At 41.1% G+C, this 57,671-nt stretch carries 50 protein-coding genes (1 of these 50 running past the window's edge); 15 read left to right on the plus strand and 35 right to left on the minus strand.

What is annotated here, in order from left to right:
- Nucleotides 1-286: 286 nt before the first annotated feature.
- Nucleotides 287-1,561: a carboxypeptidase-like regulatory domain-containing protein gene (locus POV26_RS09210; protein ID WP_272856188.1), complete on the minus strand. Its 1,275-nt coding sequence runs from the start codon at nucleotides 1,559-1,561 to the stop codon at nucleotides 287-289.
- Nucleotides 1,562-1,775: 214 nt separating this feature from the next.
- Here POV26_RS09210 and POV26_RS09215 point away from each other — a divergent pair, with 214 nt between their 5' ends.
- The gene (locus POV26_RS09215) at nucleotides 1,776-2,654 is read left to right on the plus strand and encodes an alpha/beta fold hydrolase (protein ID WP_272856189.1); all 879 of its coding nucleotides are present in this window, start codon (nucleotides 1,776-1,778) and stop codon (nucleotides 2,652-2,654) included.
- Nucleotides 2,655-2,844: 190 nt separating this feature from the next.
- Here the strand turns inward: POV26_RS09215 and dnaK are convergent, their stop codons facing one another.
- Nucleotides 2,845-4,761, minus strand: coding sequence for a molecular chaperone DnaK (gene dnaK / locus POV26_RS09220; RefSeq protein WP_272856190.1), 1,917 nt, complete (start codon nucleotides 4,759-4,761; stop codon nucleotides 2,845-2,847).
- A gap of 311 nt (nucleotides 4,762-5,072) precedes the next feature.
- On the opposite strand from dnaK, the gene POV26_RS09225 reads away from it, so the two are divergent.
- The 4 genes from POV26_RS09225 (at nucleotide 5,073) to POV26_RS09240 (ending at nucleotide 12,656) form a co-directional block, all read left to right on the plus strand.
- The gene (locus POV26_RS09225; RefSeq protein ID WP_272856191.1) at nucleotides 5,073-6,407 is read left to right on the plus strand and encodes a T9SS type A sorting domain-containing protein; all 1,335 of its coding nucleotides are present in this window, start codon (nucleotides 5,073-5,075) and stop codon (nucleotides 6,405-6,407) included.
- Between the two features lie 157 nt (nucleotides 6,408-6,564).
- Nucleotides 6,565-9,630, plus strand: a complete 3,066-nt coding sequence (locus POV26_RS09230; protein WP_272856192.1) for a DNA polymerase III subunit alpha — start codon at nucleotides 6,565-6,567, stop codon at nucleotides 9,628-9,630.
- Nucleotides 9,631-9,846: 216 nt separating this feature from the next.
- Entirely contained in the window at nucleotides 9,847-11,064 is a 1,218-nt protein-coding gene (gene dinB / locus POV26_RS09235; RefSeq protein ID WP_272856193.1) for a DNA polymerase IV, read from the plus strand.
- Nucleotides 11,065-11,231: 167 nt separating this feature from the next.
- On the plus strand, nucleotides 11,232-12,656 hold the full coding sequence (locus POV26_RS09240) for an L-serine ammonia-lyase (RefSeq protein ID WP_272856194.1): 1,425 nt from the start codon (nucleotides 11,232-11,234) through the stop codon (nucleotides 12,654-12,656).
- Nucleotides 12,657-12,658: 2 nt separating this feature from the next.
- On the opposite strand, the gene POV26_RS09245 is transcribed toward POV26_RS09240, so the two are convergent.
- Nucleotides 12,659-13,123 carry a hypothetical protein gene (locus tag POV26_RS09245; protein ID WP_272856195.1) on the minus strand — a complete coding sequence of 155 codons (465 nt, stop codon included), beginning with the start codon at nucleotides 13,121-13,123 and terminating at the stop codon, nucleotides 12,659-12,661.
- A 71-nt stretch (nucleotides 13,124-13,194) separates the two neighbouring features.
- Here POV26_RS09245 and panB point away from each other — a divergent pair, with 71 nt between their 5' ends.
- Both panB and POV26_RS09255 read left to right on the plus strand, forming a co-directional pair.
- Nucleotides 13,195-14,013, plus strand: coding sequence for a 3-methyl-2-oxobutanoate hydroxymethyltransferase (panB, locus tag POV26_RS09250; RefSeq protein ID WP_272856196.1), 819 nt, complete (start codon nucleotides 13,195-13,197; stop codon nucleotides 14,011-14,013).
- 160 nt (nucleotides 14,014-14,173) lie between these two features.
- Nucleotides 14,174-14,872, plus strand: a complete 699-nt coding sequence (locus POV26_RS09255) for an RluA family pseudouridine synthase (RefSeq protein ID WP_272856422.1) — start codon at nucleotides 14,174-14,176, stop codon at nucleotides 14,870-14,872.
- Here POV26_RS09255 and POV26_RS09260 read toward each other — a convergent pair.
- The 17 genes from POV26_RS09260 to POV26_RS09340 all read right to left on the minus strand — a co-directional run bounded on the left by POV26_RS09260 (nucleotide 14,869) and on the right by POV26_RS09340 (nucleotide 38,387).
- Nucleotides 14,869-15,522: a response regulator transcription factor gene (locus POV26_RS09260; protein ID WP_272856197.1), complete on the minus strand. Its 654-nt coding sequence runs from the start codon at nucleotides 15,520-15,522 to the stop codon at nucleotides 14,869-14,871. The genes POV26_RS09255 and POV26_RS09260 overlap by 4 nt on opposite strands.
- On the minus strand, nucleotides 15,522-16,319 hold the full coding sequence (locus POV26_RS09265) for a sensor histidine kinase (protein ID WP_272856198.1): 798 nt from the start codon (nucleotides 16,317-16,319) through the stop codon (nucleotides 15,522-15,524). Before POV26_RS09265 ends, POV26_RS09260 begins: the two co-directional genes overlap by 1 nt.
- Before the next feature lie 662 nt (nucleotides 16,320-16,981).
- A complete protein-coding gene (locus POV26_RS09270) occupies nucleotides 16,982-17,332 on the minus strand; it encodes a hypothetical protein (protein ID WP_272856199.1) in 351 nt (116 codons plus the stop codon).
- Between the two features lie 280 nt (nucleotides 17,333-17,612).
- Nucleotides 17,613-18,737 (minus strand): DUF2891 domain-containing protein, encoded by a 1,125-nt coding sequence (locus tag POV26_RS09275; protein ID WP_272856200.1) that lies wholly within the window; start codon nucleotides 18,735-18,737, stop codon nucleotides 17,613-17,615.
- 130 nt (nucleotides 18,738-18,867) lie between these two features.
- The gene (locus POV26_RS09280) at nucleotides 18,868-21,735 is read right to left on the minus strand and encodes a M16 family metallopeptidase (RefSeq protein ID WP_272856201.1); all 2,868 of its coding nucleotides are present in this window, start codon (nucleotides 21,733-21,735) and stop codon (nucleotides 18,868-18,870) included.
- 101 nt (nucleotides 21,736-21,836) lie between these two features.
- Entirely contained in the window at nucleotides 21,837-23,378 is a 1,542-nt protein-coding gene (locus POV26_RS09285) for a YifB family Mg chelatase-like AAA ATPase (protein ID WP_272856202.1), read from the minus strand.
- A 79-nt stretch (nucleotides 23,379-23,457) separates the two neighbouring features.
- Nucleotides 23,458-25,032: a glucose-6-phosphate isomerase gene (gene pgi, locus POV26_RS09290; protein ID WP_272856203.1), complete on the minus strand. Its 1,575-nt coding sequence runs from the start codon at nucleotides 25,030-25,032 to the stop codon at nucleotides 23,458-23,460.
- 51 nt (nucleotides 25,033-25,083) lie between these two features.
- Nucleotides 25,084-25,986, minus strand: coding sequence for an N-acetylglucosamine kinase (locus POV26_RS09295; protein WP_272856204.1), 903 nt, complete (start codon nucleotides 25,984-25,986; stop codon nucleotides 25,084-25,086).
- A gap of 3 nt (nucleotides 25,987-25,989) precedes the next feature.
- Nucleotides 25,990-26,985: a type I glyceraldehyde-3-phosphate dehydrogenase gene (gene gap, locus POV26_RS09300; protein WP_272856205.1), complete on the minus strand. Its 996-nt coding sequence runs from the start codon at nucleotides 26,983-26,985 to the stop codon at nucleotides 25,990-25,992.
- 102 nt (nucleotides 26,986-27,087) lie between these two features.
- Nucleotides 27,088-28,071 carry a 6-phosphofructokinase gene (gene pfkA / locus POV26_RS09305; RefSeq protein WP_272856206.1) on the minus strand — a complete coding sequence of 328 codons (984 nt, stop codon included), beginning with the start codon at nucleotides 28,069-28,071 and terminating at the stop codon, nucleotides 27,088-27,090.
- A gap of 247 nt (nucleotides 28,072-28,318) precedes the next feature.
- Nucleotides 28,319-30,163: a CocE/NonD family hydrolase gene (locus POV26_RS09310; protein WP_272856207.1), complete on the minus strand. Its 1,845-nt coding sequence runs from the start codon at nucleotides 30,161-30,163 to the stop codon at nucleotides 28,319-28,321.
- A 6-nt stretch (nucleotides 30,164-30,169) separates the two neighbouring features.
- A complete protein-coding gene (tilS, locus tag POV26_RS09315) occupies nucleotides 30,170-31,477 on the minus strand; it encodes a tRNA lysidine(34) synthetase TilS (protein ID WP_272856208.1) in 1,308 nt (435 codons plus the stop codon).
- Between the two features lie 9 nt (nucleotides 31,478-31,486).
- The gene (locus tag POV26_RS09320) at nucleotides 31,487-32,191 is read right to left on the minus strand and encodes a DUF3307 domain-containing protein (protein WP_272856209.1); all 705 of its coding nucleotides are present in this window, start codon (nucleotides 32,189-32,191) and stop codon (nucleotides 31,487-31,489) included.
- 4 nt (nucleotides 32,192-32,195) lie between these two features.
- Nucleotides 32,196-32,882 carry a helix-turn-helix transcriptional regulator gene (locus POV26_RS09325; RefSeq protein WP_272856210.1) on the minus strand — a complete coding sequence of 229 codons (687 nt, stop codon included), beginning with the start codon at nucleotides 32,880-32,882 and terminating at the stop codon, nucleotides 32,196-32,198.
- Nucleotides 32,883-33,014: 132 nt separating this feature from the next.
- Complete coding sequence (locus tag POV26_RS09330) at nucleotides 33,015-34,316, minus strand: anthranilate synthase component I family protein (RefSeq protein WP_272856211.1); 1,302 nt, start codon at nucleotides 34,314-34,316, stop codon at nucleotides 33,015-33,017.
- The gene (locus tag POV26_RS09335) at nucleotides 34,316-34,858 is read right to left on the minus strand and encodes an NADPH-dependent FMN reductase (RefSeq protein ID WP_272856212.1); all 543 of its coding nucleotides are present in this window, start codon (nucleotides 34,856-34,858) and stop codon (nucleotides 34,316-34,318) included. The genes POV26_RS09330 and POV26_RS09335 overlap by 1 nt, the downstream gene beginning before the upstream one ends.
- An 85-nt stretch (nucleotides 34,859-34,943) precedes the next feature.
- Complete coding sequence (locus POV26_RS09340) at nucleotides 34,944-38,387, minus strand: M36 family metallopeptidase (RefSeq protein WP_272856213.1); 3,444 nt, start codon at nucleotides 38,385-38,387, stop codon at nucleotides 34,944-34,946.
- Between the two features lie 207 nt (nucleotides 38,388-38,594).
- On the opposite strand from POV26_RS09340, the gene POV26_RS09345 reads away from it, so the two are divergent.
- Nucleotides 38,595-39,128 (plus strand): RNA polymerase sigma factor, encoded by a 534-nt coding sequence (locus POV26_RS09345; protein ID WP_272856214.1) that lies wholly within the window; start codon nucleotides 38,595-38,597, stop codon nucleotides 39,126-39,128.
- 6 nt (nucleotides 39,129-39,134) lie between these two features.
- Nucleotides 39,135-39,929 carry an anti-sigma factor gene (locus POV26_RS09350; RefSeq protein ID WP_272856215.1) on the plus strand — a complete coding sequence of 265 codons (795 nt, stop codon included), beginning with the start codon at nucleotides 39,135-39,137 and terminating at the stop codon, nucleotides 39,927-39,929.
- Nucleotides 39,930-40,194: 265 nt separating this feature from the next.
- Here POV26_RS09350 and POV26_RS09355 read toward each other — a convergent pair whose 3' ends face one another.
- The 3 genes from POV26_RS09355 to POV26_RS09365 form a co-directional block, all read right to left on the minus strand.
- Nucleotides 40,195-41,472 (minus strand): tetratricopeptide repeat protein, encoded by a 1,278-nt coding sequence (locus POV26_RS09355; protein ID WP_272856216.1) that lies wholly within the window; start codon nucleotides 41,470-41,472, stop codon nucleotides 40,195-40,197.
- Nucleotides 41,473-41,573: 101 nt separating this feature from the next.
- A complete protein-coding gene (locus POV26_RS09360; protein ID WP_272856217.1) occupies nucleotides 41,574-42,209 on the minus strand; it encodes a DUF4331 family protein in 636 nt (211 codons plus the stop codon).
- 114 nt (nucleotides 42,210-42,323) lie between these two features.
- On the minus strand, nucleotides 42,324-43,019 hold the full coding sequence (locus tag POV26_RS09365; RefSeq protein ID WP_272856218.1) for a DUF4331 family protein: 696 nt from the start codon (nucleotides 43,017-43,019) through the stop codon (nucleotides 42,324-42,326).
- Between the two features lie 146 nt (nucleotides 43,020-43,165).
- Here POV26_RS09365 and POV26_RS09370 point away from each other — a divergent pair, with 146 nt between their 5' ends.
- Nucleotides 43,166-44,395 (plus strand): LETM1-related biofilm-associated protein, encoded by a 1,230-nt coding sequence (locus POV26_RS09370; RefSeq protein WP_272856219.1) that lies wholly within the window; start codon nucleotides 43,166-43,168, stop codon nucleotides 44,393-44,395.
- A gap of 86 nt (nucleotides 44,396-44,481) precedes the next feature.
- Here the strand turns inward: POV26_RS09370 and POV26_RS09375 are convergent, their stop codons facing one another.
- The 9 genes from POV26_RS09375 to POV26_RS09415 all read right to left on the minus strand — a co-directional run bounded on the left by POV26_RS09375 (nucleotide 44,482) and on the right by POV26_RS09415 (nucleotide 51,703).
- Nucleotides 44,482-45,237 carry a LytR/AlgR family response regulator transcription factor gene (locus POV26_RS09375; RefSeq protein ID WP_272856220.1) on the minus strand — a complete coding sequence of 252 codons (756 nt, stop codon included), beginning with the start codon at nucleotides 45,235-45,237 and terminating at the stop codon, nucleotides 44,482-44,484.
- A gap of 145 nt (nucleotides 45,238-45,382) precedes the next feature.
- A complete protein-coding gene (locus POV26_RS09380; protein ID WP_272856221.1) occupies nucleotides 45,383-45,688 on the minus strand; it encodes a 2TM domain-containing protein in 306 nt (101 codons plus the stop codon).
- 13 nt (nucleotides 45,689-45,701) lie between these two features.
- Entirely contained in the window at nucleotides 45,702-46,019 is a 318-nt protein-coding gene (locus tag POV26_RS09385; protein WP_272856222.1) for a 2TM domain-containing protein, read from the minus strand.
- 1 nt (nucleotide 46,020) lies between these two features.
- Nucleotides 46,021-46,329: a 2TM domain-containing protein gene (locus tag POV26_RS09390; protein WP_272856223.1), complete on the minus strand. Its 309-nt coding sequence runs from the start codon at nucleotides 46,327-46,329 to the stop codon at nucleotides 46,021-46,023.
- Between the two features lie 98 nt (nucleotides 46,330-46,427).
- Nucleotides 46,428-47,756: a 2TM domain-containing protein gene (locus POV26_RS09395; protein WP_272856224.1), complete on the minus strand. Its 1,329-nt coding sequence runs from the start codon at nucleotides 47,754-47,756 to the stop codon at nucleotides 46,428-46,430.
- Nucleotides 47,757-47,833: 77 nt separating this feature from the next.
- On the minus strand, nucleotides 47,834-48,496 hold the full coding sequence (locus POV26_RS09400; RefSeq protein WP_272856225.1) for a tetratricopeptide repeat protein: 663 nt from the start codon (nucleotides 48,494-48,496) through the stop codon (nucleotides 47,834-47,836).
- 189 nt (nucleotides 48,497-48,685) lie between these two features.
- Nucleotides 48,686-50,839: a TonB-dependent receptor gene (locus POV26_RS09405; protein WP_272856226.1), complete on the minus strand. Its 2,154-nt coding sequence runs from the start codon at nucleotides 50,837-50,839 to the stop codon at nucleotides 48,686-48,688.
- A gap of 132 nt (nucleotides 50,840-50,971) precedes the next feature.
- Nucleotides 50,972-51,175 carry a helix-turn-helix domain-containing protein gene (locus POV26_RS09410; RefSeq protein WP_272856227.1) on the minus strand — a complete coding sequence of 68 codons (204 nt, stop codon included), beginning with the start codon at nucleotides 51,173-51,175 and terminating at the stop codon, nucleotides 50,972-50,974.
- A gap of 3 nt (nucleotides 51,176-51,178) precedes the next feature.
- On the minus strand, nucleotides 51,179-51,703 hold the full coding sequence (locus POV26_RS09415) for a DUF2975 domain-containing protein (protein ID WP_272856228.1): 525 nt from the start codon (nucleotides 51,701-51,703) through the stop codon (nucleotides 51,179-51,181).
- Between the two features lie 185 nt (nucleotides 51,704-51,888).
- Between POV26_RS09415 and POV26_RS09420 the strand changes: the two genes are divergently transcribed.
- Together POV26_RS09420 and POV26_RS09425 are read left to right on the plus strand one after the other, a co-directional pair.
- Nucleotides 51,889-52,521, plus strand: coding sequence for a YdeI/OmpD-associated family protein (locus tag POV26_RS09420; RefSeq protein WP_272856229.1), 633 nt, complete (start codon nucleotides 51,889-51,891; stop codon nucleotides 52,519-52,521).
- Between the two features lie 99 nt (nucleotides 52,522-52,620).
- Nucleotides 52,621-52,956 carry a hypothetical protein gene (locus POV26_RS09425; protein WP_272856230.1) on the plus strand — a complete coding sequence of 112 codons (336 nt, stop codon included), beginning with the start codon at nucleotides 52,621-52,623 and terminating at the stop codon, nucleotides 52,954-52,956.
- Between the two features lie 41 nt (nucleotides 52,957-52,997).
- Here the strand turns inward: POV26_RS09425 and POV26_RS09430 are convergent, their stop codons facing one another.
- The gene (locus tag POV26_RS09430; RefSeq protein ID WP_272856231.1) at nucleotides 52,998-54,272 is read right to left on the minus strand and encodes an NAD(P)/FAD-dependent oxidoreductase; all 1,275 of its coding nucleotides are present in this window, start codon (nucleotides 54,270-54,272) and stop codon (nucleotides 52,998-53,000) included.
- A 114-nt stretch (nucleotides 54,273-54,386) separates the two neighbouring features.
- Here POV26_RS09430 and POV26_RS09435 point away from each other — a divergent pair, with 114 nt between their 5' ends.
- Both POV26_RS09435 and POV26_RS09440 read left to right on the plus strand, forming a co-directional pair.
- Nucleotides 54,387-54,881 carry an RNA polymerase sigma factor gene (locus POV26_RS09435; RefSeq protein ID WP_272856232.1) on the plus strand — a complete coding sequence of 165 codons (495 nt, stop codon included), beginning with the start codon at nucleotides 54,387-54,389 and terminating at the stop codon, nucleotides 54,879-54,881.
- Nucleotides 54,882-54,887: 6 nt separating this feature from the next.
- Nucleotides 54,888-55,532 (plus strand): hypothetical protein, encoded by a 645-nt coding sequence (locus tag POV26_RS09440; protein ID WP_272856233.1) that lies wholly within the window; start codon nucleotides 54,888-54,890, stop codon nucleotides 55,530-55,532.
- 146 nt (nucleotides 55,533-55,678) lie between these two features.
- Here the strand turns inward: POV26_RS09440 and POV26_RS09445 are convergent, their stop codons facing one another.
- Nucleotides 55,679-56,482 carry a lysophospholipid acyltransferase family protein gene (locus tag POV26_RS09445; protein ID WP_272856234.1) on the minus strand — a complete coding sequence of 268 codons (804 nt, stop codon included), beginning with the start codon at nucleotides 56,480-56,482 and terminating at the stop codon, nucleotides 55,679-55,681.
- A gap of 134 nt (nucleotides 56,483-56,616) precedes the next feature.
- A complete protein-coding gene (locus tag POV26_RS09450; protein WP_272856235.1) occupies nucleotides 56,617-57,258 on the minus strand; it encodes an NUDIX hydrolase in 642 nt (213 codons plus the stop codon).
- Nucleotides 57,259-57,263: 5 nt separating this feature from the next.
- Between POV26_RS09450 and POV26_RS09455 the strand changes: the two genes are divergently transcribed.
- Nucleotides 57,264-57,671 carry the 5' portion of a peptidylprolyl isomerase gene (locus tag POV26_RS09455; RefSeq protein WP_272856236.1) on the plus strand. It continues 318 nt past the right edge of the window, so the window shows 408 of its 726 coding nt (coding positions 1-408); the start codon lies at nucleotides 57,264-57,266; its stop codon lies beyond the right edge, outside the window.

Consider the following 57,671-nt stretch of genomic DNA (forward strand, 5'->3'; position numbering starts at 1 on the left):
GTTGTAGGATTGAAAATTGGTATTCATATCTTTGATTGTCAGTACTTAAAGATAAAAAATAACCAATTTTTAAGCAAGCTTTTTAATAGAAAAAGCCGCCCCAGGTTTTGAGACGGCTTCTTTTTTTGAAATACAGTGGGACCGATGGCAAGCTATCATGAATAATTTTAAACAATACACCGAAAATTATTGATGGTGCTTCAATTAAACTTCAATAAAAAACTGCCCAACGGTATTATCAGCTGTTGGGCAGTTTTCATTTTCGCAATTACTATCAACAATACTTTTAACCCTTGTTTCGTTCCAACTTCCGTTGAATTTTATTGATTGCAGATTCTATGGATTCTTCGGGCTCGATAACGTTATAGGGTCCCCAAAAATCTGGGTCGGAAAAGCCGGAAACCGCATCGCTCATGACCACTGTGGGTTTCAACTTTTTCTCAATACTTGCCTTGGAGCCGGCAGCATTGTTTTCCCAGTCGGTTACAGCCATTTCGGTAGCCAACGTATAATTGGTATTGAAAAGTTTTCCTCTTTGGTCCACTTTAAAGGTAAGTTGCATATTGCTGTAGCCATAATACCATTTTCCGTCCTTTTCGCGATAATCTACGTGATATGAAGTTTCCAAAGGATAGACGTTGATGTCATTGGGCTTCTTTTTCACAAACAACTTACTCGCTTCTTTTTCATTTACGATCTCCAAGTTGTAGCTCGCACTGGCCAGTGCCAATGTTTCGGCATCTATGTACAATGTTCCTTTGTAATACGCATCAGCATACCTTTCCTTCTGTAAAAACGAAACCACAAATACCGGCCTGCTGTTGATCGTGCTTGGTGGCTCGAAATTGTAGGTATAGTCGCCAATGGTCTCATTGGTAAAAAGATATTCGGGATATTTCATCACATCTAAGTACAAGGCTGCAAATGGCCCGCCCTGCAACTTAAATGCCACGGTATCCAAACGTCTGTAATCCGTGCTTTTTCGGGCTTTGTGCAATTCTATCACATCTTTGGAATTGGACGTATAGGGTTGTCTATAAAGATTTACGACCGCTTCGGTAATGGAAACATTCCTGTTTCGTCTTTTAATGGTTTCCCTGTAAAAAGCGGTCATCACCGCCGGATCGTTCAAATTGTTTTCGGCTTTCTTCTCAAAAACCTTTTTTACCAAGGCTTCCGCATTGAGGTATGTAGCAATATTTACCTCTGAAAGCTGTGTTATTTTTGGCTCTAGCGCAATCTTGTTTTCCTTTTTTGAAAGTGTATTAAGGGAAATTTCCTTTGGTTGATACCCCAAGAAATTAAATATTAAGCTGCCATCGGTCATATTTTGCGGAACCTTCAACACAAACTTTCCTTCAATATTACTGATGGTGCTGATGTTGGTATTTTTCAAATTTACACTTACCGCCTCCAGGGGCTCTTGGGTGTTGCCGTCAGTAATCTTTCCCTTATATTCCAAGTGATTTTTTAGTTCCTGTGCTGTAACTGTAGGTGCCAAAACTACCAAGAAACATAGCAGGACCGTAGTGGAAAGTATTTTTGAAATAGTTGTTTTCATAATAGAAGGTTTTAAATTTGTACGCCTAAGTGAGCATCCTCTCTTTAAGAATGTACCCTAAAGATACGCCCTAAGCACCTAACTTTTAATTTGGCACGGCATTGATAACTAAATAATTATAATTCTTTACTTCATTTTAAGCGTTGGGTATGGTTTGCAGGTTTTGATAACGTTCCTTCGCAGTGGTAGGAAGTTCCCTTTATTATTTATGACGATGAAAATTATAGTTTTACTTTTCTCCATCTTTACCCTTCAAGGCCCTGCGATGGTTGGGCAGAATTCATCTTTGGAAAAGACAGCCGAGAATTATCTCAAAATAAAGGACCATCATATTTATTTTGAAGTGGCCGGAAATGGAAACCCAATCATTTTAATACACGGCGGCTATCTGGACCATAGCATTTGGAACAGCCAAGTGGAATATTTAAACCGCAACGGATACAAAACCATTGTTTTTGACGATCTGGGTCACGGTAGCACCGTGAATGGCGAAGAGGAACTTTACGGTTATGAAATTATTGAACAGTTGCGCAGCCGGCTGAAACTTGATAAAATAAGCCTTGTGGGGCTATCATGGGGAGCAATGCTCGCTGTGGATTATAGTCTGAAATATCCCGAAAACGTAGAAAAACTCGTATTGATTTCACCGGGAATGAACGGTTGGGACTATTTCAAGGATTCGCTGGCACAGCAAAATTACGACCTTCGACAACTTGCCAGAAAAAAGAAACAGAAGGCCTTGTTTGTAGAATATTTCCAACGTAATTGGTCCGATGGCCCCGGCCAGCCCGCCACACGATTAAAGCAACCCGTCCGGCGTTACATAGAACAAATTATGTTACAAAATGTAAATGCGCATTGGGACGAATCGTGGTCCAAGCTCTCAGACAATACACAAATAAATACCTTAATGGCAAAAACTTTGCTGATTACAGGACGATTGGATGCATTGGACATTCATGAAATCGCCAAAAAATATCATCAAAATATTTACAATTCACAATGGACGGAAATCAAAAATGCAGCGCACACCCTTGTTTTGGAAAAACCACAGAAAACGAATCGGTTGCTCGGAAGGTTTTTAGAGGAATAGTAATCCTCTTATCCTCCTCCGTTATGGAGATAAAAGGTTATTTAAAGCTATTGCATATCTAAAGAGTAGGATATTATTTCTGTTTATGATAATCTTAAATTTTCATTGAAACTCTGAAATAGAAATAATCATTAAAAAAAACCGCAACCCTCTCAGGCTGCGGTTTTCACATTAATCTATTTCTAAAAACTTATTTTACTTCTTCAAAGTCAACATCCTCAACGTCGCTGTTTTCCGCGCCGCCGCCTGTGCTTCCCTGCTCTGCTCCTGCTCCGGCATCACCGGTTGGGGCACCTTGCTGGTCTGCCTGGGCTTTGTACATTTCTTCTGAAGCAACTTTCCAAGCTTCGTTAATCTTATCCAAAGCTGGCTGAATATTGCTCACCTCTTTGGTTTCGTAAGCTTTCTTCAACTCTTCCAAAGCTTCCTCAATTGGCTTTTTCTTATCATCAGATAATTTATCGCCAAACTCTTTCAGTTGCTTTTCAGTCTGGAAGATCATTGCGTCTGCTTCGTTCAGTTTTTCAACTTTTTCTTTCGCAGCTTTATCGCTTTCAGCATTTGCCTCGGCATCTGCTTTCATCTTTTTGATTTCCTCTTCGGTCAAGCCGGAAGAAGCCTCAATACGGATGTCCTGCGTTTTGTTTGTAGCCTTGTCGGTAGCGCTTACTTTAATGATACCGTTGGCATCAATATCAAATGTTACCTCAATCTGTGGCACCCCGCGCTGCGCTGGTGGAATTCCGTCTAAGTGGAAACGACCGATTGTTTTGTTGTCGTTCGCCATGGGGCGCTCCCCTTGCAATACGTGGATTTCAACACTGGGCTGATTATCTGCCGCAGTAGAGAATACCTGACTTTTCTTGGTAGGAATGGTAGTGTTGGCCTCAATCAATTTGGTCATTACACCGCCCATAGTTTCAATACCAAGTGAAAGTGGGGTTACATCCAAAAGAAGTACATCTTTTACATCTCCGGTCAATACACCACCTTGAATTGCGGCACCAACAGCCACAACTTCGTCTGGGTTTACTCCTTTGTGTGGTTTTTTTCCGAAGAATTTTTCAACGGCTTCCTGCACCGCAGGAATACGGGTGGAACCACCTACAAGAATTACTTCGTCAATATCGCTTTTGCTCAAACCGGCAGCTTTCATTGCGGTTTCGCAAGGTTTCATGGTTCTTTTTACAAGATCTTCGATCAATTGCTCAAACTTCGCACGGGTCAGCGTTTTTACCAAGTGTTTTGGTCCGCTGGCGGTAGCCGTAACGTATGGCAAGTTTATTTCGGTTTGCGCTGCGGAAGAAAGTTCAATTTTTGCTTTTTCGGCGGCTTCCTTCAAACGTTGCAGTGCCATTGGGTCTTTGCGAAGATCAAAATCTTCTTCTTTTTTGAATTCATCGGCCAACCAATTGATAATCTTTTGGTCCACATCATCACCTCCCAAATGGGTATCACCATCTGTAGCAAGTACTTCAAAAACGCCGTCCCCCAATTCTAGGATACTAACGTCATGCGTACCACCACCAAAGTCAAATACCACTACTTTTTGGTCGGTTCCCTTTTTATCAAGACCGTACGCTAGAGCTGCCGCAGTGGGTTCGTTGATAATACGTTCCACTTTAAGACCGGCAATTTCACCGGCTTCCTTGGTTGCGTGGCGCTGGCTATCGTTAAAATATGCAGGAACGGTAATTACCGCACGGGAAACGTCCTGTCCCAAATAATCCTCGGCGGTCTTCTTCATTTTCTGAAGGATCATCGCGCTCAATTCCTGTGGGGTGTACATACGTCCGTCAATTTCTACACGGGCGGTATCGTTATCGCCTTTTACCACTTTGTAGGCAGCGCGTTCCGCTTCACTTTTTGATTCGGAATATTTGTTCCCCATAAATCGCTTAATGGAGCTGATGGTCTTTGTAGGGTTTGTAACGGCCTGGCGTTTTGCAGGATCCCCTACTTTAATTTCGCCACCTTCCACAAATGCAATTACGGAAGGAGTTGTTCTTTTTCCTTCGGCGTTAGGAATAACCGTTGGCTCGCTACCTTCCATCACGGCAACGCAGGAGTTGGTTGTACCTAAGTCGATTCCAATTATTTTACTCATCTCTTTTATTTTTATTGTTTATTATTATTGTTTATTAATGTTCAAAACTATTTGTCCCTCGGGTGCTGGGCCTTTCCATAGGCTCAAGCTAAACGGAAACCGAAGCACGGTCTGTCTAAGTCAATGATTGTGCCAGCGGAAGGTTTCTGACAAGGTGGCAGAACTGGAAACTTTAAACTATTTTTAATGATGACATTAATTTATTTTTTCGATATAAGCATAAAGTGTAGTTAAGCCTTATAAAATTAATCCTAATGCATAGATCAATGAAAACAAGACTATTTTTAATCTTGGCCTTTTTTTTAACCATAATGTGTAACGCGCAAATAAGTTTTGATCCCCGTCTTTTAATTACGGACAATGACACCATTCAGGGGGTAGAAACGGCAATTTCCGCAGATATGGATGGTGATGGTGATGAGGATGTGCTTGTCACTTCGTGGTTTGCAGATGTTATTGCTTGGTATGAAAACCTTGATGGAAATGGAAATTTTTCCTCATTTAAAAGAATTACTGGAGGAATACTTATCGATGATCCAAATTTTATACAAGCGGCGGATATGGATAATGATGGCGATCTGGATGTAGTTGTAGCAAATTGGGGATACGATCCCAATATTTCCTGGATTGAGAATTTAGACGGTCAAGGAACCTTTGGTAACGGCCACCCCGTTACAGAATTACATTACGCATTGGTCGTGCACCCTGCCGATATAGATAATGACGGCGATATGGATCTCGTGGCCGTAGGGGATTATCACCTTATTTGGATGGAAAATTTGGACGGATTGGGCAATTTTGGTCCACAAATAATAATCTCTGATTCCATATCAGTTTCGGAAGCATTTGAAGTTAGTGATATAGACGGAGATGGCGATTTGGATATAACCTATGCCGACTCTGTGGATAATATGGTGGTATGGTACGAGAACACAGACGGACAGGGAACATTCGGCCCACAACAAATGATATCTGATCAGACCAATGGAACAAGGACAGTAATAACCAAGGATATGGATCATGATGGCTATCTGGACGTTGTTTCTACTTCCTTTCCAAATGGAATTGTCTGGTTTAAAAATATGGATGGCCAAGGCACTTTTATGACAGCCCAAATGGTTTTTGCAACCGCTGAGCCTATTTACGAAATATGGGTTGAGGATCTTGACGCAGATGGCAACAACGACGTAATTGCCGCAAACAATGAAGCGGGAAAAATAAGTTGGTTTAAAAATGATGCCGCAGGAAATTTTGGGACTGAACAAATTCTTCTTACAGATTTGACAGGCGTATCCTCCCTTTTTACCGATGATTACAATGGCGATGGCAAAATGGATATTCTTACCGCCTCATTCGATTTTAATGACACAAAAGTTATTTGGTTAGAAAATCGTGGGCCATTAGGTATAGAAGAAAATTCAACCAACCTTTTTAGTATTTATCCCAACCCTACCAATGGATTGCTACATGTAAAATCTACCCTGCCTATTGTAGAAATAACCCTATATAACAATCTTGGGCAATTGCTTTTCACTTCCACAGAAAAAAATCAGGTGGATATTTCAACTTTAACAGAAGGAATTTATTTCGTGAAAATTATAAATGGAAATAGTCAAACTGAAACTAAAAAAATTGTAAAAAAATAGATTCATCTTCAAGTAGTCAGGAAATCTGAAGACAGAAATAATTATCAGAACAAATCCCAAATTCCAAAAGTCGCTTTTTTGGAATTTGGGATTTATTTTTTTGGAATTTCTTTTTGATATTGGATTATTTCCATAATTTTGGAATAAATCCAACGCTATGTTTTTGAATTGCCATACCTATTACAGCCTACGCTACGGAACCTTGAAAATCAATGACTTGTTTACTTTTGGAAACCAAAGCGGCATTGCTTCCATGGCGCTCACCGACGTCAATTCTACATCGGCAGGCTTAGAATTTGTCCGTCTCTCTTCCCAATACAATATAAAACCAATTCTCGGGGTAGATTTCAGAAAAGGCGCAAAGCAGCAATTTGTAATACTGGCAAAAAACAATCAAGGTTATCAGAATATAAATGATTATCTATCTGAATTTCTGCACTTACGCCAAGGTGCCGAAAACTTAAAAATTCCTTCCAAAGCGAAACAGCTTCCCCATACATTCGTAATCTATCCATTCGCTTCCTTTGAAGGGGAAATGCTTTTGGAAAACGAATTTCTGGGAGTAAAAATAGAAGACCTAAACCGGCTGAAATTTTCACCGTGGAAAAACAAGCAGCATAAATTGGTAGTCTTGCATACGGTAACTTTCAAAGATAAAAAGGGATTCAACACACACCGATTGCTGCGCGCTATCGACAACAATACCTTGCTTAGCAAATTGCCCGCTTCGGAACAAGGCAGTGAAAACGATATGTGTATTCCCGTTGCAAAACTGAAAAAAGTCTTTGAAGAGTTTCCGCAGCTTATTGAAAACACAGAAAACCTGCTGCAGTGCTGCACTATTCATTTCGATTTTTCAAAAGAGACTACGTGCAACCAAAAATCCTATCTCAGAAACGAGGAACGCGATTGCCGTTTATTGAGAAACTTGGCGTATAGAGGCATTCCCTATCGCTATGGAAGACCTTCAAAAGCAGTATTGTCGCGCATAGAAATGGAGCTGGACATCATTCAAAAGAAAGGTTTTGTTTCCTATTTTCTCATCAATTGGCGCATTTTGAAATACGCCCGCAGCAAAGGCTATTTTTACGTGGGGCGCGGCAGCGGAGCCAACAGTATTATTGCCTATCTACTTCGGATCACCGATGTAAACCCTATAGAGTTGGACCTTTATTTTGAACGGTTCATAAATTTATATCGAAAAAATCCGCCCGATTTCGATATCGATTTTTCGTGGCAGGACCGCGATGACATTATCGATTTTATTTTCAAAACATTTAAGAACACAGCCCTTATTGCCGTTTATAACACCTTTAAGTTTAAAGCTTCGGTTCGCGAATTGGGAAAGGTTTTTGGGCTTCCCAAAGAAGAGATCGATAAACTTTGCACACAGGACTGCAATTTTAAAACGCTGGACAAACTTTCGCAATTGGTACTTGTTTACAGCCAATACATTCAAGGGTTTCCCAACTATCTGGGTATCCATGCCGGCGGCATTTTGATTTCAGAAAAACCAATCCACCATTACACCGCCACCTTTATGCCGCCCAAAGGCTACGCCACCACGCAGTTTGACATGGTAATTGCAGAGGACATAGGACTTTATAAATTTGATATTTTAAGCCAGCGCGGGCTCGGAAAAATAAAAGATGCGGTGGAAATAGTGAAATACAACCATCCCAAAAAAAGACCTATTGACATTCATGATATAAAGCGTTTTAAGGAAGATGCGCGCATCAAACATTTATTGCGGAATGCACAGGCAATCGGCTGTTTTTATGTGGAATCGCCCGCAATGCGCATGTTGATGAAAAAATTGCAGGTAGATGATTACTTGGGGTTGGTGGCGGCAAGTTCGGTAATTCGGCCGGGCGTTGCCAAAAGTGGGATGATGCGCGAATATATCTTGCGCCACCGTTTCCCCGAAAAGCGCCGGGAAGCCCATCCGGTTTTGCTGGACATTATGCCCGAAACCTACGGGGTTATGGTCTATCAGGAAGATGTTATAAAGGTGGCGCACCATTTTGGCGGTCTCGATTTGGGCGAGGCCGATATGTTGCGAAGGGGAATGAGTGGCAAGTTCCGTTCGCGGGAGGAATTCCAAAAAGTGAAGGACCGGTTTTTTGAGAATTGTAAAAAGGACGGAAAACCCGAATCGCTAACTGCTGATATTTGGCGGCAGATTGAAAGTTTTGCGGGGTATGCCTTTGCCAAGGGTCATTCCGCTTCATACGCGGTTGAAAGCTACCAAAGTTTGTTTCTGAAAGCCTATTTTCCCTTGGAATATATGGTGGCTACGCTCAACAATGGCGGAGGTTTTTACAGCGTGGAACTCTATGTGCACGAAGCGCGAATGCACGGCGGAAACATCCTGCAGCCCTGCATAAACTGCAGTTTTGGCGAAACTGTTATCGACGGAAGGGATATTTACATTGGTTTAAGTTTTCTTCAGTCCCTTGAATCGAAACTTATTGAGAAAATTGTTTCGGAACGCACTAAAAACGGTGCTTTTGAAAGTTTGGATGATTTTTTGGAACGCGTTTCCATCGGGATGGAGCAGGCCGCCATTCTTATAAAGATAAATGCCTTCCGTTTTACGGGAAGAAATAAACGCGAACTGCTCTGGGAAGCCTATATGAAAATCAACAAAGTGAGTTTTGAGCAAAATGTGTACACGCTCTTTAAGACCAAAAAGATTGATTACAAAACCCCTTCCCTGCCGCACACGGCGCTGGAGGATGCTTTTGATGAAATGGAGCTATTGGGGTTTCCGCTGTGCAGTCCTTTTGAATTGCTTGCAAATCCTTCCGAAAATAAATTACGGGCCGCACATCTTCCACAGTTTTTAGGAAAAACAATAACTATTGAAGGATACTTGATAACAACTAAAAGAACCCGCACCTCAAGAGGCGATTATATGTATTTTGGAAATTTTGTGGACCGCGATGGCCATTTTGTGGATACGGTACATTTTCCCCCGGTTGCCAACCAATATCGCTTCCGCGGAAAAGGAATCTACAGCATAACCGGCAAAGTGATTGAAGAATTTGATTGCATAAATATTGAAGTTTTAAAAATGGAGCGATTGGCGATAATCCAAGATCCGCGGTATAGTCCAAGCCCCCTAACCCCTGCCTACGTGTCTCCGGCAGGCAGGCCCGAAGGGGGAACTGTTACGGATAATAGCCGGAAGACGATAAGAGGTAAGACCGCTGCGCTATAAGACGTAGGACGTAGGACTAAAAAAACACAAGAACAGAACCCGAAGGGTTCAAGTATTTATAGAAAACATTTGTTATCCGGAGGTTCGACCCCGATGGGGTCGCATACCTATTTGTCCATCTTTTTTCTATAAATATGTAATTCCTTCGGGATTGTCTCAGCTTGTTCATGCTGTCTTACGTCCCACGTCTTATCGCCCTAAGTCAATTTTTTAAAAATGAACGACAAAAGAAACATAGTGCATATGGATTTGGACACCTTTTTTGTGTCCTGCGAACGCTTGCTGGATCGCAAGTTAATTGGCAAACCTGTATTGATAGGCGGTACCAGCGACCGGGGCGTGGTGGCCTCGTGCAGTTATGAGGCGCGGAGCTTTGGCATCCATTCGGCCATGCCGATGAAGTTGGCGCGGCAGCTTTGCCCCGAAGCCATCGTGGTGCGGGGCAATGCGGGCATTTACAGCAAATTTTCTGATACGGTTACAGACGTTATAAAAGAAAGCGTACCGCTCTATGAAAAATCGTCGGTAGATGAATTTTATATCGACCTTACGGGAATGGACAAGTTTTTCGGTTGCGAAAAATTAGCTTCGGAATTACGGCAACGTATTATCAGAGAAACCGGATTGCCCATTTCCTTCGGACTTTCCGTTAACAAGACCGTTTCAAAAATTGCTACGGGCGAGGCAAAGCCCAACAACCAAATCCATATTTTAAAAGGCACCGAAAAACCCTTTCTTTCCCCTTTATCGGTAAACAAAATTCCCATGGTGGGTCAAGTTACCTACCGGGCCTTCTGCGATCTGGGCATAAAACAAATAAAAACAATACAAGAAATGCCCGTAGAAATGATGACCAAAGTTTTTGGAAAGAACGGGCAGACCATTTGGCAGAAAGCAAACGGTATAGACAATACGCCCGTAGAGCAATATACCGAGCGTAAATCCATATCTACCGAACGCAGCTTTGACCGCGACACTACCGATGTGAAAAAACTGGAAGGCATCATCATTGCGATGGCCGAGAATCTGGTTTTTCAATTGCGGCGGGGCAATAAGCTTACTGCCTGCGTTACTTTCAAAATACGGTATTCCGATTTTCAGACCTATACGATGCAGCAGAAAATACCCTACAGTTCCGCAGACCATAAAATTATTCCCGTGGTAATGGAACTGTTTAAAAAATTGTACCAGCGCCGATTGTTGGTGCGGATGGTGGGCGTTCGCTTCAGTCATTTGGTGGAAGGCGGTTTCCAGATAGACCTTTTTGACGACAATGAAAAAATAATCAACCTCTACCATGCGATGGACAAGATGCGCGACCGTTACGGCGACCGGGCCGTGATGCGCGCCGCCGGAATGGAGGCCAAGAGCATCGGCCGCTGGAACCCGTTTACGGGTACGCCGCCGCCGCTGTTGCCCAATAGAAGGAGATAAAAGCCTCCGAGCCCCTGCCTGCTTGCCACTTCGGCAGGCAGGCCCAAAGGGGAATCTTAAAATATTGATCAAATCTTCTAAAAAGAATACATCATTTAACTTTAGGCACTTAAATTCCCAATTCAGTACAAAATAAGATGCTATCTTTGTTTTTAAAAGAAATTTGAATGGAAAGTATCAGCGTTTTTGACATGTTATCGATTGGCGTCGGGCCGTCGAGTTCGCATACATTAGGTCCGTGGCGCGCAGCCTTGCGATGGATTGAGGAACTGAAAGAAAAAAATCAATTTGAAGACGTTGTGGCAATTTCAGTGGATCTCTATGGCTCGTTATCATTAACCGGAAAAGGGCATGCTACAGATATTGCGGTCATGCTGGGATTGATGGGGTTTGACCCCGAAACCTTTCCCATTGAAGATATAGAAAAAGAAATTGATTTTATCAATTCAGAAAATAAATTGAAACTGAACGGCGAATTGGAAGTTCCCTTTTTTCCGAAGCAAAACATCATCTTCAACCGAAAGTTTTTAGAGTTTCACCCCAATGGAATGACTTTTAGGGCCACATTGAAGGATGGCTCCAAAAAATCTTCTTCCTTTTATTCCATAGGCGGCGGATTTACTGTAAAAGAAGAGCGCAAGAACAAAAAGATTAAACTTGATAAATTTGCGAAATTTCCATTCCCCATTGAAAAAGGAACGGAGCTTTTGGCATATTGCAAGGCTGAAGGAAAAAGCATTTCTGAAATAGTACTCGAAAACGAAAAGTCATTGCGAAGCGAAGCCGAAATAAATGACGGTCTAAAGAAAATCTGGGATGTCATGCTCGATTCCATGTACGTTGGCGCCCATACGGAAGGTACTTTGCCGGGCGGGCTCAACGTTACGCGAAGAGCTTTCGATATGAACAGGAACCTAATTGGCGATACTAAGTATTCAAATGCGGAAGAATGGATTGGCGCCATTAGAAACACCGAGGTAAAATTCCGTCAGATTTTAAAGTGGGTTTCGTGTTTTGCATTGGCCGTAAATGAAGTGAATGCTTCGTTGGGACGCGTGGTTACAGCGCCAACCAACGGAAGCGCAGGGGTAATTCCAGCCGTGATGATGTATTATATGGTAATCGAAAACCACGATGCCAACTTTGAGGATGTCCGTAAATTTTTGCTCACCTCGGGTGAAATTGGCAGTATTTTCAAAAAAGGCGCTACCATTTCAGCGGCGATGGGCGGCTGCCAGGCAGAGATCGGCGTTTCCTCCTCCATGGCCGCCGGTGCCCTGTGTGAACTAATGGGCGGCACGCCCGAACAATGCCTGATGGCCAGTGAAATTGCAATGGAACATCATTTGGGAATGACCTGCGACCCCATTGCCGGCTTGGTCCAAATTCCGTGTATTGAACGCAATGCGATGGGTGCCATTAAAGCCATAAATGCCTGTGAAATGGCTTTGGACAGCGATCCTTCAAAGGCAAAAGTGCCACTCGATAAAGTAATTGCAACCATGTGGGAAACGGCCAAGGATATGACCTCTAAATACAAGGAAACCAGCGAGGGCGGTCTTGCCGTGCAAGTGAATATTAGCGATTGCTAAAATTATTCCTTCTTACAGCTCCCAATGCGCAAGGAATCTATAATGTTCAGAATCTTCCAACTCTCGTCCGTATATACCAGCGTAAATGAATTGGCGCCACAATGGTTGAATTTTCCGTCCAGATAATACTCATAAGGTGCCCAAACGTGCGCAAGATTACCGTCGCTATTAACAATAAAATCGGTCAATTGCTCATCCCAATTCAGCTCTTTTCCCTTTGTGGCTGCATACAGAAGCAAATTTGAAGCTCTAATATACATTAGAATATTTTCCTGCTCGGTATCAAGATAGGCGCGATTCATGGTCATATTGGGGTGCATCACCGATTTCATTTTTAGCGTGTCGCCCGCACGATACCCATCCATAAAAATATTGATGATTATTTTGGCATTTTCCGTAGAGAGCGATTCTTGGCCAAAACTCTGGGCTGCCATTAAAATTGAAAAAAGAAGGAATACAGATTTCATCTTGAAAATTTTACTTGGTTACTCTTCAAAAATAGTACTTTTACATTTTATTAAAACCAGTTTTAGAGAATATGTCAACAGCCAAAAAAGAATATAAGCGCATCACTACCAAAACTTTGGTAGATATGAAAAAGAAGGGTGAAAAAATCTCCATGCTAACGGCCTATGATTTTACCATGGCCAAAATCGTTGACAGCGCCGGAATAGACGTAATTTTGGTAGGCGATTCTGCTTCAAACGTTATGGCAGGCCATGAAACCACCCTGCCAATAACCTTGGATCAAATGATATATCACGCAGCATCGGTAGTTCGGGCTATTGAGCGCAGTTTGGTGGTGGTTGATCTACCTTTCGGAAGCTATCAAAGCGACCCAAAGGAAGCCTTGCGTTCTGCCATTAGAATCATGAAAGAAAGTGGCGGCCACGCAGTAAAGCTTGAGGGCGGCAAGGAAGTAAAGGAATCGATAAAACGCATTTTGAACGCGGGAATCCCCGTAATGGGGCATTTGGGCCTAACGCCACAATCCATTTATAAATTCGGGACTTATACCGTTCGGGCGAAAGAGGAAGAAGAAGCTGAAAAACTGATTGAAGACGCTATCTTACTGGAAAAAACGGGCTGTTTTGCAGTGGTCCTCGAAAAAGTGCCGGCCAAATTGGCCAAAGAAGTTGCCGAAAAAATAAGCATCCCCGTAATTGGGATCGGTGCCGGAAACGGCGTTGATGGCCAGGTTTTGGTAACCCACGATATGCTTGGGATGACCCACGAATTCAATCCGCGTTTTTTGCGACGCTACCTCGATTTATATACCGAAATGAAAAACGCTTTTAGCCAATACAGTACAGACGTGAAAAGCGGTGATTTTCCGAACGAAAATGAACAATACTGAGAGGAAATTTCAAACAAAATTCCAAATAGCAAATTCCAAATTCCAAAGTATATTTTTTTCGAAACTAAACCTTCTAAACCCATAAACTCCTCAACTCATAAACCCATAAACCCATAAACTCATAAACTTTTAAACCCATAAACTTTTAAACCCCATACCCATTAATCCAAAAACACACAGCAACAAAGACAACCTTCAAGTTCTGTTTGAAGACAATCATTTAATTGTGGTCAACAAACGCCCGGGCGATATTGTGCAGGGCGACAAAACGGGCGATGCCCCCCTTTCAGAGGTTGTAAAGGAATATATTGCAGAAAAGTACGCCAAGCCGGGTGCTGTTTTTCTTGGCGTTGTCCACAGGTTGGACCGTCCCACAAGCGGGATTGTGGTTTTTGCAAGAACTTCAAAAGCATTGACGCGGTTGAACAAAATGTTTTCTGAAAGGGAAACAGAGAAAATATATTGGGCCATCGTTAAAAACACGCCTCCAAAAATCGAAGATACACTTACACATTATTTAAAAAGAAACCCAAAGCAAAACAAATCCTATTCCCATACCAAAGAAGTGCCGGACAGCAAAAAAGCGGTGCTTCATTATAAAATTCTGAAAAAACTGGACAATTATTATTTATTGGAAGTGGTTCTCGAAACCGGAAGGCACCATCAAATCCGGTCCCAGCTTTCGGCTATTGGTTGCCCCATAAAAGGAGATTTGAAATACGGTTTCGACCGAAGCAACCCGGACGGCAGCATTCACCTTCACGCTAAAAAGTTAACGTTGATCCATCCGGTCCAAAAAGAAAAAATCACTATTGAAGCGCCAACGCCCGAAGATTCGGTTTGGAATGCTTGCAATTAAAGCTTTATCAAATTTTTCTTCAAAGCAAAAATCACCAATCCTACCCTGTTCTTAATTTTAAGTCGGGTGAAAAGATCATGTCTGTAACCGTCAATAGTTTTAGGGCTCAGCTTCATTACTTCCGCAATTTCTTTGTAAGTCATTTCAGAACAGGCCAATTGGATGAAGGTAAGTTCATTTTCCTTAAAATCCATCAACCCCAACTCTTCATCGGGATTTAAGGAATGCAGAAGGGTTTCGGAAACTTTTTCGGAATGGTAATATCCTTTATCTATCAATTCCTGCAGGGCGGTGTTTAAAATTTCCGGGTGAATGTCTTTCAGCAAATATCCTTTTGCACCCTTGCGCAACATTCTCAATATGGTCTGCTCCTCATCTTCCATAGAAAGTGCCAGGGTTTTTATTTTTGGATGGTTTAGCGTCAGCCATTCAGCCGTTTCAAAACCGTCCATTACCGGCATATTGATATCGAGCAATACGATGTCTGGCAAATCACCTTCTTTTTCAATGCGTTCCTGTAATTCCACCCCATTTTTTGCGTGGAAAAGCACCTTAAAGTTGGGAAATGAATTGATGAGCTTTTCCAAAGAACCGGCAAAAAGGGAGTGGTCGTCAACTATGGCTACGGTATGTTTTTTTTCTTGGGTCATTATATGCTTTTATATGGGTATTTTATAGACAACCTTGTACCCTTTCCTATTTCTGAAATTATGGAAAATTCTGCATTCAGTAGCGCAGCGCGGCTATGCATTGTTTCCATTCCGGAACTGTCAGTTTTGTACGAGGTATCAAAACCAACACCGTCATCTTCGGCAGTTATTTCCAGTGTTTTTTCTTTATAATCTAAATGTACGAATAATTTTGAAGCCTTTGCGTGTTTGATAACGTTTGATAGGAATTCCTGAAGGATTCGAAAGACAATGATTTCACTGGCACTGCTCAATGGCACGATATCGCCAGAGATTTTTAAGGACGCATTTAAATAGTCCAAACGGTTAAACCGGTCCAGTTCCACTTGCAGAGATTTTAGCAATCCATTTTTCAGGACCACGTCATTGTTTAAAACTTTAGAAAGCGACCGAATTTCCTGTACGGTCTCCTGCACTACCCCCTTTGTTTCCTTTATTTGGGCGTGATACGTATCCGGGGCTGAATTCATCAGAACATTCAACTGGATATTGGCTACCGAAAGCAACTGGCCCACATTGTCGTGAAGTTCCCAAGCTATGTTTTTCAGGGTCTGTTCCTGGATTTCTATCTGCGAATTGGCAAGTTCTCTTTGGTAGCGCTTTTCGGCTTCATAACGCTCTTTGAGAAATTTGTTCTTACGACGCTGAAAAGCGACAACTACAACAATTGCGAAGACCGCAAAAAACAATAGTACCGCTATAAAGTAAACTATTAAAAGTTTCTCTTGGGGAAGTAAGGGTCCTTTTTCCGTAAGCATATTAAAAATCCAGCTATATATATGGAATATAACAAGTAGTTAGTCCCAAAGATAACCTGTCTGTACAAACTGACAAAGCTGGGGTCAACGGAATTACTATAATAGATGCTATAAAGAAATAATGGCGTGGTGCAGAGATGGAAAATCAGCGCTCCCACCGAAACATAGAAGGGCACACTTTTATGAACCTGCAATATTTGATCGCTCTTTAGCAATTCCAAATAATAAAAAGCGATACTCAGGAAGATTAGCAAGGTTCCCAAAATATTGGAGATTGGCATGAATTTTACGAAGAATTCTCCCGAAAAAATAATTTCCAAAATACTTACTGCCAAAAACACAACCGAAACACGATTAAGGATGACAATAGATTTTTTGGCAGACAAGTACCACTTAAAATAGTTGATGTAAAACAAATAACTAATAATGGAATAAATATTACCCCACCAATAATTGCTTTCGAAGGAAGTTCCCTTCAAAAATTGCAAAAAACCCGTATTCACGAAATAGGCATACCAACTAAAAAGTTCGGAAAAAACCGTAATACCCAAAAACCAAACCAGATAGAAAGTAGGTTTAGATTTATTATTTCGATAATAAAATATGCCAATTAGGAAGGCAACGATTTCTAAAAAGTTTGAGAAAAAACCAGCTATCACCTATTAATAATTTGTTGGCGGAAAACCGGTAATACTTCGGTTTAAAGGTTCTAAATTATAATTATTTGGAGAGCCTAAGGTAACCCCATTGGTAGGTGCTAAAAATACGGTTGCCTTATCATTAGTAGCGCTATCATAAGCTGCAAAATAAATGCGAACGCCGGGTTGGGCACCCAAACCCGAACCGGCTTTTATATAATCCAAAAACTGTTGAAGCTCAGCTACACTGAATAAAAACTCGCGCGTATCCGCAGACCCCATGGCCCGCTCAATATCCACAGCCCGTGTTGCTACCCAGTTATCCTGTAATTGCCTTGCTTCGGCCACGGTAATACAATTTGATGGTTTTGACATAATTGAAATTGTTTTATTGGTTATATATGCAACGAATGTAACAAAAACAATCAAATAAGCATTTTTTAAGCGCAATAAACAGGGAAAATCCCTTTCTAAAAAAGGGTTTTTCCTGTGAAACTGTAAGAGCTTTACTTACATGCAAAAAAAGTAAAAAACCCCTTACCGCTTACCGTAAAATACTGTTTTAAAGAACGTTGACGCAACATTTGATTATATTCTTCCAAAAAAGGTTGTCCGTAAATTGTATGTAACGTAGAAGACTGTTCTAATTTAGAACCTATCCTCCGTGCAATATATTCAAAGCATAAATGGCGAAACTGCCCAACCAGTGGCCGCCCTCATAACTATCGCCCACCAAGTTTGGATAGGAATAGGCCACGTGTTCGTTCGCCAGATTTTCAAGGTGTTTGTATTTTGGATATTGCTTCGCCAAACCATAAAAAACCCAAGCCCTGCTGAAATTCAACCCGTCCAAATGCACTAATTTGCCATCGGTACGGTCGCTTACCTCCCCTACTTTTAAATGATAATTTTCATCTGCAAGTTGTGGCAAAAATGTATCTATCCAACTTATAAATTCCTCCGAAGAAAGCACACGCCGCATAATATCAACTTCTTCGAGACAAGGCGAAAGAAAATCATAGCCGCTGGGTTCCCAAGTAATTGGACAGTTTTCATCGTTTATATAAAAATCACGGGCGCGCTTTTCAATTGACGCTTTTAGTTCAATATCGCCAACAGCTTCTGCATAATCATAAGCGAAAGTCAATCCAAAGGCCGTGTTGGTGTGCTCGCCCACCCGGATTGGATAATTCAGTTTGGGAAGAAATTCTTTGTAGCGAAGCACGATAAAGTCTGCCAATGGTTTCAGGTTTTGTTCCAAATCCTTCGCCATTGGGTCGTCCCAATTGTGGAGTTCTTCGGAAAGTTTCAACAGCCAAGCCCAGCCGTAGGTTCTTTCAAAGGATTTATTGATGGGTTTTTCAAAAAAGGCAAGCTCGGTCGCAACGTTTTCGGCAGTGATTTTTTCTTTCAGCAATTTTCTAACTTCCTCGGCTTTGTCCATTTCCGGGAATTGTTTCAGCAATGTAACCATAGACCAATAGCCGTGGACGGCACTGTGCCAGTCAAAGCAGCCATAAAATATGGGATGGACAGCGATCGGTTCAACCAAATCCTTTTCACTTTCCAAAGTTTCGCCCGGCTTATAGGGATATTCGGTGCCAACGCAATGTAGGGGAAGCTCGATCAGTTTATTGGCTTCAGCCAAAGTAAAGGTTGGTTCTGGGAATTTCTGGATGGACATTTCTTCCTTTTTAGAAATTTTTGAGCTATCTTCTTTCTGGTCTTTACAGGCAAAAAGAAGGATTACGGAGAAAAAAAGCAGATAGAATTTTTTCATAAAACTTTAGAATTTGGATAAAGATACTGAAATAAAAAAACCACGAATGAACGAATACCTGCAAGGTTTGCAAAACCTTGTAGGTTTTAATTATTCGTGCATTCGTGGTTAAATATTACCAATGGAACTTTTACATTTTCACATCCTCAAGCTCCACTTCCTCTCCATTTTTGTCGAGAAGCTTCACTTCGTCAAAGCCCATATTCTTAAATTGCTCAAATTGGGTAGCGGCATCGCCAACCACCAAATAGGCCATTTTGGAAGCGTCCAAATATTTATTGGCCAATTCCTTGTGCTGTTCCAAAGTCATATTTTTGATGGTTGCTTCTTCCTTTTCAATATAATTCGCAGGAAGACTGTATTTATTGATTTCCTGCAACATTCCCAATAGCGAGCCTTGGGTTTCAAAACGGCGCGCGTTCGATTTTATGAGGGCATTTTTCGTAAACTCAAGGTCTTCGGGCGAAATGCCATCTTTGTATTTTGAAATCTCATCCTTAAAAATTTGAACGGATTCGCCCGTGGTATTCGTCCTAACACTTGAAGACGCAGTGAAAGTTCCGGGGATTTTACTACCGCTAAAATTGGTCCGGGCGCCATAGGTATATCCTTTTTCCTCGCGCAGAATTAAATTTACATTACCGGAGAAGGAACCACCCAATTTATAATTCATCACTTCCGCTGGATAGAAATCGGCATCGGTTCGTGGCAGGGCAATGTAGCCGATATTGATTACCGATTGTTTGGCGTTGGGCATATCCACAAAGTAAAGTGAAGCCTTATCCCTATTGTTTGCAATTGGATATTCGGGAATGGTTACTTCTTTTGCGGGCCAACGCTCCTCCAAAGCTTTCAAATCCTTTAAAACCGCATCTTTTCCAATTTTCCCAACAACTTGGAAGGTGCTTATTGAAGGTGAAAAGTTTTTGTTGTAATATTCCTTTAAATCGTCCATCGTGATGGCTTTTACAGATTCCACAGTTCCCTCGGTTGGATAGCTGAAAATATGATCATTGCCATAAAGCACTTTGTTATAAACTCGATTGGCTACTGCATTTGGATTGGCATCCGAACGCTCAATTTGGTTGATGGTTTTCGTTTTGATACGACCCAATTCCTCTTCATCCCAACGCGGTTCCAAAAGGATTTCGGTTACCAGATCCATCGTTTTGTCGAAATTACGCGTCAAGGTGTTTCCGCGTATCACGATAGATTCATCTGTTGTGTACATATTGATGCTCGCGCCCAAAAGGTCAATGGCTTCTTCCAACTCTTCCGGGGTTTTGTTGGCCGTGCCTTCCATCATTATATCGCTCATCAGGTTTGCAACGCCGTTCTTTTTCATATCGTCCAGCAAGTGGCCGCCTTCAATCACCAAACTGAAGTTTACGGTGGGGATTTCATTTTGTTCAATTCCCGAAACTTTTATCCCGTTTTGCAAGCTCGCGGTCCACATTTCAGGAACGTTGAGTTCTGGCGCAGGACCCTGTACAGGCGGTTTTGAACGGTCAAAGTTGGAAGGGGTTTTTACAATTTCGGTAGTCGCTTCCTCCACTTTTTTGGTTACGTTCTCTTTAATTTCTTCCTCAACCACATTTGCCTTTTCAGAATTCTCCGCAATCAGGTTAAGCTGTCCTTTAGGAACAAAACTCGTCATAACGTACGGTTTATCTTTTATGTATTTGTTGTAAACCCGCATGACGTCTTCCTTCGTAACTTTTTTGATGTTTTCGATATCTTGGGTAATAAAACCGGGGTCGCCTGCAAAAACATTATATCTGGCCAGCTGAAACGATTTTCCCAAAACGCTGCTAATTCCATTATAAAACTGGGTTTCTAGGCCTGCCTTGATTCTTTCAATATCGCGATCGGTTACGCCTTCTTTTTCAAAAAGTACAAAAGCTTCCTTAATTCCACTTTCAATAGAATCCAGATCCACACCGTTATTCGCGGTGATTGAAATTTGAAAATCGCCAGCCAATTCACTTGAATTGTTATAGGCCGTCGTTCTTGAAGTTAAATCTTTCTCTTTTACCAAAACTTTATATAAGGCCGCCTTTTTTCCTTGGGAAAGGATTTCTCCAAGAAAATCTAACGCATAAGCATCTTCAGTGTATTGTTGCACGGTTGGCCAAACCATATTGAGTTGCGGTGCGGTGGCAAAATTATCTTCGTGATAAAGCCTTTTGGTTTCCGAAAGTGTAACAGGCTGTGGCTTTAGCGGCTCCACTTCTTGGCGGCGCTTTATTTCCCCAAAGTATTTTTCAATCATTTTTTTGGCCTCTGCCGTGTCAAAATCGCCTGCCAAAACCAAAGTGGCATTGTTTGGACCGTAAAAGCGATCATAAAATTCCTTTACATCTTCCACGGTCGCATTTTGAAGATCTTCCAATTCGCCAATTACCTGCCAGTTGTACGGATGCCCTTCGGGATAAAGTGCTTTGTCAATTACCCAACTGGTGTGGCCATAAGGGTTGTTGTCCACGCGCTGGCGTTTTTCATTTTGAACTACTTCCTGTTGGTTGTAAAAAGCAGCTTCGGTTACTGTGTTTATTAAAAAGCCCATACGGTCGCTTTCCAGCCACATTACGGTTTCCATTGCGTTTTTGGGAACAACTTCATAATAAATTGTTCCGTCTTTCCAAGTTCCGCCATTCAGCGTTCCTCCGGCATCTTGGATGGTTTTGAAGAATTGATCTTGCGGCACGTTTTCAGATTCCTGAAAAAGCATGTGCTCAAACAAATGGGCGAAACCGGTTCGCCCGGTTTTTTCACGATTGGAACCTACACCGTACTGAATGGCGAGTGAAACAATAGGGTCGCTTTTGTCTTGGTGAAGGATTACATCGAGCCCGTTTTCAAGTTCATATTTTTCAAATGGAACGGAGAGTTTTGCGCTTTCATCATCTAAAGTAGCTTTTTCATTTTTACAGGAAATGGCAAAGAGAGCAACGGTAGCCAAAGCCACGAAGCTCATTTTAAGGGAAGTTTTAAACATAATGAATTGATTTTTTAGGAAAGTTTTAAAGATACAATGGGAAGTGACTTTTCGTCTTAAAAAAAAGTTAAAACGAAATTGAAGTTACTGCGTTTGAAGTATTACCCAAACCACCCATCCCGATCCAAACTCCTATATTGAATGGCCTCAGAAATATGGTTGCCATTAATTTCTTCGGAACCTTCCAAATCGGCGATGGTGCGTGCTACCTTTAAAATACGGTCATACGCGCGGGCGGAAAGATTCAACCGTTCCATCGCGGTTTTTAAAAGTTGCAAGGAAGCTTCGTCCAGCTTGCAGAATTGACGGATTTGTTTCACGCCCATTTGGGCATTGTAATGTATATTCTCAAATTCCGAAAAGCGCTTGGCCTGTATCTTTCGGGCATTGGTAACCCGCTCACGAATTACAATACTGGATTCGCCACGGCGTTCCTCGCTCAATTTTTCAAACGGAACGGGCGTAACTTCTATATGAATATCAATCCTGTCCAAAAGCGGGCCGGATATCTTGCTCAAATACCGTTGCATTTCCGCTGGCGAAGACATTACCGGCGCATCGGGATCGTTAAAATAACCACCGGGACTTGGGTTCATACTTGCAACGAGCATAAAACTGGACGGATAGGTTACAGTGAATTTTGCCCGTGAAATGGTTACATCGCGGTCTTCCAAAGGTTGTCGCATTACTTCGAGAACGCCGCGTTTAAACTCAGGCAACTCGTCCAAAAACAGAACGCCGTTGTGCGCCAAACTTATCTCGCCCGGCTGCGGATATTGCCCACCGCCGACGAGGGCAACGTCGCTTATAGTATGATGCGGGCTTCGGAAAGGTCGCGAGGTCATAATACCACCCCTTTCCATCGTGCGTCCGGCAACGCTGTGGATTTTTGTGGTTTCAAGACTTTCCTGCAAGGTCATTGGCGGTAAAATACTTGGCAAACGTTTGGCGAGCATTGTTTTTCCCGAGCCGGGCGGACCGATCAAAATAATGTTGTGGCCCCCGGCTGCAGCAATTTCCATACAGCGTTTTATGGATTCCTGTCCCTTTACATCTGCAAAATCGTGTTCGGGATGTTCAAGATGGTCGTAGAATTCAGCTTCCATATCCACCTCGGTTTTTTCGAGGGGAATGTTTTCGTTAAAAAAATCGATTACTTCCTTTATATTCTCAATTCCATAAACTTCGATGCCTTCTACAATTGCTGCTTCTTTTGCGTTCTGTTTCGGAAGGATAAATCCTTTAAAACCTTCTTCTTTCGCTTTTAGGGCGATTGGCAAAGCACCGCGGATAGGCTGCAGATTTCCATCCAAAGAAAGTTCGCCCATGATGATATATTCCGAAAGCGGGTTTTGGGCTATAATCTGTTCCGTGGCAACGAGGATTCCCATCGCTAAGGTAAGATCGTACGCAGAGCCCTCCTTCCGAAGATCGGCGGGCGACATATTGAGGATCAATTTTTTCCCAGGAATTTTATAACCGTTGTTTTGAAGGGCGGCGGCAATCCGGAAGTTGCTTTCGCGGATGGCATTGTCTGGCAGGCCAACTAAATGATAACCTATTCCGTTGTCAACATTTACCTCTACAGTAATAGTAGTTGCTTCCACGCCAAAAACGGCGCTACCATAAACTTTTGTAAGCATAACTCAGTATGTATAAACGGGGAGTTTACAACTGAAAGATACTAAAAATGTTTGTAGTGTAGGGTTTGTGGTTTACAGTTTATTGCAATTTTTTTAAAAATTGGGTCAAAAGTTTTTCCGTGGATGAATTCTTTACAAGGGAAGGATTATTTTCTTCAATAGCATTCAAAGTATCATTTGCAACCGTTTTTCCCAATTCCACGCCCCACTGGTCGTAGCTGAAAATGTTCCAAATAATGCCTTGTACAAAGAGTTTATGCTCGTAAAGGGCAATGAGGCTTCCGAGGTTTTTTGGGGTCAATTTTTTTATCAAAATTGAATTGGTTGGTTTATTGCCCTCGAAATTTTTAAATGGATTTTCAACTTTTTTAGCGAACGTTCCCTCCCAAAGGGCCTCGGTTTGGGCGAAGAAATTGGCCATTAAAATATTGTGATTGTAACTATTGCCGTGCAATGGTTCACTAAAACCTATAAAATCCGTCGGGATCAGTTTTGTACCCTGATGCAACAATTGAAAAAAGGCGTGTTGCGAATTGCTGCCCACATTTCCCCAGACAATCGTCCCAGTTTGATAGTTTATTTTTTTACCGTTTCGGTCCACGCTTTTGCCGTTGCTTTCCATCACGGCTTGTTGCAGGTACGGAACCAATTTTTGCAGATATTGCGAATATGCAACAACCGCCTCACTTTCCGCTTTAAAAAAATTATTGTACCAAACTGAAAACAAGGCAAGTAAAACTGGAATATTTTTATCGAAATCTTCTTTTTTGAAATGATTGTCCATTTCAAAAGCACCTTTCAGCAGTGCTTCAAAATTTTTGAAACCTATGGCGCAACAGATGGAAAGACCCACGGAGCTCCAAAGTGAAAACCTACCGCCCACCCAATCCTGCATCGGGAAAATGTTTTCTTCGGAAATGCCGAAATCCTTTGCGCCTTTAACGTTAGCAGAAACGGCTACAAAATGTTTTTCAATATCCGCTTCCGAAGCATTTTTTAAAAACCAATCTCTTACAACCGAAGCATTCGCAATGGTTTCCTGGGTTGTGAAACTTTTGGAAACGATAATAAAAAGGGTTGTCTCGGGATTTAAATTTTTAAGCTTTTCAGCTACATCATCGCCGTCAATGTTTGCGATAAAATGGGTCCGTAAATTATTTCGGTAAAACTGGAGTGCTTCGGTAACCATTTCCGAGCCCAAATGGCTGCCGCCAATGCCGATGTTTACGACGTCAGTAACCGCTTTTCCCGTAAAACCTTTGTGCGAACCGTTAATTATTTCTTCGGAAAAATGCTTCATTTTTTGAAGTGTGGCTGCCACTTCCAACTTCATATTTTCAAAATTGCGAAGCGCGGTGTGAAGCACTGCCCTATTTTCGGTCTCGTTTATCTTTTCTCCAGAAAATTGTTGGTTTATGGCTTCCTTCAACTTTACTTCTTCCGCGAGGTTTATTAAAAGTGAAAGCGTTTCGTCGGTAATTCTGTTCTTTGAACAATCCAAATAAAAATCCTGCCATTCAATCTTAAAACGGTCTGCACGACTGGGATTTTTTGAAAAAACATCCTGCATCTGCAGCCCTTTCATTTCTTGAAAATGGGCTTCAAGTGCTTTCCAAGCTTCGGTTTTTGTGGGATTTATTTTGGGTAAGGACATTTTGATTGACGATTTACGATTTTAGATTTATGATTTTAGCGTTGGGATTTGTTATTTGTTATTTGGAATTTTCTCTTTATAATAATCGATCAATCCATCAATGGGCCGTTGCACGATGTTTCCAAGTTTAAGGTTGTGTGCCGCAAAGCATTCCTTTATAATTTCTTCCGAAAAATGTGCGATGGAGCCAATAAAATGGACTGGCACTTCGTGCGCCTTTTCATAACAAAGAATGCGACACTCAATAAAGTTTGAAATGCCTTCCTTTATCAGCGCGTAAAAATATGGGTTTATTTCTTTCCCGCCACTTTCAAATTTTTCAAAATTAGGTTGGCGGGCAGGCTGTGTAAATATGAATTGCGCAAATGACGCCAAATATGCGTTTGGATTTGGCTTTTTATAAAGATTCATCTTTATTTCATCGGCTTCCAAATTGAAACGTTTTTCAAATTCTGAAGCAATTTCTTTCGGCATTCTCTTGTAATAATAATCGCGGATCAATCTTTTTCCGAAGTAATTTCCACTGGCCTCATCCATCAAAATAAAACCTAGAGAGGGAATTGAGGAGTGAATCTGGGTGCCATCAAAATAGCAACTGTTGCTGCCCGTACCCAAAATGCACACAATTCCCGGTTTGGTAGTGGCGGCAAAAACAGCTGCAGACATATCTTCGGAAACGTTAACTTTTGCATTTGGAAAAAGTTCTTCCAAAACTTTCTTTAAAATACTTCGCGGTGTTGCAGTGCCACAACCTGCACCATAAAAATCCAGAATCTCAACACTATTGAAGACGTTTTTTAAAGTTTCGTTTGAAGCGATGCGAAGCAACAATTCCTCTTTGGGAACCACGGTAGGGTTCAACCCGGAAGTAGCTGTTTTAAAGACCACATGGCCAGCATTGTCCAGCAATACCCAATCACATTTTGTAGAACCGCCGTCGGTTATTAGGGTCATAAATTATAGCGTTGCAACGTGAGCGGCCAAATCAACCAGTTTTGCGGAGTAGCCGTATTCGTTATCGTACCAAGCCACTAACTTAAAGAAATTATCGTTAAGCGCAATGCCGGCATTGGCATCAAAGGTGCAAATGTATGGATCCGAAACGAAATCCTGTGAAACCACTTCGGCTTCGGTGTAGTTTACGATTCCTTTATAATTGGTTTCCGAAGCTTTTTTGAAGAGTGCCTTTATTGCTTCGTAGGTGGCGGGTTTTTCAGTGCGAACCGTTAAATCTACCACGGAAACATCTGTGGTTGGCACGCGGAAAGCCATTCCCGTCAGCTTGCCCTTCAACTCTGGAATTACTTTGGTTACGGCAACGGCGGCACCCGTGGTTGTTGGGATTATATTGCTCAATGCGCTTCTTCCCAACCGATAGTTTTTCTTTGAAGGCTGGTCAACCGTGGACTGCGAAGCCGTTACGGAATGGACCGTGGTCATCAACGCTTCAATAATTCCGTATTCGTCGTTGATTATTTTTGCCATTGGCGCAAGGCAATTTGTGGTGCAGGAAGCGTTTGAAATTATTGTATCGGAAGGCTTAATTTTTGTATGGTTCACGCCCATCACAAACATAGGAGCCGTTTTTGAAGGAGCGGAAATGATTACTTTTTTGGCGCCCGCCTTTAAGTGTGCCGAAGCGGTATCAACTTCCTTGAAAATTCCGGTGCAGTCAATAATAATTTCGGCACCCACTTCGTCCCATTTTAAATTTTCGGGATTTTTTTCGGCGGTGACCCTTATTTTTTTTCCGTCAACGATTAAATTTCCATCCTTCACTTCTACTTTTCCGGGATATTTTCCGTGCACGGAATCATATTGCAATAAATAGGCTAAGTGATCTACTTCCAGCAAATCATTCACAGCAACTATTTCTATATCGTTTCTTTGGGATGCAATTCTAAAGGCTATTCGGCCTATTCGGCCAAAGCCGTTGATTCCTATTTTTATCATGTTTATTGGTTAATCGTTATTTGTTAATTGTTAATCGTTAATTGTTAATTGGAGTATCGCCGTTCCCAAACTCTGCTCCCGGCATCCGTCATCGAACATCCGTCAGATTGAAATAATATCTGCCACACGAATCAATTCTTTGTCAATTTCATTGCTGCCCTTTATGGCTTCGGAAAAAGGGACTGAAGTTACTTTATTGTGGACAATCCCGATCATAACATTGGTTTCGCCGTTTAAAAGTGCATCGACCGCGCCCACGCCCAAACGGCTGGCGAGCACGCGGTCATAACAACTGGGTGCACCGCCGCGCTGAATGTGGCCCAAAACGGTAACCCTAACTTCGTATTCCTTCAGATTTTCTTCAATATACTGGGCGAGCCCAAAAATATTCTTTCCTACTTGGTCGCCTTCGGAAACCACCACGATACTTGAGGTTTTCCCCGATTTTTTACTTCGGCTCAACGATTCAAGTAAACGTTCGCGGCCCATATTCTGTTCGGGGATCAAAATTTCCTCCGCTCCTGCCCCAATACCCGCATTCAACGCAATATCGCCCGCATCGCGGCCCATTACTTCTACCAAAAAAAGGCGGTTGTGCGAGTTTGCCGTGTCGCGAATTTTATCAATCGCTTCCACAACCGTATTCAAAGCCGTGTCGTAACCTATGGTATAATCCGTGCCATTAATATCATTGTCAATGGTTCCCGGAAGGCCAACAATGGGGAAATTGAATTCCTTTATAAACACCGAAGCGCCCGCAAAAGTACCGTCGCCGCCAATAACAATTAGGGCGTCAATGTTTTCCTTTTTAAGATTTTCGAGCGCTTTTTTTCTACCTTCAACAGTCTTAAATTCCTTTGAACGGGCCGATTTCAGAAATGTACCGCCACGATTGATTATATTTTTTACGGAACGCGCATTCAACTCTTGGAAATCTCCTTCAATCAAACCTTGCAGACCCCGATAAATTCCAATACATTTCAAATTGTGATACGCACAGGACCTAACTACCGCACGGATTGCAGCGTTCATTCCGGGAGCATCCCCGCCACTTGTTAAAACACCTATTTTGGTTGGCTTTTTCATATTTTGAAAGTTACTATTAATGTTTCTATTTCAAAATGATTTTAATCAGAAAAAAATACGTGTAAGTACGTATAGCATAGAACGATTTCCCGCCTTATATTTGAATCATAGAATTAGTGGATAATGCACAAAGCAATATTTTTTGTGGGGATAGAAAATATTCTTGGTGCACTTTAAAGTTTACTAAGTTAGGTTTGTTAAAGCATCCCGGCCAATGGCCGGGATGCTTGTTTTTATAATACTTTCATCACTCCTTCAAAACGGTAAATTCTATTGCAGAATCATTGTAAACCTTGTGGGTCTGCTTTTTAAAATCTTCCTGTTTTGCTTCAAAAATATTCGGAACGAAGGTCTGCGGATTTAAATCAATCAACGGAAACCACGTGCTCTGCACTTGAATTTGGATTTTATGGCCCTTCTTAAAAGTATGGTTTATATCCTGAAGTTTGATATTCACGGCAGTTTTTTCATTTGGAATAAAAGGCTCGGGATTGCTGAAACTATTTCTGAAACGCCCGCGCATTACCTCGCTACGGACCATCATAAAATAATTGCCCATTTTTAAATATTCCTGTGTTTCGGGAAAATCTTCGGCATCGGGAGGAAAAACGTCAATCACTTTCACAACCCAATCTGCATCCGTTCCCGTTGTGGAAACATTCAGTTTTGCGAGTATTGGGCCTGCCATTGTTATGGCTTCGGTCAACACTGGGGTTTCAAAAACCAGCACATCCGGTCTGCGGGCGGCAAAGCGCTGATCGTCCGTCATATATTTACGCGGGGTAAAAACCATTTTAATGTCTTCGGAATACGGAACCGGTTTTTTTGGATCGCTGATGAATTCTTCAAAAGTGATGCTTTTTTCAGCTTTTTCGTTCAACCGCTGGTTGCGCTGCAGATAATAGGTTTTCTTTTCGGTATTTTTTGGAGGCCACTGCTCGTAGGACTTCCATTGATTGGTCCCTGTTTCAAACATATAGGCCTCGGGCAGGCCTTCGTCTCCGTTTCCTTCATTTTTCAAAAAATGGTTGAAGAATTTCGTTTCAACATCGCGCTGATAATCCCGTGAAATATTATCGCCAAAATATATATTGCCAATGGCCTGTCGTTCCGTAGTACGCGCCCAATCGCCGTGGCTCCAAGGGCCAAAAACAATCGTGTTATAATTGGAACTGTTCTTTTCCACGGCCTGATAACTGTTGAAGGGACCGTATAAATCCTCGGCATCAAAAAGGCCGCCCACAAACATTACGGCAGGCTTTATATTTTTTAGGTGTTGGACAATGCCGCGCGATTTCCAAAATTCGTCATAATTGGGATGCTCCTTCAATTGTTCCCAAAAAACATTGTCTGCTTTAAAGTATCTATCGAGATTGCCTAACGGCCCTGCATCCAAGAAAAACTGATATTGGTCCTTCGTGCCCAAGTCTGCAAAACTGTACCAAGGCTTATCCGTTGGCTGGGTTTTTTCGTGGCCAAAAAGCGGCGTAATGTTCCAATAACTCAACATATAAGCCCCGTTGTGGTGAAAATCGTCAAAAAAGAAATCGCCAATGGCTGCCTGTGGCGAAACGGCTTTCAGTGCCGGATGCGAATCGAGCAACGAATAGGTTGCGTAAAATCCGGGGTAACTAATGCCCCAAACCCCAACATTGCCATTGTTGTTTGCAACGTTTTTTACCAACCAATCTATGCTGTCGTAGGTGTCGCTGGCTTCGTCAATCTGTTGCCCCGTTTTGTTTGGAATGTACGCCCGCATATTGTCGTAAACCCCCTCGCTCATCCAGCGGCCGCGCACATCTTGATAGACCACGATGTTTCCTTCCTTCATTAAAAATTCATTTGGGGAAATTTTTGAGCGAAATTCCGATTCGCCGTAAGGTGCACAGCTATACGGTGTTCGTTGAAAGAGAATGGGGTACTTTTTTGAAGTGTCCTTCGGCGAATAGATCACGATGAAAAGTTTCACGCCATCGCGCATGGTGATTGTGGTTTCGGTTTTGTTGTAGTTTTCCTTTACATAATTTTCTTCCTGGGCAAAGGCGACAAAACCGACAAACAATAAAACGCAGAGTATCTTTAATGATTTCATATTTTTCTAATCTTTCAAATAAGTTATTTTTAATATTTTCTTTGTGTTTTCGGCTACTTTGAAACGGTCGTCCATTCGGTGGCCGATTACCCAAACTATCTTTCCACCGCTCAAAAGCAGCCAGATTTTTTCCTTTTCATTCAAAGGGATTTTTTCATCCTTAAAAAATTTGCTCAGCTTCTTCTTCCCCTTCATCCCAAAAGGTTGAAACGTATCGCCGCTTCTCCATTTTCTAAGTCTTAAAGGGAAATTTAATTTTTCAGAAGCAACGTAAATCAAATTTTTCTCGGTTTCGCCAATGTATTTTGAAGGTGCTATTTTTAAAGTAATAGGTGAAGTGATTCCTGCTTCGGAAACCAAAGATTCTTCATCTAAGTTTTCGGAATCAATTTCGGTAAGCAACAGTTCCTCGCGGTTTTTCAAAAGTCGGTGCGTTTTTGAAAAAACTTGTTTGCCTGTCTGCGCGTCCAGTAAATTTGAAACGTCTTCCCATTCGGTAAACCCAAAACCGTTCAGCAATTCATAAAGCAATGCTTCGGTATGCGGCAATTCCTTCAATTTTTGAATGTTGATTTTATAGGAATCGTCATTTTTTGAGACTGCAAGCTTGTAAACCAACGCCATATAATCCTCAATCAAGTTTTGCGAAGCTTGCAGGTTTTGTTGGGTTTTCCGAAAATTTTTCAAAAGCGATTCGTTTGATTCCTTAAATTTTGGCAAAACTTCCAAACGCAACTTATTCCGAAGGTAATCGGTCTTTTTGTTGCTGCTGTCCTCGCGCCATTTCAAATGGTTTTCTTCGGCAAATTTCAAGATTTCTTCCCGTGAAAAACTTAAAAGTGGTCTGACAATTTTGTTGTTTTCTTTCGGAATTCCAGTGAGTCCGTTTAAACCCGTACCGCGGGAAAGGTTGATGAAAAACGTTTCCAAATCGTCGTCTAATTGGTGGGCGGTCAATAAATAGTCGTATTTAAAATCGTTTAAAATCTCTGCAAACCAATTATAGCGCAGGTCGCGCGCCGCCATTTGGGTTGAGATTCCGTGTTCTTTGGCAAATTTTTTTGTGTCAAAAGTTTCGGCAAAAACCGGTATTTGCAAGTTTTTTGCCAAGCCGATCACAAACATTTCATCTCCGTCGCTTTCCTTTCCGCGGAGCGAAAAATTGCAGTGCGCCAAAGCGATTTCATAATTTGATTGTTTCAATAAATATGTCAAAACTGTACTGTCCAACCCTCCACTGCAGGCAATGAGCAATTTTTTTCCCAATAAAAAAGGAAAATTGGTTTCTATATTTTTTTTGAATCTTGTAAGCAAATTGAAAATTTAGAAAAAATTTATGACTATCCCTGCAATAACGGCTATTCCGAAGCTTAGCATCGTACCGATAAGCACATATTCCGTCTTTAAGGTTTCGTTATTTCCATAGCGGAGAATGGATTTTGCGGCAATCAAAAAACCGACCGCTGAATATTGTGAAACTATGATGAACGTGAGGGTTAAAATGCGCTCCAAAACGCCGATCACCTTTCCGGCGTTGGGCATTTCGTTGTCGCTGGACACTTGTATTTCCGTAGCCAGGAATACTTCCTTTATAAAAATATTTGCAGGTTTTAGGCATACCAAATAGCCAGTGATTATCAGTAAATATTTAAAATTGATAGAAATTTCTAGGGAAGGATTTATTCCGTGCCATTTATCAAATAAAACGACAACTATGGCCATTATTACTAAATGAATGGCTTGATCGATAAAAAACGCGTACCTGCCAAAAAGTTTGCTGTTAATAAGATGGCGTTTAAATCCATCGGTCAAAAAGTGCGTTATGGCAATAATTGCGGCAGCCATCACAAAACCAAGCTGCAATGAAAAAAGCCATGACAGTACAAAACACGCAAGTCCGTGCCAATACAAAAAAGGGCTCTTAAAACCGATCGTATTTTTTTGCTTAGCCAGTTTCCCGGTCTGAAAAAAGTAATCCAAACACAGGTGCGCAATAAATTGGAGCAGCAGCAATTCTTTTAATCCCATAGTTTTAGTTTGAAATTATCAATTTAAAATAATTTACCGCTTCTTCAATGGCATTCCAGCCCACGCTGGTGGAATGTTGGTTGACGGCAGACTGCCCAATGCCAAGGCGTTTGGCTATTTCATCTTCTTGGTTGTTCATCAATTTTAAGTACAAAACTTCGCATTGTCTGGAAGTTGCCTTGCTGAGCAAAACATCCAATAGCGCCAATAAAGGTTGGAAATTTTTATTTAAAGTTTCATTTTTTGATGCGAAAAACAAGGTGTTTTTTATAACGATGCGTTCTTTGTTGTAGGTTGTTTCGCCACTTATTTCACGGCCCGAAAGGTAAATGGCCTCGCCGTCTATCACCCCTTCTTCGGGTTTGTAGCGGCTTAGTTCGCCATATCCTATTGCGAGCCTTATTCCGTGGGTTTTGAACTGTTTTATCCTATTGTCCTCGCTTTTATAATCCTTCATTTTAATGGGAATTGCCTTCACAAAACTTTTTATGGCCAATGCCACTTGCAGTCCTTCCGAGGCCTTCGGAACCACACATTCCAAATAGTCGCCTTTTATGATGCGGCCATATACGTTGAATTCCTCCTTCAGACTATGGAGCAGGGTATTTAGATTTTCCTCAACAAATTTGCGGTCCTGGGTATGCAAACCTGTTGACGAAACAATATCGCCAGAGATAACCGAATAATTCATTCCTTAAAAATTTATTCAAATATATAAATTTATTAGCTTAAACACTAATAAATATGTTTTATTAGCTTAAACACTAATAAATGGACTATATAAGTTTAAACGCTAATAAAAGAGATTTATACGTTTCCGGGCTCATAAAGAATTGTTCAGAACTTCCCGCATAGCCTTTGCTTTCAACAAACATTCTTCGTATTCCTTTTCGGGGATGGAGTTTATTGTAATTGCACTTCCAACGGAAAAACTTACATATTCTTTTGAAGAATTATAGAGAATACTTCTGATAACAACATTAAAATCAAAATCTGCCGAAGGGGAAAAATAGCCGATAGCTCCGCTATATAGCCCGCGTTTGGCATCTTCTATTTCTTCTATAATTTGCATCGCCGAAATTTTTGGCGCCCCCGTCATACTGCCCATTGGGAAGGTATTTCTTAAAATCTCAACGCTGGAGGTATGTTCCGCCACGCTACAGGCGACCGTGGAAATCATCTGGTGCACTTGTTCAAAAGTATAAATGGTGCACAGTTCCTCCACGGAAACACTTCCCTTTTCGGCAATCCGGGAAAGGTCGTTGCGCACCAAATCTGCAATCATTATATTTTCGCTGCGCTCTTTGGGGTCATTGGCCAACTGCTGCGCCATTATTAAATCTTCCTCTTTATTTTTTAGACGCTTTGCCGTTCCTTTTATAGGTTGGGAAACGACGGTGGTTCCCGTTCTTTTTAAATAGCGCTCGGGCGATGCTGAAAGTGCGAAAATATCGTCCAGCTTCAGAAAAACCGAAAACGGCGGTCTTGAAATTTTATTAAGTTGCATAAACGCTTCCATTGGATTGATTTCAGCATCTTCGGAATAAAATTCCTGACAGATGTTAACTTCATATATATCCCCGCGTTTTATGTGCCCAAGCACCTCGCCCACCTTCTGAAAATAACTGTCTTTTGAGGTTCGAATACGTATATTTATAGTTTTTGGGATTTCGGATGCTACGGGCTGTGCGACAATCTCGGAAATGGTTTTTAAATCTTCCTCCATTTCATCGGCAACCATATTCAAATAAAGCACCTCAACATTATTTTCAGAAAAAAGAAACAGTTTTTTGGGTTGAAAAAAATAAAGGTCGGGAAAGTTCAAACCATCAAAATTGTTGGAGTGAAGCTTTTCCACATCATTTTTAAGATCGTAGGAAAGATACCCAAAAATCCAATCTGCGGTACTGGCTTGGTATTCCTTCAGTTTATCAAAAGCATTGTGGGAGTCTGTTTTTAACGCCGTAAACGCATCAACGGCAAGAATTGCCTGATAGCTTTCATGGGCTTGCGAATAGTTATTGCTGTCCAGCCATACCACTTCCTGAAACTGCTGTGACCATTGGAGCAAGCGGTTTTTGGAATCTTCAGTTAAAGAAAAAGGATATTTCTTTACGGTGCGCATTATTGTTCAATTTGATGCACAAAATTTTGGATGACATCCGTAAAGCCGAGGAGCAAAACTTCGTTGGAAATTGATTGGGTCTCTTCAGAAAAATTCTCCGAAAAGGAAGGAAAGCTAAAACTTTCAACTATGATGCCACCAAAGCGGGGAAGCACATATTTTGCATATTCCAGGGCCGAAGCAGCGCCTCGCTTTCCATCTGAAGTGCTCATCAACAATATTTTCTTTTCTTTCAGAAAACCGTAATCCAGTCTTGAAAGCCAATCCAATGTGTTTTTGAAATACGCTGAAACCATTCGATTGTGCTCGTTTACGGAAATAACGAGGGCATCGGCTTCTCTTATCTTGTCATGGAGCATTTTTAGGGCTACGGGATACCCTTTTTCACGTTCAATATCTTCGCCGAATAGTGGCAAATCATAATTTGTAAGTTTGATAATTTCAACCTTATGTGCAGCAATTTGAGACGCTGCAAAACTTACGAGTTTATGGTTGATGGATTTGCTGCTGTTACTGCCTGCAAAAAATAGGATTTTTTTCATCTGCCAAAGTTATTGAAATGGAGGGGTTAAAAAAACCCACGCCAAAAAAATTGACGCGGGTTTAAAAAATGGAAAATTTAACCTATTATAGCTTCACGATGCGTTTTACAACACTTGTGTCTTCGGCATTTATTTTCACAAAATACATTCCCGTTGCAAGGTTATCCAACGAGATATTGGTTTCAACGCCAGCTTCGGAAAGATCTATATTTTTAATAATTCTACCTTTCACGTCCGTAATGATTAGGTTGCCCAATTGTGCCGAGGTATTGTTCTTCAACGTAATCTCGCCAGTTGTCGGGTTTGGATAAAGAAGCAGGTTATTGGCAAATTCATTTTCGCCTATACCGACCAAATAATCAACAGTAACGGTAAAAGTACACGTGTCTTCATTGCCTGCGGCATCCGTTGCAGTCATTGTCATAACCGTAACACCTTCTCCAACCATCGTTCCGGCAACAGGATCTTGCGTTATAACGGGGGCTGGGTTGCAGTTGTCCGTTGCAGTTGCATCGCCGGTGTAATCTGGCAATGTATATTGTTCTCCATTAGGTATCGAAACCATAACATCTGCTGGGCAGGTAATCACAGGATTTTCTGTTTCAACAATAACTTCTGTAAGGGTTCGCTCGCCCGGGCAACCAGCGGTTCCTAAATTGATATCGCTGTTTGGCGTTCCAAAATCGGAAGGCTCACAGATTCCGGACCAGTCTGCAGCAGAATTTGTATCACCAACTCTTCTAAAGGAAGTAGAGCCACAATCTGCAACCAGGGAAGCTCCTGTGCCTGTCCAATCAAGGTCGGCAGCGGTAATATTGAATCCTGAGATTGTAACGTTAAAACCGGCGATTTCACCAGCGCTAAAATTCCAGAATACGGAATCAACCACGTTTCCACTTGGATCAATAATCAATATCCATCCAGTGCCAGCGTTATCCCAGAACAAATTATTGCCCCAATATCCTGAGCCACCGTCATCATTCCAATCAACCACCGTATTGGCGCCCATATTTCCGAGGGTTTTCACTATTGAGTTTACAGAATTGATGTCAGAATAAGGAGTATCACTAACCGCAACTTTATATCCTGTATAATCTGTTGCCACTCCTACGTTTTGAATCTCTAACCTATCTGGGGTTTCCAGATTAATCTCAGAAACGACCAATTGCGACAATGGTCCAGGCGCACTTTCCTGAGCATACACATTAGTGGTCCCTGTGGGTGTAAAAGTATAGGATGTACCTTCAAAGAGGAAGTTGCCGTCCGTTGGGGCATCAAACCATCTTATTACGTTGTTAGGGTCGTTCAGCGTAGCCGTCACGGTTACTGGGTCTCCAAGACAGAAACCAGTTACTCCCGTAGTTGTTGGCCCTGCAGGCACTGCCAAAACCTCAATGGTATCGGTGGCAGAGGATGCTACTGAACAGGGGCCAGCTGGCACGTCATAAGTAATAGTATGAACACCTACGCCTGCAACAGCAGGATCAAATGTGAAAGTAGATCCGTTACCATCATCGGTAACTCCCGGCCCACTATAAGTACCACCGCTTGGTGTTCCACCCGATAAACCGGTCTGTACACCAGAAGTAGCACAAACTTCTTCCAGCACAGACAGGGCAGCTGTTTGTGAAGGAGTATCAAAAGCTTGCGTTCCGTCACTTCTACTGTTTGAAGAACCTTGACTTGCGCTAAAGCCCAAACCTCTTTTTGCAAAAGCATCCCAAAGCAAACATTCGTTTGCACCGCCATAAAGAGCTTGGTCTGCAGCAAAAATCGCATCACGACCATCCACAAAACCGGGGCTACAAGGTTGAAGTTTCATTCCTTCAGTAACCAAAGCCAAAGCTTGAATGTTTCCTGCGTCTAGGTTAACGTCTCCAGTAAAATTGTAAGGGTTTGGATCGAAACCGTGTTCGTCTATCAACGCCCAGGTTACTTCCCAAAGCATTTCGGCCCAAACGGAACCAACGCCATGCGGAACAGCAGCAGTTTTAATAAAATCATATGTCTGTGGGTTCACACTCATATCTGTACTGTATGGATAATCACGAATACCTCCGCCTCCTTGGCCCTGGCCAAAAAGATAGGTACCAACGGCACGGGCATCTGTGCCTACATCACCAGATTCAATGGTCAATAATACTCCAAAAAAGTCACTCCATCCTTCACCCATTTGCTCTTGGTTTTGCAAACAGCTAGATGCAGCTGGGCCACCTGTTAAACGGTTAGATATACCATGGCCATATTCGTGCATGATAACCAAATTGTCAAAATCACCATCTTTATCATTACAGATATACATTTGCATTCTAGGATTGCTTCCGTCAGGAGGAGTACCAAAGTTTGCATTACACGTTCCTGAACCATCTTGTGCTTCCGCATTTACGTAATCGTTTCCTAAACCTCCATTTCCATAGTTATTTTGCTGAAAGTTTCCACTCACTTCATCAAAACCATATTGATACATAATGTCGTGAAAAATATTGTTCATATAGAAAAGATTGGTTATCGCAGCATCTTCATATTGATTTGCATTGGTGTAAATCTGACTGAAAGGATAACCGGTAAATTCCAAATTTGCTCCCGCATCTGGTTGGTAGCCCGGGTTGTTGCCATCTTCATAGGCATTTACATTGTTTCCGCGGGTAACGGTATATTCTGCTCCAGCAGCACCATTCGTGTCATGCCACCCAAAGGGCGAGGCCGTTGGATCTGCTGGTTGAACCTCAATGGTTCGCGCTCCATAATATGGGCTTTCAAGTGGAAGCGCAAATACTTCGTAACACTCTGTACACGCCGCAGGTTTATTGGCGATAATTTCATCATAATTTGGAATATCATATAAGTTTGCATTGAAATCCATCGTCTTCACATCGTTGCTGTGATCGTGATGAATTGCACAGCTAACCATCCAGTTTGCTTTGTTGACGATTTCGCCAGTTGTGGCATTTACCCTTAGGCTCCACCAGTCTGTTTTTCCTTCAATTGAAATATCCCAACACAAAACCAATTGGTCTGTTTCCGTTTGTGCATACATCAATTTTGCAGGAATTGGGCTCAAAGAAATTCCGCCATCGCTGAGCAGGGTTTCTCTGGCAACACCACTGGCACCTTCCAAGACAGACAGGGACCCGTTGATGGAATACCCCAATTGCAGGGCCGCCGCTTGGACTGCCTGTGCCGCTGTAAGCCCAGGCTGATTTGAGCCCGAAAGCTTTTCAGCTGTACTTTTTATAAATTTGTTGTCTTTTGAAATTACTTCTCCGTTCGCCAAAGTGTGGATACCTGATTCCGTTCCATAAATTTCGATTCCATTCAGTAATTGCCTGAAATATATATGCTGAATTCCACTAGTTTTGCTAACAGATTCACTTGTTATTTGCCACTGAACATCTTGTGGCAATAGTTCATTTTGCTCCAGAAAATGATTCAACTGTTTGTTGATCACTCCTGAAAAATTTTGCGCAATCACAGTGCCCGAAAACACCAACATAATTGCCAGGAAGAAACTCCGGGTAACTTTTTTCATTTTTGATTTGTTTGGATTAATACTAGTTTAAAGCAGATTAAGCTTTTGTAAAGCTATTAAAAAAAATATTTTTCACAACTTTTTCTTAAATTACAGAGAGAAATTTAACATATATCTCTTAATATCTGCGATTTTAGGAAACATTCAAAAACTCTTTAAATTTCAAAGTAATAATTTCATTACATTTACTTTCAAAAAAAAAGTTCTATGGAACAACCCAACGATCTCATCATAGCCATGCAAAACGGAGACGAGAAGGCTTTTTCCCGTTTGTACACTATGTATAGCGAGGCTATTTACGGAATCATTTACAGCATTGTTTTGGATGAAAACACCGCAGAGGAATTATTACAAGACGTTTTCATAAAAGTCTGGAACAATGCCGCTTCCTATTCCGTTAAAAAGGGTCGCTTTTTTACCTGGCTTTTGAATATTGCCCGAAATACCGCCATAGACGAAACCCGGTCCAAAGCATTTAAGAACTCTAGAAAAAACCTAAGTACCACAAACTTCGTAGATATATTATCATCCTCAGATAGTTTAAACAGGGCGACCAATGCCATTGGGTTAAAAAAGTTTGTGGCCGCACTAAAACCGGCGTGCATCAAGATAATTGATCTTTTATATTTTAAGGGATTCACACAGGCAGAGGCGTCAAAAACATTGGAAATACCCATAGGAACAGTAAAAACAAGAAACAGGACCTGCATCAATGATTTGCGGGTACTGGTTTTAGGATAAAAAATTATGACCCCAGAAGAAATAATAGCATCAGGAAATTTAGAGCTTTATGTATGTGGCGCATTACCGCCAGATGAAGCTGCTGAAGTAGAAGAGGCAATTGCCGCCCATCCCGAAGTAAAACGTGAAATTGAACTTATTGAAGCGTCGCTTTTGCACCTTGCCGAAACAGTAGCCCCTCCGGTACAAGCAATGACTTGGACCTATATTTTAAATTCAATTAGAAATGCAAAAGATATGGGAGACAGTAAAGTAAGAACCCTAAACTGGCCAGCAATTACGGGCTGGGCCGCTGCCATCTTGTTTGTGGGCGGAATTATGTGGATGCTGAAACAAACCAACGATTTGAACAATTCACTGCAAGTAACTACCACTGAAAATACAATTTTAAAGGAAGAAAAATCTACCATTGAGAACCAACTTGCCGAAAATAACAAAACCCTTGAAATTTTAAGATCCAAAGATTACCAGGCATATACACTTCCGGGAAATCAAGCTGTTGCGCCCGAAGCTTTTGCAAAGGTATATTTGAACAAAAAGGAAAATATAGCTTATATAGATGTGAAAGGTCTGCCCGCTCCTCCCCGCGGAAAGGTGTACCAAGTGTGGTCCCTTAAAATGGAGCCGCTAACACCTACCAGCGTTGGCCTGATTGATCCACAAAACCAAGCAGGCGAAGGAATCTATAAGTTTGTAAACTTCCCCGCTCCAGAAGCTTTCGGAATAACCTTAGAACCGGAGGGCGGAAGCGAAACGCCTACCCTTTCGCAATTATATACTTTGGGAATGATTACCATTTAAGGAGAAATAATATCTTGAATTAAAAACCTGAACGCCCATTCAGGTTTTTTTGTGGAGATGCAACTGAAACACACGAATTTATTTTAAAAATATTCGGCCATCCGTGCCAAAAGAAAAGCGTCCACCATTTCTGACGGACGCTTTAACTAACAAAAAAACTCTGAAAAACCGGTTTAATCGGTTTTCATAAACATCTATCAATTTCTTGATAGATAACCAACCTCAACCATACTTACGTAAAAAACTGAAAGTCGGTTTTCATTTTTTATAAATTTTCTGCTTTTTTCGCTTTTATTGGTCCCAGCTCATAGGCCGCTCCCAGCAATTCTTCTTTGAGCGGTCTTACTTTGTCTTCCATTCCGTTCGCTTTATAGATTAACGCTGAATGAAAAAGCGCCTTGGGTTCTGAAGTTTTGCCTTCCACATATTCCGCTATTGTTCTAAGCGCCGCTTTTTTGTCGCCAGCTTTTAATTGAGAAAAGGCCAATAACTGATAGGTTTCCGGGGTGGCGCGGTTTGTAATTTCCATTGCTGCCAATTTCAGTGCTTTTTGTGGTTCACGGTCTGCGTAAAAATCGATGAGATATGCATTGTACATTCCACCGTAATCAGGATTTTCCGTTGCTTTTATAAATTTTGCATATTCTTTATTTGCTTCTGAAATGTTACCATCAAATTCTGCCATTTGTCCTTTTAGGAGATAATAATCCGGCGCTTTGTGGTTCACCATCACGGAATCCAAGATACGGTTTGCTTCCTTGGTGTTTTTTTCGGAAGAATACGCCATCCAAGCAAGTTGTTTTTTTACATAATGATTGTCCGGTTCCAGCGCCAAAGTCTTCAAATAACTATCGTATGAATCCTGAAGTCTTCCGGCATGGCCATAAAAATCGCCAATGTTGCTATATATCCAAATCTTTAGCCCTTTATTGTCGCGTGCTTCGGCTATCTGCTTCGCCTGTTCCATATATTTTATAGCCGCATCAAGATTGCCGTTGTGGTCGCTCCATTTTGCAAGACGTATCAAATAGTTGAAATCCTTTGGATCTTTAATTTTTCCTAAAAGGGTATCTGCGCGATTGTATTCACCCAGTTCCATAGCTACATCAAAAAGCATCATTTCGGTTTCTCTGTGATTATCTGGATAGGTATATGCGCTATCCAACAATACTTGTGCTTCCTTAAAACGGTGTTGCGAAACGTAATTGTGTGCTAAGCTTCGCAAATAGGAATCTTTATTTCGTGCTGAAACATCATGTGATTTTTTAATAAGCTTTTCAGAGGTTTTTAATTCTGAAATATCTCCCGTAATTCCAAACATCGCAGCGTGTATGCCAGACATACGGCTCATTTCTACCAAATTGGTAGAATCGTTATCAAATTCTTTCTGCCAAAACTCAAACTCTTCGTGAAGCGCATTTTTAGAAGGGGTATTGTTTGTAATTAAATATGGATCGTAATCTTTGCTGTCAGTTATTTTTTGAGCCTTTTCTTGACACCCAAAAAGAACAGCAATACATGCTATTGTTATTATCTTTTTCATCTTTTTAAAAAATTTGTGTTGGTTTCGTTTTTTTATTAAAAACGTTTTTAAACCAAAAAAGAGAACAAACAGTTCTCTTTTTTGGTTTAATATTTACTAAATTAAAATGGTCCAGCCATATAAGGGAAGGTGCTGGAGAATGCAACATCATTAGCTGGTACTCCATCGCTTGTTAAACCAGGATTGTCGGTTCCACCGGGCCCTCCAAAAATCAACAGTAACGATACATCTATCACATCATCAGTCAATGTTCTACCTGTTAGTATTTCTGTTCCGTTGAAATAAGTGGTTATTCCTGTTTGTGCCAACCACAATACATCTCTTGAAAGAACAGTTGTAAATGTAGCAGCATCAAGACCCCCATTTGGAAGCGCATTTGTAGTATATCCAGGATTCAATGCAAGAAGGTTCGTTTGGAACTTACTTTGGAAGGCAGCTTGCATTTCTGAAGGTACAGTTACGTTAAACGAATCTTTGAAACCTGTAGTTCCAAATACGGTATTGATTCCCGGACGACCCATTTGATCTTCCTGAATAAAAGTTCCGCTAAAATCTAGTACTTCACCACAAGGCAGACAATCTGTTCCACCACAGTCAATGCCTGTTTCTTCACCGTTCAGAATTCCATCGTTACAAGTAGCATTAATAATTACGTTATCGTCTTCGTCTTTACATTGCACAAATAATAGCGAAGTTGATATCGCTGCAAAAAGGGTTATATATTTAAATGTTTTCATCTGTATATTATATTTAAGAGTTATGAAGATAGAATGCCGTTCAAATTTTTGAATAAATTTATAATTGGTAAATGGGCATTTCATCTTTTTATAAATTTTTAAGGTTAGCAATTCTTATTGTTTTCTTTTTGTTTCTACCCAAACATTATATATAGGAGTGTTGGGAGCATACGGATTTACACCTGCAATTGCGTTTGGAAGCATTGATTTTGGAAGTTCAATTACTACGCTCAAAACGTTTTTGCCTGCAAAAGTATCATCGCCTGGGTTATCAAAACCTGTAGCTGTTCCTGCAAGAATTTCGTTATACTTGTTAAAATCAAAGAAAAAAGGATCTTCGCGAGGTCCTGCAAAAAACTTCATTCCGTTTTTATCTGTTATTTGAACATCGTCTCTAGTGGAAATTTTCACACTATATGGTGTCGAAGTGGAAATAGTACTTTTAGTACCTTCCGAACCACTAAAAGCTGGAGCCGAAGGACCAAAGAAATACATAGAATCTCCTCGCTTTATAGCTTGGATTACGATATCTTCTTTAAGATCATTGTTGTGATCTATATTGAACTCAATCAATATAGTTTCGTCAAACGTTGCTTGGTCTGTAGGTGCTCCTGGTGCTAAAAGCCCTTGTACGTTGGCAGCAAAAACAAAATTGCTACTGTTTGTGCCCTGAAAAGCATAAAAGTCAGTAATGTCTGCTTTTGTACCTGCAACTGCTGGCGCGTCAATGTGATCTGCAGAAATTAAAACTATCGATAGTGTGGCTATTGCCAGTCCACCGATTATTGCAAAAAATTTTGATTTTTTCATCTTTTTTGTTGGTTTTTATTAATTATTTTTACTTGTTCGCTATACTTACGTTTAATTGTAAGTGCATGGTTTTCACAAATGCGTTAATCTTTTGTTAACGAGGAAAACTGCAGTTTAAGAGCTCTAAAATAACCATAAATAATTCAATGAACCCTTCTGCATCTGATTGGATTTTAAAATTTTTGAATCTTTTTGAAAAAGAGGAACTTATAGATGACTTCAAAAACGAGCACAGGTTTTACGAAGCCCTAAAGCACACGGGGTTTATATATGGGGTGTCTGTTTGTGCGATTCCGAAAAAATCTTTGGGCAACTTGAAGCTTACCAAGGAAGAGCTTACCAAAATAAATCTCTTCCACGCCATGCTGTTTCAGTTTTTTCAGATTAACAAGAATGGCACGTATGAAGAAGCCATCAATAACATTTTGCTTTTTTACAAGCAACTTGAAAAGGGAAAAACGGGTTTTTTCCATAAGTTTTCACTTTCACAAAGCCCTTCAAATACCTTGGAACACATTTTGTCCGCGCGCCTGCAGTCCGCCAATTCGCTTTTAAAGAAAAATACCATTTCCCTGCTTACCCATGCGCTGCTTTATTTGGATATACTGTCCTATAAACATTGGCAAAAAGATCCAAATTCAGCAAAAAAGTATTACCGACAGCAAGAGACCATCGTGCTAACCGCCTGTTTTTACACGTTAAAGTCCAAAAAGAAAAAAACAAAATACGATAAATTGCTGATCGAGCTTTTTGAAACCTCCTCGGAATATATAATTGATGAAAGTGAAGGTGGGGCCGCCACTTTTTTGGATAGCCTGAATTATTTGGACAATGATGAGGATTCCTCGGAAAAGAAATATATACTGGACCTGTGTTGCCTTACGGTGTGGGAAGATTTAAAACTTGACTATTCCGAACAGCAGTTTCTACAGCAGTTATTGGCAACGCTAAATCTTTCCGAAGCAGCGTTGCAGCAAAGCCTTTCTGACTTAGCAGTCTTTTCAAAAAAATATACGGAAAAAATCCTGCTTTTTGAATATTCAAACCCTGTAAAGCAGTTTTACAAACAATCCGCCGCAACGGTGAAACTCTTGATTATTCGCAATAAAGACCGCTTGGCACGCGAGCTGGAGGAAAGCGGCGAGCTGGTTGTCCTTTTGGGCCAATCCACCCTGCGCGATCTTTCTGCTGAAGAAAAAACAAAAGTGAAGGAACAACTGCTGGATATTTGCAAGACCATTCCATCGCTCACTATTTTCCTGCTTCCCGGCGGTACTGTACTTTTGCCTCTTTTGGTAAAGTTTATCCCAAAACTTTTACCTTCTTCATTTCAGGAGAATAGGATAACGCCCCCTAACCCCCCAAGGGAGAAATGACTAAGTTTTTCACACTGAACGCAGCCGAAGGGTTGAATTTTGAATTTTATATTTGGCACCCTGAGCGTATTTGAAGGGTTGAATCTTTATTCCAACCAAAGTTTAAAATCCTTTACACGCTCGCGGGCAACAATTACTTCCTGTTCCTCAAAGCTGTTCAATTTTAACTGAAGACGGGAATTGGTATAGGAAATTATATCTTTTATCGCATTGATATTTACGCAATATTTCCTGCTTATCCTGAAAAAGGTTTCGGGCGAAAGCTCCTGCTCCAACTGTTCCAAAGTAGTTTCCAAAAGGTAATCGCGGCCGTCCACGGTGTGTGCATAGGTGCCTTTGTTTTCGGAATAGAAACACTCAATTTCATCTACAGAAATCATTTTTATATGCTGGCCAATTTTGGTCGTAAACCGCTTTTTATACTCGCGTTCCACAGGATTGACGAGCAGTTTTTTGATGTCCTCAAAATTAAACTGCACGTTTTGGACTGCTGGTTTTAGGGATTTGTATTTATTAACAGCGGCCTGCAGTTCGGCTTCGTCAATCGGTTTCAGCAGATAGTCTATGCTGTTCAATTTGAAGGCTTGCAGCGCATATTCGTCAAAAGCAGTGGTAAAAATGATGGCGCTGTTTACTTCAACAATATCAAAAATCTCAAAGGAAAGGCCGTCGCTCAACTGGATATCCAAAAAAATGAGGTCCGGATGCGGGTTCTTCTGAAACCATTCCACAGCTTCTCCCACGCTGTGCAACATTTGGTTTACGTTCACATCCTGTTTTTCCAGCATGCGCTGAAGATAACGGGCTGAAGGTTTTTCGTCTTCGATGATTAGTACGTTCATTTATTCGTGAATTCGGGACCTGCCTGCCAGAGGCACGACAGGCAGGTTTGTTAATTCGGGATTCGTGAATTCGGGACGGGAATTGGGATTTTCAGTTCTGTCTTCTTTAAATACTGCGCACTGGTACCGGGAACTGTAAACTTTTTTAAAGGTCTTCATCCAAAAACTGTTTTATTTTCTTCTCTTCCCAACGTTTCAAAAAATTGTTTTTCACCTTTAACACAAAGAAAACATAAAGCGCGTGCGAAACAATCCCAAAGCCCCAAAAAATGGCGGTTACATAATTCCCCCAATCGGCAAAATCAATTTCCTTGCCGTTGAAAACGTTTGCGGAAATAAGTATGATTACAGCATTTACGATAATATACACCGCCAAGTGGCTATAAAAACCTTTCAGCATTTCCACTTTTTTCTTTGCTCTTAAATAGGTAAGACTTTTCTTGGTTTCCATTGTTACTTACATTTTATTCTTCTTTCATAAATTTTTTCAATTGTCTTTCTTCCCAGTTTTTTAGGAACGGAAATTTATATTGAAAGACTTTCGCTGCGTGAAATAGCAATCCAATTCCCCAGAAAATAGGGACTATCAAGATATTCCAATCTATCCATTCCACAAAATTTTTGTCGTTCGATTCAATTTGAAAAAACTCCAAAACCCTTCCTCTTACAACAAATAGGGCAACGTTTATAATTACATAAACCAGCAGATGCTTATAAAATCCTTTTAGTGCCTCTACCCTTTTGTGGGCCTTTCGCAATTTTATATTTTCAGGATAATCCATCTTAGTTCCAATTGTTTTTGTTGTTTTTTTCCTCTTCTTCCATAAACTGCTTCAATTTTCTTTCTTCCCAGTCCTTTCCTATAAAAGGCATCCATCTAAAAGCTTTAATGGCCTGAAAAAAGATGCCGATTCCCCAACCGAAAGCCGCCCAGAGAAACCACGGATAATCCCATTGGTTTATATAATAATTCAGTCCAGCCAGCGCAGCGATAAAGATGATGTAAAACATCAAACTGCTATAGAATTTCTTTATTTCGGCAACACGTCGTTTCGCCTTAAAATATTTACTGTCTTTGTTTTCTGGTTCCATAATAGTTGTTTTTAAATTATAGTATAAAAGTAATAGTGCTGAAACCCAATATGAAATAGAATCTTCCGAACTGTACTTTATATAGGATGAACCGTAATTTATTCGTCTTTGTCCATCAGCTCCCTGATTTTGCGTTCCTCCCAATCCTTTCCAAAAAAGGGATTGTAGTTAAAGGTTTCCGAAGCGTGGCTCGTTACGCCAATGCCCCAGCCCACAATAGGAAAGAGCGCCCAGGGAAAACCCGCCCGCGAAATATAATTTAAGTATATAAAAACGGGGACCATCATAACGTATATTGCCAGGTGGATATAAAAACCCTTCAGTTTTTCAACCCGCTTTTTGGCAAGCTTGTATTTTTTTTCTGAAATAAATGTTTCCGGTGTGTTCATAATTTGAAGATTTTCACCCAAAATCGGGATTGCAATGCTGAACTGTTTTGGGTTTTTGTTGATAATCACCGGGCGTTTCGTCAACAGTGCATACCTATCGCGAATGTTGCGCAGGCCCACGCCCGTACTTTCCTTTAAGACCTGTTTTGGCTGACTGTTGTTGGTTACAACCAAATTGCCGTTTTCTTCCGAAATATTTATATGAAGCTTTTTTGAAGGCATAACCTGATTGTGCTTTACGGCGTTTTCCAACAAAAGCTGAAGCGACAAAGGCACAACCTTCGCCTGCGGATTTTTCAATGTTGAAGGCGAAGTAAAAACAATGCTGTCCTCAAAACGGACCGCCAATAGCGACATATAGAGTTCTGCGAATTTCAACTCTTCTTCCAGCGTAACGAGTTCCTTGTTTTTTTGTTCCAAAACGTAGCGATATACTTTTGAAAGCGACGTGGTAAAACGCGTTGCGGCTTCGGGGTTTTCTTCAATTAAACTGGTAAGCACGTTCAAACTGTTGAAAAGAAAATGCGGATCCAATTGGTTTTTAAGGGCATCAAATTTCGCTGAGGCCGTACCGGCAATAATTTTCTGCTCGGTTACCCTGTTTTCCTGTTTGTTTCGATAATAATATACTGCGTAAAAAATTGCGGTAACAACCACCGAAATTATAAAGGAAATGTAGTAATACTGCATTTTTTCAGCAGCAATAAATTCGGAAAAATTCTTTCCTTCTATGATTACTTCCGTAAGAATGCGTATGAAGAAAAGTGCCAAAAGTGTGACCAGAATTCCGCCGAAAAGTCCTTTTAAAAGATTCCTTGCCTTGAAAACTTTATTTGGAAATACCTTCAACAGGAAGTCAAAGTAATACGCATTCACCATATAGAGGATCACGGCATACAGCTGATTATAGAGGAAAGTTATAAGAATGTCCCTTCCGTTATCATAGTGGTAGCCATTGGCATATTGAATCAGCCCCAGAATAATAAAAACGAGGATCCCCACAAAAAATGCCTTGCCGAAATCTTTTAGAATACGCATAACTGTTTTTCCTTTTAATACCTACAAGGCCTTAAAGACCTTGCAGGAGGATTATTTGTGAATTCGTGCCAAAATTTTTACTTACAGCTTTCGGCCTGTATCTGCTTTGCCCGCTCTTCGCCATAGGTTGGGTAAAACTCGCCCGCTGGTTTAAAGGTAGCAAAAAGATCTATGGCCCGTTGAATGTCCTTGCAGTAAGGTTCTATAGGTTGCCCAAAATATTTGGCGCCGCCCATATCCCATTCGGCTTTTGCCAAAATCATCCGTGGATTGTTGGGCGCCAATGCCAAAGCTTTGTTGTAAAGCTCCGAAGCCTTTGCGGAATAGGTCATTCCATACTGCTGCCCGTCATAAACAATCCAAGCAGTGTATAGCTGTGCCTGCAAAACCAGCAAATCTGGGTTGTCCTTGGAAATGGCCATGGCATCATTTATAAAATCCTGAGCTTTGTCCAGTTGCGCTTTCAACTTGGTGCCATCTTTTTCCGTAAAGCTGTTGATCACGTTAATTTGGGCTACGTAGTACGGCGGCAACCAATTGTCCGGTTCAGCCGTCGCGATTCTTTCAAAAACATTCGCGGCTTCCCAGGATTTGTTTTCTTGCCATAACTGAAAGGCCTTTCGCATTCCCTGTTGGTATTTTGTGGGTGCGGAATCCGCATTTGCAGTTGAAGTGTCGGTCTGTGCCTGCATTACCAATACGGTAAAGAAAAGCGTGAGATAAGTGAGTACGTTTTGCATGGTTTTTATTTTTTATTGGTTATTATTTATTGGTTATTATTAATTTTTATTGTTGTTCAAATTTCCATCAAAATATTTCTTCTGAAAAAATCCTTCAACCCAACTGTTGTTTTTGTAGGCTGAACTGTATTCCTTTCCAGCTTTGTCAAAGTTCCCACTTTGAAAATCCCCCTTTGGGAGTTAGGGGGCTTACAGATTATCCAACTGATTATCCCTTCCATCATCGCTAATCGTCCAAAAGAATCCAATAAAAAAGAACTGGTCCGCAGCTGGGCGAAGCTCCCTTCGTGCAAAATTTCCATGGGCATCCGGAGTGTTGGCGTACTGATACCCGTTCACATTTTTAAAGGCAAAGGCATTGTTTATTGAAAAATAGAGAATCTTCTGTTGCGATAACAGATAGGCCCAGTTCAAACTCACACTGTTATAATCCCGGGTTTTATTCTGAAGAAAGCCGGGCTTGTTCAAATCGGTATAGGTTCTTCCGCTTCCGTATTGGTAGCTGAAACCAATTTGGCTTTTCCAATCGTTGATCCAGTATTTGGCCACTACGGAAAGGTTGTGCGTGTTCGCAAAATTCGGGGTAGCTTCCATGGGAAAGTTTTTGTATTTCCGTTCGGTGTCCAAATAGGAATAGCTCACCCAATAATCCACGTTTTTGATGCTTTCGTTGTCTCTCCAAAAAACATCCAAACCTTGTGCGTAACCATCGCCGTTATTGGAAAATATGCTGTTCACATCTGGCATATCATCATTGTAGGTTACCAGGTTTTTGTACTGCTTTCTATAAATTTCCGCGCGGAAAATCCTATTATCGGCAGCATATTGATAGTTCATTATATAATGTTGCGAATGCTCCGCTCCCAAATCACTCGAAAATTTCAACACCTCGTTCTCCGGTTGTTGAAAAAAATCGCCATAGGCCAATGACAACTGACTGCTTTTCCCGGTTTTATAGGCGAACGAAGCGCGCGGCGAAGCGGTAAATTCTTTGAACAGCTCACTATATTCGACACGAATCCCCAATTTTAAAGCCAATTTTCTTGAAAAAATAATATCCGCTTCCGCAAAGGCCGCAGAAATATTATTGTTGAAACCGAGGGCAGCGGCAAAATTGGGCTCGCTGTAATTTTCGTTGAAATCGGTAACAAACTGTTCTGCGCCAAAATTGAGTTTAAAACGGTTGCTGAAACGTTTTTTCAGCTTCAATTTAAAATGCGCCGAATTTTCCACATCCTTAATATTCGCCTCAGCAATGCCCACTTTTGTGTTTCCGTAGGTATAACTTCCGCCTCCGAAAATAGTCCATCCTTCGTTCAGGATTTCAGAATAGCTTGCATTGGTATAAAAATTTTGGTTGTTCAATTTAAAACGCACACCTTCCGGCCGGTTGATGTCTTCCTGCGTAAGTGCAAAGTTGGAAGTATCAAAAGCACCGTAAACCTTCAGCAGCCCATCCCCTATTTTCTGACGGAAAACCGCTTCGCCCGAAGCTGTTTCAAAAGGTTTGTGCCAATCGTTTCTATCGGGAAGAATTGCGATGTACGGTGCCAAATTTATATAGGAAGCATTCAAGCTTAATGAACTTTTGTTCCATTTTTCTGTATGTCCCAGACCGCCACCAACGCTCATAATCGCAATATCGGTCTTTTCTTGATCCGGCTCGTCAATCGTGTTCAAAAGCAACACCGAGGAAAGCGCCTGCCCGTATTCCGCGGAATACCCGCCGGTAGAAAACGTGATGCCGTCAAAAAGAAACGGGCTGTATCTTCCTCGCGTGGGGATGTTGTCGGTCGTGGGACTATAAGGCGTAAAAACGCGGATGCCATCGATAAAAATCTGGGTTTCGTTGGCATCGCCACCACGAACAAAGAGGCGGCCGTCTTCCGCAACCGTTGTGGTTCCGGGCAGCGTTTGCAGCGCACCCACAAAATCGCCCAAGGCACTTGCGGTGGTTACTATATCCAAAGGTTTCAAAACCGAAATCTTGCTATTGTCCCCCGCAGAGAACGAGCCTGCGGAAATAGTTACGGTTTCCAGGGAATTAACATCGTCCCGAAGTACGATTTTTAGGTTTTTCATTTTTGAGACATCCTCCACAATTTTGGAGGTTTCAAAAGAAACATACGAAACGGTCAAGGTTTGTGTGCCGGTTTCGGTAGTTTCAAAAGAAAATCTTCCGTTTTCATCCGTTGATGCCCCGTCGTAAGAGCCGTCCAGATACACATTGGCACCCAAAATGGGAACGTTTTTAGCATCGGTAACAGTTCCCGAAATAGTATTTTGAGCCAAAAGCAGGCTGGGAAAAAGAAGGATTAAAAAAACAATAACTGAAATTTTCATAGAGTGGTTGGTTTTTAATTTCAGGACAAAGGTGAAATTTGAAAGTTCCATTTCAGAAAAAAAGAAACCCAATTGTAAAAATTGATGCCTCAATTGTAGTATTTCGTTTTGTACCAATTTGTTTTGGTGAAATCATTCCACAAATTCCAAAATATCACCCGGCTGACATTCCAATGCCCCGCAAATGGCCTCAAGCGTACTAAAACGAATTGCCTTTGCCTTTCCGGTTTTCAGAATGGAAAGGTTGGAAAGGGTCAACCCTACTTTTTCCGAAAGTTCGTTCAATGACATTTTACGTTTTGCCATCATTACGTCTAAGTTTACAACTATTGGCATACCTTATATTGTTAGTTCGTTTTCGTTTTGGATTTCTACGCCTCTTTTGAAAACTAAAGTCAGAATATAAATTATACCCGCAAAAAATAGAAATTCCTGCGCACCCCAATCAATTTGTGACATTTCTGCTCCTTTTTTTACTATACGTTCTGTATATTGATTGGCTATTAAAGCGACAATTCCAATGCCTAATGCAAAATAACCAATTTTGGAAATCAACTGTGCGACGTAATAGTTGAAGGGATTATTTATATCGAATTTCATAAAAACCTTAATAGCAAGATAGGCGATATATGCCTTCATCCCCGTCAATACAATTAAAAAGCTAAGAATACCTATATAATGGGCTATATAAATTGGGTTTAATTCGAAAAAGCTGATCCCCAGATAAAGGTTTCCGAAATCATCCGGATTATTAAATAGACTCATAAAAAAAGAAACTATCAATGCGCCGGTTTTTATACATAAACTGACGAAGATTATCCAGAAAATAATATGCATCACTTTCATTATAACTCGTGTTTTCATAACGATAAGATTTAAAATTATACCACGAATATAGATAATTATTTATTGATAAACGATAAATTTATTTTACTTTTCAGTAAATACAATTTTTATTTTATCGATTTTCAGAGACAAAAAAAGATGAAGTATTTGATTTTATTAGTCCTGGGGAAATTCAATATTATGTTTTTTAGAAGTAAAAAAAATTGAAAAATCGTATCTTCGGAAGAAAAGTAAGCAAAATGACCGATTCGCAAAAAGTAGATGCCTTTATAGCAAAGCAAACCAAGTGGAAAGAAAAATTGCAGCAACTTCGCGCCATTTTCAAAGAAACCGAACTGAAAGAAGAAGTGAAATGGGGCAAGCCCACCTATACCTTAGACGGAAAATTAGTTGCCGCCCTGGCCGATTTCAAAAATCATATGGCACTCTGGTTTCATCAAGGGGTTTTTCTTAAGGACAAACACAGCAAACTGGTTAACGCACAGGAAGGTGTTACCAAAGCCCTTCGGCAGTGGCGGTTTGAAGAAGAAGATAAAATTGACGCCAAACTTGTTTCGGAATATATAAACGAAGCGATCGCGAATGCCAAAGCCGGAAAAGAAATAAAACCCGTCAAAAAAAAGGAGGTTTCCACTCCCGATATTTTAAAAGATGCAATGGTAAAGGACAAGGTTTTAAAGGAAAGCTACAACAAACTAACCCCCGGCAGACAGCGTGAATATGCAGCATACATTGGCGAAGCGAAACGCGAAGCAACCCAACAAAACCGCCTTGAAAAATGTTCTGAAATGATAAAGCGAGGCGTCGGCCTTCACGACAAATATAAAAATTGCTGAAGCTCCGGTGGCCAGTGGTCAGTATTCAGTGGTCAGGGGTCAGAATAATTGAACTCCAACTCCTAAACCCATAAACCCATAAACCCATAAACCCCTATTATGAAAACAGACATGTACACCAAAACAATCCTCACCATTATTGCAATTTGCCTAACGATCAATGTAGTCAAGGATTTTGAACTATTCCCTTCCGCGTATGCCTCGGAAAATATTGGCCCCAAACCAATCAATGAGGTAATGGACGTGCGTTTGGTAGATATAAATACTTCCGATGAACTGAACGTAAACCTAAAAAGCGTTGACACTTACGACGAAGTAAAAGTGAATGTGAAAAAAATTGAGACTTCCGACGTGTTGGATGTAAATATTAAAGAGGTGGGCGGCAGTTGGTTGTCCAATGGAGGACCAGTTCCTGTACAACTGAAAAGACAATAGTTTTTAAGTCCAAGCCTTATTTCTTGTTTTCACTGCGAAAGCTAATTCTTCTTAAATGGCCGAATTATCAACCGCGCGGCGCGATCATAGTTGATATAACTATACGTCCAGTTGAAAAAGGTTACTACCCTATTTCGGAAACCTACCAAGAACCAAAGGTGAACAAACATCCATAAAAACCAGACAATGGCGCCGCCAAAGTGCATTCTGCCAATGTCCACGACCGCTTTGTTCCTTCCCACGGTGGCCATGGTTCCTTTGTCAAAATAGGTAAAGGGCTCCATCTTATCTCCCTTCAGCATTTTTCTGAAGTTTTTCCCCAAGCGCTTCCCTTGCTGTATCGCTGGTTGGGCCACTTGCGGATGCCCTTTGGGGTACTCTTGGGTTTCCATCAACGCAATATCGCCCAGGGCATAAATATTTTGAAACCCTTTCACCGCGTTGAATTCATCAACTTTATACCTATTTGCCCTTTCAACCAATGCTTCGCCATCTATTCCTTTAAGCAGTGCCCCTGTTACGCCAGCTGCCCAAATAAATGTAGCGGTTTCAAAATTTTTACCATCTTTTGTGGTTACCGTTTTTCCGTCATAGCCACTGATGTAGGTTTCCAAGTGGATTTGCACGCCCAACTTTTCAAGAAATTTTTGCGCTTTTTTTGACACCGTTTCGCTCATTGGCGGCAAAACCCGGTTTTGCCCTTCAATAAGGTGGACGTTCATTTCATCCTCGTCTAGCTCGGGGTAATCATTTTCGAGGATTCCCTTTCTAAATTCAGCCAACGCGCCAGCCAACTCCACTCCCGTTGGCCCCGCACCGGCGATTACGAAATTGAGCAAACTTTTTCGTTCCCTTTCATCTGCAGTAATATCGGCCTTTTCAATATTTTGAAGTATCAAGCTTCGAATATTTAAAGCCTGTGGCACTGTTTTCATGGGCATGCTGTTTTCGGCTATGCTTTCATTTCCGAAGAAATTGGTGCGCGTACCCGTGGCGATCACCAAATAATCATATCGCAAGCTTCCTATGGAAGAAAATATCGTATTGTTTTCAGTATTGATGTTTTCAACTTCGGCCATTCTAAAGTGGAAATCGCGGTTTTTTCTGAAAATCTTGCGAAGCGGATAGGCTATGGAATCGGGCTCAAGGCCTGCCGTGGAAACTTGATACAATAACGGTTGGAAAGTGTGATAGTTATGCCTGTCAAAAAGCACAATCTGTACTTTTTCATTCCGAAGCTTTTTTATGAAGGAAATACCAGCAAATCCGCCGCCTATCACTACAATTCGGGGGACACCGGTTTCAGGAATATTCATCGTTTTTTTATAAAGTATAAAAGTACAATTTGTTAGTCTAGTTACCTTATTTTTTAGGATTTTTGTAACAAAGCAATTCCGAAGAACACTAATAAAAAAGCCAACAAGAAACCATTGAACAAAGAACTGGAACATCGTTTTGTGACCCAACTGGAGGAAAACCAAAACATTGTACATAAAATCTGTAGGTTATATACCAATGACAGCGATGCGCACAACGATCTGTTTCAGGAAATAACCATTCAGCTTTGGCGGGCGTACCCGAAATTTCGGGGCGATTCCAAATTTAGTACCTGGATGTACCGCGTGGCTTTGAATACCGCGATTACCCTTTATAGAAAATCAAAACGCAGTATAAAAACACAGGATTTTGAAGGGGTAAGTTTTAAGATTTCCTCGGAGCCGTATGACGATACCACAGAGCAACAGCTAAAGCTTATGTACAGTGCCGTTAAAGACTTGAATGATATTGACAAAGCCCTTGTTTTTCTGTATCTGGAAGATAAAAATTATAGGGAAATTTCAGAGACCCTTGGTATTACCGAAGTGAACGCGAGAGTAAAAATGAACCGGATAAAGGAAAAATTACGAACTATTTTAAATCCGTAACCCACTATGGATCAACTTGAATTATTAAAAAAACAATGGCAAAGCACGGAACAGGAACTCCCCAAGCTTTCCTATGACGATATTTATAAAATGCTGTTGAAGAAATCCTCGTCCATCGTGAAGTGGATATTTTTAATAAGCATTGCCGAGATCCTTTTTTGGACCTTGCTTTCCTTTCTCGTGCCAGAATCCAGCACCAAGTTCAGCGACGACATTGGGCTACACGACGTCCTGCTGGGCGTAAATGTGCTGAACTATTCGGTTTTTGGTTTTTTCATCATTCTTTTTTACCGAAATTATCGCAAAATCTCAGCTACTGATTCCATTAAGGATCTGATGAAAAATATTTTGCGCACCCGCAAGACCGTCAAGTATTTTGTGATTTACAACGTAACGGCTTCGATTCTGCTCATAATAGGAATTAATTTTTATTACTATTTCAACCAGGATATGGTATTTCAGTTTATGACGCAAGATTACGGGATCACAAATATTTCACAGCAACGGTTTATGAAAATGTTTTTTATGATCCAAATTCTTTTTGGAATTGTGATGATTGGTTTTATTCTGTTGTTTTACAGAATTGTTTACGGAATTCTTTTAAGAAGACTGCACAAAAACTATAAGGAATTGAAGAAGATAGAGATTTGAAAAAGATAGAAATTTGAAGAAAAGGAGTAAGAAGATAAATGAACACTCCTATCCATCACAGCCAGCAAGGTTTTTGATAAATTTGTTCGCAATATTTTTTTACAACTACAGACTACCGACTACCGACTACCGACTACCGACTAAATTCAATACCGCCACTCACGTTGTTTATTAAGTTCTTCCTCACTTAAAATTTCTGAAGAGGGAATTACTTTTAGGAAAGACGGATGCTGTTCAATGGCGTATTCCAATTTTTCAACAATTTGGTCCATTGTTTCGTTTTCGTAATCAATATCCAACGGAGGTTTTATTTCCATGGACTGAAGTATGCCGCGCTTTTTGATGCGTATTCCTTTTTTGTCAAAAGATCTTCTGAAGCCATCAATTACGATTGGAACAACCACGGGTTTATTTTTTTTTATGATATGTGCGGTTCCGCGTCGGATAGGCTTCCAAGGCTTGGTGGTACCCTGCGGAAATGTAATTACCCAACCGTCGTCCAAAGCCTTTGTGATGTTGCTAACATCGCTCATCTTCACTTGTTTGTTAACATCCTTACCTTTTTCCCGCCAAGTGCGTTCTATGCTGATGGAGCCTGCATAGGCAAGAATTTTCGGCAGTAAACCTGCTTTCATGGTTTCTTTGGCGGCAACAAAGTAGATATTCAGTTTAGGTTTCCACAAATACCCTACATTTTTTATGCTGTCGTCCCTTCCGCTCAAGCTGGCGTTAAAAACATGGAGCATTGCTGCTACGTCCGCAAAATAGGTTTGATGGTTGCTAACAAAGAGTACATTTTTGTCGGGAAGTGTTTTCAATATTTCACTTCCGTGAATTTGCAGATCGTTAAAACCCTTAAAGCGACTATGGGTTAAAAGCCCGGCAATACGGATTAGCCAGAGTTTTAGAAATAAAATATGTCCGAAAGGATTTCTTTTGAAGAGGCTCATTTTTCAGTAATCAGTATTCAGTAATCAGTGGTCAGTGGTCAGTACGCGGGTATTGTTTCCAAGTTAGGGCTATAAAATTTCGTACTTCCTGTTTTGAATTTCGTTTAACCCAGCAAATATACTAAAATAAGCTGTTACAGTGCCATTTTCAATAATTCGCGCACTTCGTTGAGCATCATTGCCGTAGCGCCCCAAACTATATAGCCATTCAGTTTAAAAGCGGGCACTTCAAGGTTAGTGGCGTATGATGTGGAAAGCGTTTGGGTTGTAATGTTTGCATCATTCATAAAATCCCGCAACGTCACTTCTATAAGGGCTTCTACCTCTTCTTCCTGTGGAACAAATCTTGGCAATTCTGAGGTTATTCCCAAGAAAGGCTGCACAAAAAAATTGCTCGGCGGAATGTAAATTTCGGTAAGTTTTTTTAACACTGAAATAGTATCGCGCGAAATCCCAACCTCTTCCTCGGTTTCGCGAAGCGCGGTGTCTTGGATGGTTTCATCTTCATCTTCCAGCTTCCCGCCGGGAAAACCAACTTGGGCCGAATGGACGCCATTGTATGTTTTCCTATGAATCAAGATCAAACGTGTCTCAAAATTTTCCGAAGGATAAAATAATGACATTACACCCGCGTGTTTTGCAGTGTTCTTTTCGCGCGCCACTCTTTTCAGTTCCAACAAACGTTCCCTGGGCGCCATTTTAAATTGGACTTCTTCGCCGGGAAGTTCCATTTTTGTTATTTTTACAATCCGTTTTTCAAAATCGCGAAAATCCATTTATTATGAAGTTGTTAATTTATTTCTTCGGAATTGTGTTGTTCTTTGGAAGCTGTGAAGATAAGAAAAAGGCTTCCGATCCCAATAGCTATCCGGACGAAACTGAAGTTGAAACCAAAATCGAAACCCCAGTAGAGGCGAAAACTGAATCTGAAAAGAAAATCGAAGCAGAATACCCCGAAATTACGAACGAAAACGCAGTTTCCTTTTTAACCGAATACGGCAAAAAAAACCCCGAAACCAAAGTTTTGATCAGCACCCGTTTTGGCGATATTGAAATTGAACTTTACAAAGACACCCCGCTGCACCGCGCCAATTTTATCTATTTGGTGAAACAGCACTATTTTGACGAAACTTTTTTCCATCGTGTTGTTCCCAATTTTATCATACAAGCCGGAAACAGCGATATAGTC

Origin of the sequence: Aequorivita todarodis (genome assembly GCF_028561335.1) — a bacterium.
Classification (GTDB): Bacteria; Bacteroidota; Bacteroidia; order Flavobacteriales; family Flavobacteriaceae; genus Aequorivita; species Aequorivita todarodis.

Bases quoted from the DNA above. Each gene is read 5' to 3' on its own strand.
- POV26_RS09210 (WP_272856188.1), bottom strand. From the start codon at position 1,561: ATGAAAACAACTATTTCAAAAATACTTTCCACTACGGTCCTGCTATGT.
- POV26_RS09215 (WP_272856189.1), top strand. From the start codon at position 1,776: ATGAAAATTATAGTTTTACTTTTCTCCATCTTTACCCTTCAAGGCCCT.
- dnaK (WP_272856190.1), bottom strand. From the start codon at position 4,761: ATGAGTAAAATAATTGGAATCGACTTAGGTACAACCAACTCCTGCGTT.
- POV26_RS09225 (WP_272856191.1), top strand. From the start codon at position 5,073: ATGTGTAACGCGCAAATAAGTTTTGATCCCCGTCTTTTAATTACGGAC.
- POV26_RS09230 (WP_272856192.1), top strand. From the start codon at position 6,565: ATGTTTTTGAATTGCCATACCTATTACAGCCTACGCTACGGAACCTTG.
- dinB (WP_272856193.1), top strand. From the start codon at position 9,847: ATGAACGACAAAAGAAACATAGTGCATATGGATTTGGACACCTTTTTT.
- POV26_RS09240 (WP_272856194.1), top strand. From the start codon at position 11,232: ATGGAAAGTATCAGCGTTTTTGACATGTTATCGATTGGCGTCGGGCCG.
- POV26_RS09245 (WP_272856195.1), bottom strand. From the start codon at position 13,123: ATGAAATCTGTATTCCTTCTTTTTTCAATTTTAATGGCAGCCCAGAGT.
- panB (WP_272856196.1), top strand. From the start codon at position 13,195: ATGTCAACAGCCAAAAAAGAATATAAGCGCATCACTACCAAAACTTTG.
- POV26_RS09260 (WP_272856197.1), bottom strand. From the start codon at position 15,522: ATGACCCAAGAAAAAAAACATACCGTAGCCATAGTTGACGACCACTCC.
- POV26_RS09265 (WP_272856198.1), bottom strand. From the start codon at position 16,319: ATGCTTACGGAAAAAGGACCCTTACTTCCCCAAGAGAAACTTTTAATA.
- POV26_RS09270 (WP_272856199.1), bottom strand. From the start codon at position 17,332: ATGTCAAAACCATCAAATTGTATTACCGTGGCCGAAGCAAGGCAATTA.
- POV26_RS09275 (WP_272856200.1), bottom strand. From the start codon at position 18,737: ATGAAAAAATTCTATCTGCTTTTTTTCTCCGTAATCCTTCTTTTTGCC.
- POV26_RS09280 (WP_272856201.1), bottom strand. From the start codon at position 21,735: ATGTTTAAAACTTCCCTTAAAATGAGCTTCGTGGCTTTGGCTACCGTT.
- POV26_RS09285 (WP_272856202.1), bottom strand. From the start codon at position 23,378: ATGCTTACAAAAGTTTATGGTAGCGCCGTTTTTGGCGTGGAAGCAACT.
- pgi (WP_272856203.1), bottom strand. From the start codon at position 25,032: ATGTCCTTACCCAAAATAAATCCCACAAAAACCGAAGCTTGGAAAGCA.
- POV26_RS09295 (WP_272856204.1), bottom strand. From the start codon at position 25,986: ATGACCCTAATAACCGACGGCGGTTCTACAAAATGTGATTGGGTATTG.
- gap (WP_272856205.1), bottom strand. From the start codon at position 26,985: ATGATAAAAATAGGAATCAACGGCTTTGGCCGAATAGGCCGAATAGCC.
- pfkA (WP_272856206.1), bottom strand. From the start codon at position 28,071: ATGAAAAAGCCAACCAAAATAGGTGTTTTAACAAGTGGCGGGGATGCT.
- POV26_RS09310 (WP_272856207.1), bottom strand. From the start codon at position 30,163: ATGAAATCATTAAAGATACTCTGCGTTTTATTGTTTGTCGGTTTTGTC.
- POV26_RS09320 (WP_272856209.1), bottom strand. From the start codon at position 32,191: ATGGGATTAAAAGAATTGCTGCTGCTCCAATTTATTGCGCACCTGTGT.
- POV26_RS09325 (WP_272856210.1), bottom strand. From the start codon at position 32,882: ATGAATTATTCGGTTATCTCTGGCGATATTGTTTCGTCAACAGGTTTG.
- POV26_RS09330 (WP_272856211.1), bottom strand. From the start codon at position 34,316: ATGCGCACCGTAAAGAAATATCCTTTTTCTTTAACTGAAGATTCCAAA.
- POV26_RS09335 (WP_272856212.1), bottom strand. From the start codon at position 34,858: ATGAAAAAAATCCTATTTTTTGCAGGCAGTAACAGCAGCAAATCCATC.
- POV26_RS09340 (WP_272856213.1), bottom strand. From the start codon at position 38,387: ATGAAAAAAGTTACCCGGAGTTTCTTCCTGGCAATTATGTTGGTGTTT.
- POV26_RS09345 (WP_272856214.1), top strand. From the start codon at position 38,595: ATGGAACAACCCAACGATCTCATCATAGCCATGCAAAACGGAGACGAG.
- POV26_RS09350 (WP_272856215.1), top strand. From the start codon at position 39,135: ATGACCCCAGAAGAAATAATAGCATCAGGAAATTTAGAGCTTTATGTA.
- POV26_RS09355 (WP_272856216.1), bottom strand. From the start codon at position 41,472: ATGAAAAAGATAATAACAATAGCATGTATTGCTGTTCTTTTTGGGTGT.
- POV26_RS09360 (WP_272856217.1), bottom strand. From the start codon at position 42,209: ATGAAAACATTTAAATATATAACCCTTTTTGCAGCGATATCAACTTCG.
- POV26_RS09365 (WP_272856218.1), bottom strand. From the start codon at position 43,019: ATGAAAAAATCAAAATTTTTTGCAATAATCGGTGGACTGGCAATAGCC.
- POV26_RS09370 (WP_272856219.1), top strand. From the start codon at position 43,166: ATGAACCCTTCTGCATCTGATTGGATTTTAAAATTTTTGAATCTTTTT.
- POV26_RS09375 (WP_272856220.1), bottom strand. From the start codon at position 45,237: ATGAACGTACTAATCATCGAAGACGAAAAACCTTCAGCCCGTTATCTT.
- POV26_RS09380 (WP_272856221.1), bottom strand. From the start codon at position 45,688: ATGGAAACCAAGAAAAGTCTTACCTATTTAAGAGCAAAGAAAAAAGTG.
- POV26_RS09385 (WP_272856222.1), bottom strand. From the start codon at position 46,019: ATGGATTATCCTGAAAATATAAAATTGCGAAAGGCCCACAAAAGGGTA.
- POV26_RS09390 (WP_272856223.1), bottom strand. From the start codon at position 46,329: ATGGAACCAGAAAACAAAGACAGTAAATATTTTAAGGCGAAACGACGT.
- POV26_RS09395 (WP_272856224.1), bottom strand. From the start codon at position 47,756: ATGCGTATTCTAAAAGATTTCGGCAAGGCATTTTTTGTGGGGATCCTC.
- POV26_RS09400 (WP_272856225.1), bottom strand. From the start codon at position 48,496: ATGCAAAACGTACTCACTTATCTCACGCTTTTCTTTACCGTATTGGTA.
- POV26_RS09405 (WP_272856226.1), bottom strand. From the start codon at position 50,839: ATGAAAATTTCAGTTATTGTTTTTTTAATCCTTCTTTTTCCCAGCCTG.
- POV26_RS09410 (WP_272856227.1), bottom strand. From the start codon at position 51,175: ATGCCAATAGTTGTAAACTTAGACGTAATGATGGCAAAACGTAAAATG.
- POV26_RS09415 (WP_272856228.1), bottom strand. From the start codon at position 51,703: ATGAAAACACGAGTTATAATGAAAGTGATGCATATTATTTTCTGGATA.
- POV26_RS09425 (WP_272856230.1), top strand. From the start codon at position 52,621: ATGAAAACAGACATGTACACCAAAACAATCCTCACCATTATTGCAATT.
- POV26_RS09430 (WP_272856231.1), bottom strand. From the start codon at position 54,272: ATGAATATTCCTGAAACCGGTGTCCCCCGAATTGTAGTGATAGGCGGC.
- POV26_RS09440 (WP_272856233.1), top strand. From the start codon at position 54,888: ATGGATCAACTTGAATTATTAAAAAAACAATGGCAAAGCACGGAACAG.
- POV26_RS09445 (WP_272856234.1), bottom strand. From the start codon at position 56,482: ATGAGCCTCTTCAAAAGAAATCCTTTCGGACATATTTTATTTCTAAAA.
- POV26_RS09450 (WP_272856235.1), bottom strand. From the start codon at position 57,258: ATGGATTTTCGCGATTTTGAAAAACGGATTGTAAAAATAACAAAAATG.